At 33.4% G+C, this 57,671-nt stretch carries 52 protein-coding genes; 48 read left to right on the top strand and 4 right to left on the bottom strand.

Features of this window, described 5'->3' with window-relative positions:
* Positions 1 to 96: 96 nt before the first annotated feature.
* Positions 97 to 795 carry a YjjG family noncanonical pyrimidine nucleotidase gene (locus CD128_RS11660; RefSeq protein ID WP_103330024.1) on the top strand — a complete coding sequence of 233 codons (699 nt, stop codon included), beginning with the start codon at positions 97 to 99 and terminating at the stop codon, positions 793 to 795.
* A gap of 55 nt (positions 796 to 850) precedes the next feature.
* On the opposite strand, the gene CD128_RS11655 is transcribed toward CD128_RS11660, so the two are convergent.
* Entirely contained in the window at positions 851 to 1,300 is a 450-nt protein-coding gene (locus CD128_RS11655) for an N-acetyltransferase (RefSeq protein ID WP_103330023.1), read from the bottom strand.
* Positions 1,301 to 1,493: 193 nt separating this feature from the next.
* On the opposite strand from CD128_RS11655, the gene bshC reads away from it, so the two are divergent.
* From bshC to CD128_RS11500, 31 genes are all read left to right on the top strand, one after another.
* Positions 1,494 to 3,107, top strand: a complete 1,614-nt coding sequence (gene bshC, locus CD128_RS11650) for a bacillithiol biosynthesis cysteine-adding enzyme BshC (RefSeq protein WP_103330022.1) — start codon at positions 1,494 to 1,496, stop codon at positions 3,105 to 3,107.
* Positions 3,108 to 3,248: 141 nt separating this feature from the next.
* Positions 3,249 to 3,680, top strand: coding sequence for a division/cell wall cluster transcriptional repressor MraZ (mraZ, locus tag CD128_RS11645; protein ID WP_103330021.1), 432 nt, complete (start codon positions 3,249 to 3,251; stop codon positions 3,678 to 3,680).
* Between the two features lie 14 nt (positions 3,681 to 3,694).
* The gene (gene rsmH / locus CD128_RS11640) at positions 3,695 to 4,630 is read left to right on the top strand and encodes a 16S rRNA (cytosine(1402)-N(4))-methyltransferase RsmH (protein WP_103330020.1); all 936 of its coding nucleotides are present in this window, start codon (positions 3,695 to 3,697) and stop codon (positions 4,628 to 4,630) included.
* 13 nt (positions 4,631 to 4,643) lie between these two features.
* Positions 4,644 to 5,045 carry a cell division protein FtsL gene (gene ftsL / locus CD128_RS11635; protein WP_103298732.1) on the top strand — a complete coding sequence of 134 codons (402 nt, stop codon included), beginning with the start codon at positions 4,644 to 4,646 and terminating at the stop codon, positions 5,043 to 5,045.
* Positions 5,026 to 7,356 (top strand): penicillin-binding protein, encoded by a 2,331-nt coding sequence (locus tag CD128_RS11630; RefSeq protein WP_103330019.1) that lies wholly within the window; start codon positions 5,026 to 5,028, stop codon positions 7,354 to 7,356. The genes ftsL and CD128_RS11630 overlap by 20 nt, the downstream gene beginning before the upstream one ends.
* A 279-nt stretch (positions 7,357 to 7,635) precedes the next feature.
* Positions 7,636 to 8,601 (top strand): phospho-N-acetylmuramoyl-pentapeptide-transferase, encoded by a 966-nt coding sequence (gene mraY / locus CD128_RS11625; protein ID WP_103330018.1) that lies wholly within the window; start codon positions 7,636 to 7,638, stop codon positions 8,599 to 8,601.
* A 1-nt stretch (position 8,602) separates the two neighbouring features.
* Entirely contained in the window at positions 8,603 to 9,952 is a 1,350-nt protein-coding gene (murD, locus tag CD128_RS11620; RefSeq protein WP_103330017.1) for a UDP-N-acetylmuramoyl-L-alanine--D-glutamate ligase, read from the top strand.
* A 15-nt stretch (positions 9,953 to 9,967) separates the two neighbouring features.
* Positions 9,968 to 11,254, top strand: a complete 1,287-nt coding sequence (locus CD128_RS11615) for a cell division protein FtsQ/DivIB (protein WP_167797492.1) — start codon at positions 9,968 to 9,970, stop codon at positions 11,252 to 11,254.
* 103 nt (positions 11,255 to 11,357) lie between these two features.
* On the top strand, positions 11,358 to 12,791 hold the full coding sequence (gene ftsA, locus CD128_RS11610; RefSeq protein ID WP_103330016.1) for a cell division protein FtsA: 1,434 nt from the start codon (positions 11,358 to 11,360) through the stop codon (positions 12,789 to 12,791).
* Positions 12,792 to 12,820: 29 nt separating this feature from the next.
* Positions 12,821 to 14,002: a cell division protein FtsZ gene (gene ftsZ / locus CD128_RS11605; protein WP_103298727.1), complete on the top strand. Its 1,182-nt coding sequence runs from the start codon at positions 12,821 to 12,823 to the stop codon at positions 14,000 to 14,002.
* Positions 14,003 to 14,264: 262 nt separating this feature from the next.
* Positions 14,265 to 15,059, top strand: a complete 795-nt coding sequence (pgeF, locus tag CD128_RS11600; RefSeq protein WP_103330015.1) for a peptidoglycan editing factor PgeF — start codon at positions 14,265 to 14,267, stop codon at positions 15,057 to 15,059.
* A gap of 196 nt (positions 15,060 to 15,255) precedes the next feature.
* Positions 15,256 to 15,924: a YggS family pyridoxal phosphate-dependent enzyme gene (locus tag CD128_RS11595; protein ID WP_103330014.1), complete on the top strand. Its 669-nt coding sequence runs from the start codon at positions 15,256 to 15,258 to the stop codon at positions 15,922 to 15,924.
* Between the two features lie 2 nt (positions 15,925 to 15,926).
* Positions 15,927 to 16,520, top strand: coding sequence for a cell division protein SepF (locus tag CD128_RS11590; protein WP_415239160.1), 594 nt, complete (start codon positions 15,927 to 15,929; stop codon positions 16,518 to 16,520).
* A 12-nt stretch (positions 16,521 to 16,532) separates the two neighbouring features.
* Positions 16,533 to 16,829, top strand: a complete 297-nt coding sequence (locus CD128_RS11585) for a YggT family protein (protein WP_103330012.1) — start codon at positions 16,533 to 16,535, stop codon at positions 16,827 to 16,829.
* A gap of 117 nt (positions 16,830 to 16,946) precedes the next feature.
* The gene (locus CD128_RS11580; RefSeq protein ID WP_103330011.1) at positions 16,947 to 17,720 is read left to right on the top strand and encodes a YlmH family RNA-binding protein; all 774 of its coding nucleotides are present in this window, start codon (positions 16,947 to 16,949) and stop codon (positions 17,718 to 17,720) included.
* A 56-nt stretch (positions 17,721 to 17,776) separates the two neighbouring features.
* The gene (locus CD128_RS11575; protein WP_103330010.1) at positions 17,777 to 18,439 is read left to right on the top strand and encodes a DivIVA domain-containing protein; all 663 of its coding nucleotides are present in this window, start codon (positions 17,777 to 17,779) and stop codon (positions 18,437 to 18,439) included.
* A 227-nt stretch (positions 18,440 to 18,666) separates the two neighbouring features.
* On the top strand, positions 18,667 to 21,417 hold the full coding sequence (gene ileS / locus CD128_RS11570; RefSeq protein ID WP_103330009.1) for an isoleucine--tRNA ligase: 2,751 nt from the start codon (positions 18,667 to 18,669) through the stop codon (positions 21,415 to 21,417).
* Positions 21,418 to 21,681: 264 nt separating this feature from the next.
* Positions 21,682 to 23,220 (top strand): NAD(P)H-binding protein, encoded by a 1,539-nt coding sequence (locus tag CD128_RS11565; RefSeq protein ID WP_103330008.1) that lies wholly within the window; start codon positions 21,682 to 21,684, stop codon positions 23,218 to 23,220.
* Positions 23,221 to 23,611: 391 nt separating this feature from the next.
* Positions 23,612 to 24,085 carry a CHAP domain-containing protein gene (locus CD128_RS11560; protein WP_103330007.1) on the top strand — a complete coding sequence of 158 codons (474 nt, stop codon included), beginning with the start codon at positions 23,612 to 23,614 and terminating at the stop codon, positions 24,083 to 24,085.
* Between the two features lie 111 nt (positions 24,086 to 24,196).
* Positions 24,197 to 24,673, top strand: coding sequence for a signal peptidase II (gene lspA, locus CD128_RS11555; RefSeq protein ID WP_103330006.1), 477 nt, complete (start codon positions 24,197 to 24,199; stop codon positions 24,671 to 24,673).
* Positions 24,674 to 24,684: 11 nt separating this feature from the next.
* A complete protein-coding gene (locus tag CD128_RS11550) occupies positions 24,685 to 25,602 on the top strand; it encodes an RluA family pseudouridine synthase (RefSeq protein WP_103330005.1) in 918 nt (305 codons plus the stop codon).
* A 915-nt stretch (positions 25,603 to 26,517) separates the two neighbouring features.
* Complete coding sequence (gene pyrR / locus CD128_RS11545) at positions 26,518 to 27,045, top strand: bifunctional pyr operon transcriptional regulator/uracil phosphoribosyltransferase PyrR (protein WP_103330004.1); 528 nt, start codon at positions 26,518 to 26,520, stop codon at positions 27,043 to 27,045.
* Positions 27,046 to 27,287: 242 nt separating this feature from the next.
* Positions 27,288 to 28,601 carry a uracil-xanthine permease family protein gene (locus CD128_RS11540; protein ID WP_103330003.1) on the top strand — a complete coding sequence of 438 codons (1,314 nt, stop codon included), beginning with the start codon at positions 27,288 to 27,290 and terminating at the stop codon, positions 28,599 to 28,601.
* Between the two features lie 31 nt (positions 28,602 to 28,632).
* Positions 28,633 to 29,526: an aspartate carbamoyltransferase catalytic subunit gene (locus CD128_RS11535; RefSeq protein WP_103297900.1), complete on the top strand. Its 894-nt coding sequence runs from the start codon at positions 28,633 to 28,635 to the stop codon at positions 29,524 to 29,526.
* Positions 29,527 to 29,529: 3 nt separating this feature from the next.
* Positions 29,530 to 30,804 carry a dihydroorotase gene (locus CD128_RS11530; protein ID WP_103330002.1) on the top strand — a complete coding sequence of 425 codons (1,275 nt, stop codon included), beginning with the start codon at positions 29,530 to 29,532 and terminating at the stop codon, positions 30,802 to 30,804.
* A gap of 1 nt (position 30,805) precedes the next feature.
* Positions 30,806 to 31,906: a carbamoyl phosphate synthase small subunit gene (locus CD128_RS11525; protein ID WP_103330001.1), complete on the top strand. Its 1,101-nt coding sequence runs from the start codon at positions 30,806 to 30,808 to the stop codon at positions 31,904 to 31,906.
* Positions 31,899 to 35,072: a carbamoyl-phosphate synthase large subunit gene (gene carB / locus CD128_RS11520; protein ID WP_103330000.1), complete on the top strand. Its 3,174-nt coding sequence runs from the start codon at positions 31,899 to 31,901 to the stop codon at positions 35,070 to 35,072. The genes CD128_RS11525 and carB overlap by 8 nt, the downstream gene beginning before the upstream one ends.
* 278 nt (positions 35,073 to 35,350) lie before the next feature.
* Positions 35,351 to 36,043 (top strand): orotidine-5'-phosphate decarboxylase, encoded by a 693-nt coding sequence (gene pyrF / locus CD128_RS11515; RefSeq protein WP_103297896.1) that lies wholly within the window; start codon positions 35,351 to 35,353, stop codon positions 36,041 to 36,043.
* 1 nt (position 36,044) lies between these two features.
* Positions 36,045 to 36,653, top strand: a complete 609-nt coding sequence (gene pyrE, locus CD128_RS11510) for an orotate phosphoribosyltransferase (RefSeq protein ID WP_103329999.1) — start codon at positions 36,045 to 36,047, stop codon at positions 36,651 to 36,653.
* A gap of 29 nt (positions 36,654 to 36,682) precedes the next feature.
* Positions 36,683 to 36,910 (top strand): hypothetical protein, encoded by a 228-nt coding sequence (locus CD128_RS11505; RefSeq protein WP_103329998.1) that lies wholly within the window; start codon positions 36,683 to 36,685, stop codon positions 36,908 to 36,910.
* Positions 36,911 to 37,291: 381 nt separating this feature from the next.
* The gene (locus CD128_RS11500; protein WP_103329997.1) at positions 37,292 to 37,696 is read left to right on the top strand and encodes a VOC family protein; all 405 of its coding nucleotides are present in this window, start codon (positions 37,292 to 37,294) and stop codon (positions 37,694 to 37,696) included.
* 699 nt (positions 37,697 to 38,395) lie between these two features.
* Here the strand turns inward: CD128_RS11500 and CD128_RS11495 are convergent.
* The gene (locus CD128_RS11495) at positions 38,396 to 40,093 is read right to left on the bottom strand and encodes an Rqc2 family fibronectin-binding protein (RefSeq protein WP_103329996.1); all 1,698 of its coding nucleotides are present in this window, start codon (positions 40,091 to 40,093) and stop codon (positions 38,396 to 38,398) included.
* Between the two features lie 158 nt (positions 40,094 to 40,251).
* Between CD128_RS11495 and gmk the strand changes: the two genes are divergently transcribed.
* From gmk to CD128_RS11470, 5 genes are all read left to right on the top strand, one after another.
* The gene (gmk, locus tag CD128_RS11490) at positions 40,252 to 40,875 is read left to right on the top strand and encodes a guanylate kinase (RefSeq protein WP_103329995.1); all 624 of its coding nucleotides are present in this window, start codon (positions 40,252 to 40,254) and stop codon (positions 40,873 to 40,875) included.
* Entirely contained in the window at positions 40,875 to 41,087 is a 213-nt protein-coding gene (rpoZ, locus tag CD128_RS11485; RefSeq protein WP_103297890.1) for a DNA-directed RNA polymerase subunit omega, read from the top strand. Before gmk ends, rpoZ begins: the two co-directional genes overlap by 1 nt.
* A gap of 200 nt (positions 41,088 to 41,287) precedes the next feature.
* The gene (gene coaBC / locus CD128_RS11480; protein ID WP_103329994.1) at positions 41,288 to 42,487 is read left to right on the top strand and encodes a bifunctional phosphopantothenoylcysteine decarboxylase/phosphopantothenate--cysteine ligase CoaBC; all 1,200 of its coding nucleotides are present in this window, start codon (positions 41,288 to 41,290) and stop codon (positions 42,485 to 42,487) included.
* Entirely contained in the window at positions 42,487 to 44,895 is a 2,409-nt protein-coding gene (priA, locus tag CD128_RS11475) for a primosomal protein N' (RefSeq protein WP_103329993.1), read from the top strand. Before coaBC ends, priA begins: the two co-directional genes overlap by 1 nt.
* A 188-nt stretch (positions 44,896 to 45,083) precedes the next feature.
* Positions 45,084 to 45,401, top strand: coding sequence for a hypothetical protein (locus CD128_RS11470; RefSeq protein WP_103329992.1), 318 nt, complete (start codon positions 45,084 to 45,086; stop codon positions 45,399 to 45,401).
* Positions 45,402 to 45,406: 5 nt separating this feature from the next.
* Here the strand turns inward: CD128_RS11470 and CD128_RS11465 are convergent, their stop codons facing one another.
* Positions 45,407 to 45,610, bottom strand: a complete 204-nt coding sequence (locus CD128_RS11465; RefSeq protein WP_103329991.1) for a TM2 domain-containing protein — start codon at positions 45,608 to 45,610, stop codon at positions 45,407 to 45,409.
* Positions 45,611 to 45,787: 177 nt separating this feature from the next.
* Here CD128_RS11465 and CD128_RS11460 point away from each other — a divergent pair, with 177 nt between their 5' ends.
* From CD128_RS11460 to CD128_RS11420, 9 genes are all read left to right on the top strand, one after another.
* Entirely contained in the window at positions 45,788 to 46,276 is a 489-nt protein-coding gene (locus CD128_RS11460; RefSeq protein ID WP_103329990.1) for a peptide deformylase, read from the top strand.
* Positions 46,269 to 47,201, top strand: coding sequence for a methionyl-tRNA formyltransferase (gene fmt, locus CD128_RS11455; protein WP_103330032.1), 933 nt, complete (start codon positions 46,269 to 46,271; stop codon positions 47,199 to 47,201). Before CD128_RS11460 ends, fmt begins: the two co-directional genes overlap by 8 nt.
* Entirely contained in the window at positions 47,198 to 48,505 is a 1,308-nt protein-coding gene (gene rsmB, locus CD128_RS11450; protein WP_103329989.1) for a 16S rRNA (cytosine(967)-C(5))-methyltransferase RsmB, read from the top strand. Before fmt ends, rsmB begins: the two co-directional genes overlap by 4 nt.
* Before the next feature lies 1 nt (position 48,506).
* Positions 48,507 to 49,601 carry a dual-specificity RNA methyltransferase RlmN gene (gene rlmN, locus CD128_RS11445; protein WP_103329988.1) on the top strand — a complete coding sequence of 365 codons (1,095 nt, stop codon included), beginning with the start codon at positions 48,507 to 48,509 and terminating at the stop codon, positions 49,599 to 49,601.
* A 5-nt stretch (positions 49,602 to 49,606) separates the two neighbouring features.
* The gene (locus CD128_RS11440; RefSeq protein ID WP_103329987.1) at positions 49,607 to 50,350 is read left to right on the top strand and encodes a Stp1/IreP family PP2C-type Ser/Thr phosphatase; all 744 of its coding nucleotides are present in this window, start codon (positions 49,607 to 49,609) and stop codon (positions 50,348 to 50,350) included.
* Positions 50,347 to 52,419, top strand: coding sequence for a Stk1 family PASTA domain-containing Ser/Thr kinase (pknB, locus tag CD128_RS11435; protein ID WP_103329986.1), 2,073 nt, complete (start codon positions 50,347 to 50,349; stop codon positions 52,417 to 52,419). Before CD128_RS11440 ends, pknB begins: the two co-directional genes overlap by 4 nt.
* A gap of 208 nt (positions 52,420 to 52,627) precedes the next feature.
* Positions 52,628 to 53,503 carry a ribosome small subunit-dependent GTPase A gene (gene rsgA, locus CD128_RS11430; protein ID WP_103329985.1) on the top strand — a complete coding sequence of 292 codons (876 nt, stop codon included), beginning with the start codon at positions 52,628 to 52,630 and terminating at the stop codon, positions 53,501 to 53,503.
* The gene (rpe, locus tag CD128_RS11425; protein ID WP_103297879.1) at positions 53,503 to 54,147 is read left to right on the top strand and encodes a ribulose-phosphate 3-epimerase; all 645 of its coding nucleotides are present in this window, start codon (positions 53,503 to 53,505) and stop codon (positions 54,145 to 54,147) included. The genes rsgA and rpe overlap by 1 nt, the downstream gene beginning before the upstream one ends.
* A gap of 5 nt (positions 54,148 to 54,152) precedes the next feature.
* Complete coding sequence (locus tag CD128_RS11420) at positions 54,153 to 54,791, top strand: thiamine diphosphokinase (protein WP_103329984.1); 639 nt, start codon at positions 54,153 to 54,155, stop codon at positions 54,789 to 54,791.
* Between the two features lie 83 nt (positions 54,792 to 54,874).
* Here the strand turns inward: CD128_RS11420 and rpmB are convergent, their stop codons facing one another.
* A complete protein-coding gene (gene rpmB / locus CD128_RS11415) occupies positions 54,875 to 55,063 on the bottom strand; it encodes a 50S ribosomal protein L28 (protein WP_103297877.1) in 189 nt (62 codons plus the stop codon).
* A 342-nt stretch (positions 55,064 to 55,405) separates the two neighbouring features.
* Between rpmB and CD128_RS11410 the strand changes: the two genes are divergently transcribed.
* Positions 55,406 to 55,780: an Asp23/Gls24 family envelope stress response protein gene (locus CD128_RS11410; RefSeq protein ID WP_103297876.1), complete on the top strand. Its 375-nt coding sequence runs from the start codon at positions 55,406 to 55,408 to the stop codon at positions 55,778 to 55,780.
* 14 nt (positions 55,781 to 55,794) lie between these two features.
* On the top strand, positions 55,795 to 57,453 hold the full coding sequence (fakA, locus tag CD128_RS11405) for a fatty acid kinase catalytic subunit FakA (protein ID WP_103329983.1): 1,659 nt from the start codon (positions 55,795 to 55,797) through the stop codon (positions 57,451 to 57,453).
* Positions 57,454 to 57,671 lie beyond the last annotated feature (218 nt).

The following is a 57,671-nucleotide window of genomic DNA, read 5'->3' as shown; positions in this document are numbered from 1 at the left end:
TCTTTTTTTGTGTTATTTGTTTATTCCAAAATTTGTTAAAATAATTCTTATAAAAAAGAATTCTATTTATAGAAAAATTGATTAAGGATGTTGAACATGAAATATAATACGATTTTATTAGATTTTGATGATACGCTTGTTGATTTTTATGATGCAGAAGATAAAGCGTTTCACAAGATGGCGAAATTTTATAATCATTATCCTACAGAAAAGGACTTTCAATTTTTTAAAAAAGTGAATCAAGCACATTGGGAAGCTTTTCAAAAAAATGAATTAACTAAAGAAGAAGTGCTTTCACATCGTTTTATCGAATATTTTAGTCATTATGGGATAGAAGTAGATGGAAAGGAAGCAGACATTAGATTTAGAGATGAGTTGGCGAAAGCGCCAGTGAAATATTTCGATTTAGCATTAGAAACGATTGATCGTTTAGCTCAAATATGTAATTTATACATTGTGACTAATGGTGTAACTGACACTCAGAAACGCCGAATTGCACAATTGGATTTTAAAGATGTGTTTGCAGGTGTTTTTATTTCGGAAGAGACAGGTTATCAAAAGCCTATGACTGAATTTTTCGATTATGTTTACGAACGCATTGGAAAAGATAAAAAAGAGTATTCATTAATCGTAGGGGATTCTTTAACTTCTGATGTGTTAGGTGGAAAAAATGCTAGCATAGCAACATGTTGGTTTAACTATAGAGATAAAAGTAACGAGTCTGAGATTAAACCAGATTATGAAATTAAGAATTTGAGTGAATTAGTAGAAATTATTGAAAAAGAAGAAGCATAAGTCAAAGGGCGAATTAGAAATTAAAATCATTTAATTTCTAATTCGCCCTAAATTATTATTTATTGTCAGGTGACCAAACTAGCACATCATGGCCTTCTGGATTTTTAGCCTCTACATCTTCAAAATCGTGATTGATGAAGAATTGTTTAGAATCTTGACGAGCAATCGCTTTTATAGGTGTATTGAATGATTTAGCAAAATCAATTAATTCTTTCGCATAGCCACGATTTTCATATTTTTCTAATACTTCTAATTTCCATAATAATAAATAATCATCATAATCCGGGAAATAGCTTTCTTCTACGTCACCTTTTTTTAATAAAGCCATGCGAGCGACTAGGTTTTCACCATTAAAAATGCCATAAAATGGTGACTCAGAGCTTGCATCGATCATTTGACCTTTTAACTCTTCGACCATATATAAGTCTTTATTGCCAAATTCTCTAAATGCTTCAAATAGTTCATCTGTTTTATAATTGATTTCAAGATGTTTAACTTCGCTCATATTCAATCTCCCCTTTGTTCTTTTTATCTATTATAACGTAAGTATTGTGTAAATTTCATTTATTTATATAGTAATTATTAAAATAGTAAGACAAATTGTGAAAGAAACTTTAAATATTTAAGCCGTTAAATTGTCAGATAAGGATATAATCTTTATACTATATGAGTAATAGCTATATTGAAGGAGTATGGATATGGACTGTCGAGTAACATATTTTAAAGAAAAAGATTCGTTTATTACAAAATTGAAAAATAGCGATGAACAATTATTAAAATTTTATCAATATAATCCCACTGAGAAGGCAAGTTTTGACAAGCGTATGAAACAGCCTAGTAATGGTAGGGAACAGCAATTAAGTCAAATCATTGCTTCATATATGGAAGATCTTAAACTTTCAGATGCGCAAAAACGTCATCTTGAAGCATTGTCTGATGGCGCTAAAGTTGTGATTGGCGGTCAACAAGCGGGACTATTTGGTGGTCCGTTGTATACCTTCCATAAAATTCTTTCGATAGTAACTTTAAGTCATCAATTAAGTCAAACGTATGATAAAAAAGTGGTACCAGTATTTTGGATTGCTGGGGAAGACCATGATTTCGATGAAGTGAATCATACATATGTTTTCAACACAAAAGAGGCGCAATTGCATAAAGTGAAATACCATACAATGACGCCTCCAGAAACTAATGTATCACGTTATTCACCTGATAAAGAAGCACTTGCTGAAGGATTAAAAAGCTTTTTCAAAGAATTGAAAGAAACTGAACATACAAAGTCCCTTTATTCACTTTGTTTAGATATTATTGAGCAATATGATTCATGGACAGATATGTTCAAAGCTTTGCTTCATGAAGTGTTTAAAGAATATGGTGTGTTGTTTATTGACGCACAATATGAAGCGTTAAGAGAACTTGAGAAGCCCATTTTAAAAGACATGATTCAACATCATGAAGAGATTGATCAAGCATTTAGAAATACGCAATCTCAAACCATGCAAGCTGGCTTGAATCAAATGATACAGACGGATACAAATGTTCATCTCTTCCTTCATGAAGACAATATGAGACAGTTATTATCTAAAGAAGAAAATCACTTCAAATTAAGTAAATCAGAAGTAACGTATTCTAAAGAAGAAATATTGAAATTAATTGAGACAGAACCACATCGATTTTCAAATAATGTAGTCACGAGACCAGTTATGGAAGAATGGCTCTTTAATACGGTAGCTTTCATTGGAGGACCAAGTGAAATTAAATATTGGGCTGAGCTTAATGAGGTGTTTAATTTATTAAATATTGAGATGCCAATTGTCATGCCTCGTCTTAAAATAACATATATGACACAAAGAACTGATAAATTATTGAGTCAATATCAATTAGATGTGCATAAAGTAATTAAAGATGGTATTGAAGAAGATAGAACTAAATTTGTTCGTGAAAAGGCATCAGAGTCATTTATTCAACAAGTTGAACAGCTTAAAAAAGATCATGTTAAAATATATCAACATTTATTAGATGAAGTAAAAGGTAATCAGGACAATATTAATTTAGTAGAAAAAAATAGTGAAATTCACAATACACAATATGATTATTTGCTTCAACGTTATTTACTCAATATTGAACGTGAAAATGATATTAGTATGAAACACTTTAGAGAACTTGAATATGTATTACACCCAATGGGTGGCTTACAAGAAAGAATTTGGAATCCACTACAAATTATGAATGAATTTGGGATAGATGTGTTCAGTCCCTCCACTCATCCACCACTTGAATATACATTTAACCAAATCATAATAAAACATTGATTCTATCGAAAAATACCTATTTTATCCTTGTGATAAAATAGGTGTTTTTTTGTCGGAAAAAGGAATTTTAAGATATTTTACATAATTAGTGGAGGATAGTGGTGAGATGTGGTAAATTATAAATAAGGTGAGGTGATAATAATGTTCATGGGAGAGTACGAGCATCAACTTGATGTTAAAGGTCGTATGATTATTCCTGCTAAGTTTAGATATGACTTAAGTGAACGATTTATTATCACACGAGGCCTTGATAAATGTTTGTTTGGTTATACGCTTGAAGAATGGCAACAGATTGAAGAGAAAATGAAAACCTTACCTATGACAAAAAAAGACGCACGTAAGTTTATGCGTATGTTCTTCTCTGGTGCAATTGAAGTGGAGCTAGATAAACAAGGGCGTATCAATATCCCTCAAAATTTGAGGAAGTACGCTAATTTAACTAAAGAATGTACAGTAATAGGCGTTTCCAATCGTATTGAGATTTGGGATCGAGAAACATGGAATGATTTCTATGATGAATCTGAAGAAAGTTTCGAAGATATTGCTGAAGATTTAATAGATTTTGATTTTTAATGGAGGAATTTACCGTGTTTCATCATGTAAGCGTTATGCTAAAAGAGACAATTGATTATTTAGACATCAAAGAAGATGGCATATATGTAGACTGTACGCTTGGTGGTGCCGGTCACGCACTCTATTTATTAAATCAATTAAACGATGACGGTAGATTAATTGCGATTGATCAAGATACAAACGCTTTAGAAAATGCTAAGGAAGTCTTGAAAGATCATCTACATAAAGTCACGTTTGTACATAGTAACTTTAGAGAATTGAATGACATTTTAAAAAACTTAGAAATTGAAAAAGTAGATGGTATCTATTATGATTTGGGCGTTTCTAGTCCGCAATTAGATGTCCCTGAAAGAGGATTTAGTTATCACCACGATGCTAAACTTGATATGCGTATGGATCAAACACAAGCGTTAAGTGCTTATGAGGTCGTGAATGACTGGTCTTATGAAGCGCTTGTTAAGATTTTTTATCGTTATGGTGAAGAGAAATTTTCAAAACAAATAGCGAGACGTATTGAAGCACATCGTGAACAACAACCGATTGAAACAACATTAGAGCTTGTAGATATTATTAAAGAAGGTATTCCAGCCAAAGCTCGTAGAAAAGGTGGTCATCCTGCAAAGCGTGTCTTTCAAGCGATTCGTATTGCAGTGAATGATGAATTATCTGCATTTGAAGATTCGATTGAACAAGCAATTGAATTAGTCAATGTAGGAGGTAGAATTTCAGTAATTACTTTCCATTCATTGGAAGATAGACTGTGTAAACAGATTTTCCAAGAATATGAGAAAGGACCTGACGTACCTAGAGGGTTACCAATTATTCCTGAAGAGTATACACCTAAACTAAAAAGAGTTAATCGCAAGCCCATCACTGCTACAGAAGCAGATTTAGATGAGAATAATAGAGCGCGTAGTGCAAAATTACGTGTCGCAGAAATATTAAAATGAGGAGTAATTGAAGATGGCTGTAGAAAAAATATATGAACCATATGAAGAAGTCCAGCACACAAGCATACCGAAGCAACAACCACAATCTGAACCTCAGACCCGCACGGTTACCAAAAAGGTAGTTGTTCAACTTACAAGGTTTGAGAAGTTTTTATACATAACACTTGTTACTGCTATTGCTGTCATTGCAATCTATCTGCTATCTTTAAAAATGGATGCGTATGATACAAATGGCAAAATAGCAGATTTGGATCAAAGAATTGAACAACAATCTAGTGAAAATAGTGCAATACAATCTGAAATTAAGAAAAACTCTTCTTACGAACGCATTTACAATAAAGCTAAACAACAAGGTATGAGCTTAAAGAACGATAATGTAAAGGTAGTGCGTACTAATGGCGAAGCGAAAAATTAAAATTAGAAAAAATAAATTAGGAGCAGTCCTCCTTGTTGGTATATTCGGACTGCTCTTTTTTATATTGGTTTTAAGATACTCTTATATCATGTTAACTGGACACTCGGATGGGCAAAATTTGATTATGCGTGCCAACGAAACATATCTCGTAAAAAATCAGGAACAACCTGAACGAGGTAAGATTTATGATAGAAATGGCAAGGTACTAGCTGAAGACGTTGAAAGGTTTAAAGTTGTAGCAGTTGTAGATAAAAGCGCAGGCGAGAATGGAGATAAACCTCGCTACGTGAAAGATAAAAAGAAAACTGCAGAACAATTATCCAAAGTGATTGATATGAAGCCTTCGGAAATTGAAAAACGTTTAAATCAAAAAAAGGCCTTCCAAGTTGAATTCGGACAAAAAGGAACGAATTTAACATATCAAGACAAGCAAAAATTAGAAAAAATGAATTTACCAGGTATTTTATTATATCCTGAGACAGAAAGATTTTATCCAAATGGTAATTTTGCTTCTCACTTAATAGGTATGGCGCAAAAAAATCCAGATACTGGTGCATTAAATGGTGCGTTAGGTGTCGAAAAAATATTTAATAGTTATTTAAATGGACAAAAAGGTACATTATCTTATATTCAAGATATATGGGGTTATATCGCTCCTAATTCTAAACATGAGAAAGCACCTAAACGCGGCGATGACGTTCATTTAACAATCGATTCAAATATTCAAGTATTTGTAGAAGAAGCGTTAGATGGCATGGTTAATCAATATGATCCTAAAGATTTATTTGCTGTAGTAATGGACGCTAAAACGGGTGAGATTTTAGCCTACAGTCAGCGACCTACATTTAATCCAGAGACGGGTAAAGATTTTGGTAAAAAATGGGCAAATGATTTATATCAAAATACTTATGAACCTGGATCAACGTTTAAATCATTTGGTTTAGCTGCAGCAATTCAAGAAGGCAAATTTAAACCGAATGAAAAATACGAATCAGGACATCGCGACATTATGGGTTCTCGAATTTCTGACTGGAATAAAACAGGTTGGGGCGAAATTCCTATGTCTCTAGGTTTCACGTATTCTTCAAACACCTTAATGATGCACTTACAAGATTTAGTAGGCGCCGATAAGATGAAATCTTGGTATGAAAAATTTGGTTTCGGTAAATCAACAGATGGCATGTTTGATGGCGAAGCGAGTGGCAATATTGGATGGTCAAATGAGTTACAACAAAAAACATCTGCATTCGGTCAATCAACAACTGTCACACCTGTTCAAATGATACAAGCGCAATCTTCATTCTTTAATAAAGGCGATATGTTGAAACCTTGGTTTGTTCAAAGTATTGACAACCCAATTTCTAAAAAAACATTTTATAAAGGTGAAAAGAAAGTTGCTGGTAAACCAATTTCTGCAGATACAGCAAGTAAAGTTGAAACTGAGTTAGATAAAGTAGTTAACAGTAAGAAGAGCCATGCTATTAACTATCGTGTGGATGGCTATGATATTGAAGGTAAGACAGGTACTGCCCAAGTTGCCGACGAAAATGGCGGAGGTTATGTTAAAGGTGCCAACCCTTACTTTGTAAGCTTTATCGGCGATGCACCTAAGAAAAATCCACGTGTGATTGTTTATGCGGGTATGAGTTTAGCTCAGAAAAATGATGAAGAAGCTTATCAATTAGGTGTAAGTAAAGCATTTAAACCAATTATGGAAAATACTTTGAAATACCTAAATGTTGGTTCGAATAAAGATGAAACTAAATCTGCTCAATATAGTAAAGTGCCAAATGTTTCAGGACAAAGTGCTCAAAAAGCAGAAAATAGTTTGAAATCGCAAAACTTACAACCTGTAGTTATTGGAAATGGTGACAATATTAAATCTCAATCTGTGAAAGCTAATACAAAACTATTACCAAATAGTAAAGTGATGTTATTGACTGATGGAGATATTACAATGCCAAATATGAAAGGCTGGACAAAAGATGATGTCCTTACTTTCCAAGAACTAACAGGTATCAATGTTACGACGAATGGCAATGGCTTTGTAACTAAGCAATCTGTTTCAGAAGGTGCCACGTTGAAAGACAATAGTAAGATTGAAGTAGATTTATCTCCTGAGGATCCAGATGATTCCTCTAGTAGTACATCAAGTGATAATACTTCAAATTCGGACAATAGCAGTTCTGATAATAAAGAATCCAATAAAAATAACAATAGTTCTTCTTCAGATAATAAAGATTCTAAAAATGACAATAGTTCATCTTCTGATGAGAACAATAAATCATCATCTGAAAGTGATTCAAACTAAGATGAAATGAAGTATCAATAGTATAAGTTAGGAAAATAATAGAAGAAGTTGAAATAGATAGAAACATTTTAGTTTCAATTCTAATAGAAGCTAAAATATTAGATTAAAAAACTTTAATTTTAATTCTATTTCAGCATCACTTCTTTTTTCCTAAACTTATTTCATACTTAAACTATGTGAAGTTATTTCGAAAATTGATAAACTTAAGATGATTGAAAACGAAAGCTAGAAATTTATACTTAATTTCGCAAAAATTTAATATACATAAAGGAGAATATCATGCTTTTTATACTTGCGATTATCGCACTACTCATCACCTTCATTTTGGTGCCGTTATTGATCCCAACGCTTAAACGAATGAAATTTGGTCAAAGTATACGTGAGGAAGGGCCACAAAGCCATATGAAAAAAACAGGTACACCTACAATGGGTGGTCTTACATTCCTCATCAGTATTATCATAACTTCTATCATAGCTATATTTTTTGTTGACAATTCTAACCCAATTATTTTGTTATTATTTGTAACGATTGGATTTGGTTTGATTGGTTTTATTGATGATTACATCATTGTAGTTAAGAAAAATAATCAAGGCTTAACGAGTAAACAAAAATTCTTAGCTCAAATTGCTATTGCTGTTATTTTCTTCATTCTTAGTGATGTCTTTCATTTAATTGAATTTTCAACTAATCTTAATATTCCATTTACTAATGTAAGTATTCCATTATCATTTGCATATATTATTTTCATTGTTTTTTGGCAAGTTGGATTTTCAAATGCAGTTAACTTAACTGATGGTTTAGATGGTTTAGCCACTGGTTTATCAATCATTGGATTTACGATGTATGCAATTATGAGTTTTGTTACAGATTCACCAGCAATTGGTACATTCTGTATTATTATGATTTTCGCATTATTAGGTTTCTTACCTTATAACTTAAACCCAGCTAAAGTGTTCATGGGGGATACAGGTAGCTTAGCATTAGGTGGTATATTCGCTACTATTTCAATTATGTTAAATCAAGAATTATCATTACTTCTAATTGGATTAGTATTTGTAGTTGAAACACTATCAGTTATGTTACAAGTTGCTTCATACAAGTTAACTAAGAAGCGTATCTTCAAAATGAGTCCTATTCATCATCACTTTGAATTGAGTGGTTGGGGCGAATGGAAAGTTGTTACAGTATTTTGGACAGTAGGTTTAATTTCAGGATTAATCGGATTATGGATAGGAGTGCATTAAGATGCTAAATTATACAGGATTAGAAAATAAAGAAGTTCTTGTAGTAGGATTAGCAAAAAGTGGCTATGAAGCAGCAAAATTATTAGTCAAATTAGGCGCCAAAGTCACTGTAAATGATGGTAAAGATTTATCTCAAGATCCCCATGCAAAAGATTTAGAAACTTTAGGCGTTAAAATTGTTGATGGCGGTCATCCAGCTTCATTATTAGATAACAATCCCATCATTGTAAAAAATCCGGGTATTCCGTATACGGTCTCAATCATTAAAGCAGCAGAAGAACGCGGATTAAAAATTCTAACTGAAGTAGAGTTAAGTTATTTAATTTCAGAAGCACCAATTATTGCCGTTACTGGCACAAATGGTAAAACAACTACAACTTCATTAATTGGAGATATGTTTAGTAAAAGTAGGCTTACAGGCCGTCTATCTGGAAATATTGGTTATGTAGCTTCAAAAGTTGCTCAAGAAACTCAACCAGAGGAATATTTAATTACTGAATTATCATCATTCCAATTATTAGGCATTGAAACATACCGACCTCATATTGCAATTATTACTAATATATATTCAGCACATTTAGATTATCATGAGACACTTGAGAATTATCAAAATGCTAAAAAACAAATTTATAAAAATCAAACTGAAGACGATTATTTAATTTGTAATTATCATCAACGTCATCTTATTGAATCTGAAAATTTAAAAGCTAAGACATTATACTTCTCAACGCAACAAGAAGTGGAAGGCATCTATATTAAAAATAATTTTATTATTTACAAAGGCATTAGAATTATTAATGTTGATGACTTAGTTTTACCTGGACAACATAACCTAGAAAATATTTTAGCTGCTGTATTAGCTGCTATCTTAGCTGGTGTTCCAATTAAAGCGATTGTTGATAGTTTAACTACGTTTTCAGGTATTGACCATCGATTACAATATATCGGTACTAACCGCACAAATAAATACTACAATGACTCGAAAGCAACAAATACTTTAGCAACACAATTTGCTTTAAATTCATTTAAACAACCTATTATTTGGTTATGTGGTGGTTTAGACCGCGGTAATGAATTTGATGAGCTTATCCCTTACATGAAAAATGTTAGAGTAATGGTTGTCTTTGGTGAAACACAAGAAAAATTTGCTAAATTAGGTAATAGTCAAGGTAAACTTGTTATTAAAGCTACTGACGTCGAAGATGCAGTGAAAAAAGTGCAAGATGTCATTGAACCTAATGATGTCGTGTTATTATCTCCAGCTTGTGCAAGTTGGGATCAATATAATACTTTTGAAGAACGTGGAGAACGATTTATTGAAAGCTTCCGTGCACACTTACCGTCTTACTAAAGGGTGTGAAATTTCGTGGATGAACGTAAAAATAACAGAAATACTAAAGTGAGATCTATTAAGGATTCAATTGAACGAAAAAATCGTGAATTAAAAGATAAAGAGATTGAGGATACTGAAGATAGTAAATTCAATCAATCTCCAACTTTTGAAAATGAAGATAAACCTAGCGCAACGCAAGATAGTAATGAAAAGCAGCATCATAAGGAAGAACCTTTAGAGGAATCTAAAGAAGAACTTAAAGAAGATTCGCAAAAAGAACGTAATCAAAATAAGACTAGTCATCATGCAAGTGCAAGTTCTAGAAAAGATAATCAATTTCAAACTTTTAAAACTAAAATGACAGACCTATTTTCTAATCCAAGAAAAGAGCGTGAGGATAGAAAAAGCAATACGACTAACCGTAAACAAAAAGAAGATAAATATGCACATATGACGTTACAAGAAAAGCGTGAGCAACAAAGAATTGATCGACGTAAACGACAAAAGAGAATTCAATATATCATTCTAACGTCATTAATATTATTAATTCTTTTATTTTTAATATATATGTTTACGCCATTAAGCAGAATTTCTCACATTAATATTAGTGGAAATAAAAATTTGAGTAACCAACAGGTTGAAAAGGCACTTGATGTCAAACCAGGTTCTCGTATGTACACTTATAGTAAAAGAAAAGGAATTAACAATTTAGAACAAAATCCTTTAGTGAAGAATGTAGAAATAAAAAAACGTTTACCTAATACGTTAAATGTTCAAGTAACTGAAAACAATGTCGTGGGTGTAGTAAAAGATAAAAATAAATATACTCCGATTATTGAAGGCAACAAAGAATTGAAAGATTATAAAGGTGATATCGCTGGTAGTGGACCTATCTTAGATGGCTTCAAAGGTTCAGATAAAGACAACATGGTTAAATCACTTTCAAATATGTCTTCAGAAGTTAGAGATATGATTTCAGAAATTAGCTATGCACCTGAAGCAAATAAGCAAAGTAGAATATTGTTATATATGAAAGATGGAATGCAAGTAGTTGGTGATTATAAAACCATTGCGGATAAATTGAAATATTATCCACAAATGTCACAATCACTTAACAAAGATGATTCAGGTAACCTTCAAACTCAAGGTTATATCGACTTATCTGTAGGCGCATCATTTATTCCATATAACGAAAATGACGCCAATAATTCTAAATCGAACCAAGTTTTACAGCAAAAGACACAAGAAGAAAATGATGCTAAAAATGAATTACAAAGTGCATTGAATAAAATTAACGAACAATCAGATTCAAATAATTAAAAAATTTCGATATTAATATACGTTTATAGTTCACAAGCCAATCGACGTATTGTAAACTAAATATAGTGTATTTTAATAGTAATTTGTCAGGAGGTGCCTATCTATGGAGGAACATTACTATGTAAGCATAGATATTGGTTCATCAAGTGTTAAAACAATAGTAGGCGAAAAATTTCACAATGGTATAAATGTGATAGGTACAGGACAAACCTACACTAGTGGTATTAAGAACGGATTGATTGATGATTTTGATATTGCTAAACAAGCAATTAAAGATACAATTAAAAAAGCTTCTATCGCCTCAGGTGTAGATATAAAAGAAGTTTTCTTGAAGTTACCTATCATTGGTACTGAAGTGTACGATGAAGCAAATGAAATTGATTTTTATGAAGATACTGAAATTAATGGAACACACATTGAAAATGTGTTAGAAGGTATCAGACAAAAAAATGAAGTTCCAGATACAGATGTTATCGATGTTTTCCCAATTCGATTTATTGTAGATGGTGATAATGAGGTTTCTGATCCTAAAGAATTAATTGCTAGACATTCTTTAAGAGTAGAAGCGGGCGTTATTGCAATTCACAAATCTATTTTAATAAATATGATTAAATGCGTTGAATCATGTGGCGTTGACGTATTAGACGTTTATTCTGATGCGTATAACTATGGTTCAATTCTTACAGCTACTGAAAAAGAATTAGGCGCATGTGTAATTGATATTGGTGAAGATTTAACTCAAATCGCTTTTTATGAGCGTGGCGAGTTAGTTGATGCTGATTCTATTGAACTCGCTGGTCGTGACATTACAGACGACATTGCTGAAGAGTTAAATACTACATATGAAACAGCTGAAAAGGTTAAACATCAATATGGACACGCGTTTACTAATTCAGCGTCTGATCAAGATGTATTTACTGTTGATCAAGTAGATAGCGATGAATTAGTAGAATATACTCAAAAAGATTTAAGCGCTATCATTGAAAGAACAATGCAAGATATCTTTGATGAAGTATTTGATGTATTAGTTGATTTAGGTTTAACAAAAGTGAACGGTGGTTTCATTGTTACTGGTGGTACTTCAAATTTACTTGGTGTTAAAGAATTATTAAATACAATGGTAAATGAGAAAATAAGAATCCACACACCATCTCAAATGGGTATTAGAAAACCTGAATTCACTTCAGCTATTTCTACAATATCTAGCAGTATCACTTTTGATGAATTATTAGATTATGTTACAATGAATTATCAAGACAATGATGAATTTGAAGAAGAAGTTATCGAAAATAATGACAAAGATAACACTTCTAAATCTAGTGGTTTTGACTGGTTTAAACGTAAGTCAAACAAAAATGAAGATACTTATGAAGAAGGCTACCACGAGCCACAAGAAAGAGTGGACAGAGCAGAACAACATGATAAGTATGATAGCCATGATGAACATCAAGATGTAGAACACCACTATGATGAACATGAAAGACCTGAAAAAGAAGAGAGCAAATTTAAAAAACTTATGAAATCTCTATTTGAATGATTGGCCATTAAGACTAGGAGGAAATATAAATGTTAGAATTTGAACAAGGATTTAATCATATGGCGACTTTAAAAGTCATCGGTGTAGGTGGTGGCGGTAATAACGCTGTTAACCGCATGATTGACCACGGCATGAATAATGTTGAATTTATCGCAATTAATACAGATGGACAAGCTTTAAATTTATCTAAAGCTGAATCTAAAATCCAAATTGGTGAAAAATTAACACGTGGACTTGGTGCAGGGGCTAATCCTGAAATTGGTAAAAAAGCTGCTGAAGAATCTCGTGAACAAATTGAAGATGCTATCCAAGGCGCGGACATGGTATTCGTAACTGCTGGTATGGGCGGCGGTACTGGTACAGGTGCTGCTCCAGTTGTTGCAAAAATCGCTAAAGAAATGGGCGCTTTAACTGTTGGTGTTGTAACTCGTCCATTTGGTTTCGAAGGCCGCAAACGTTCTACACAAGCTGCTGCAGGTGTAGAAGCAATGAAAGCTGCAGTTGATACATTAATCGTTATCCCTAATGACCGTTTATTAGATATCGTTGATAAATCTACACCAATGATGGAAGCATTTAAAGAAGCAGATAACGTATTACGTCAAGGTGTACAAGGTATTTCTGATTTAATCGCTGTATCTGGTGAAGTAAACTTAGACTTTGCTGACGTTAAAACAATTATGTCTAACCAAGGTTCAGCATTAATGGGTATTGGTGTATCTTCAGGTGAAAACAGAGCTGTTGAAGCTGCTAAAAAAGCTATTTCATCTCCATTACTTGAAACATCAATCGTTGGTGCTCAAGGTGTGTTAATGAACATTACTGGTGGAGAATCATTATCACTTTTCGAAGCTCAAGAAGCTGCAGATATCGTTCAAGATGCTGCTGATGAAGATGTAAACATGATCTTCGGTACTGTAATCAATCCTGAATTACAAGACGAAATCGTTGTAACAGTTATTGCTACAGGTTTCGAAGATAAACCAACATCACAAGGCCGTAAAGCTTCAAGCACAGGCTTTGGTTCAAGTGTAAGTGCTACAGGCACTTCAACACAAAGTGCACCTAAAGAAGACTCATTCTCTCATAGTTCTTCAAGTTCACGTGCATCTGAAAGTGTAAACGAAAGAAGTCATTCAACTAAGGATGACGATATTCCTAGCTTCATCAGAAATAGAGAAGAAAGACGTTCTAGAAGAACTAGACGTTAATCCATAAATTATCAGGTTAGAATATTATAATATTAAGCATAGAAGTAATTAACAAATTATTATCGTTGATTTCACTATGTAACTATATTAGTTGGAGTAGAACTGGACATTCTATAAAGAATTCTGTTCTACTCTTTTTCATATACTTTAAAACAGAGTGAAGAATGTTATATAATAAATTTATATTCATATTTAGAGTAAACTTAATACGGTCAAACGTTTATTATATGCAAACATAACTTTTTACAAGGTGGTTATTCACGTGTCTGAGCAATTTGTTAAACATCCTCATTATTTGAACTACGAAGCTAAAGATTTAAAAAATATCACACTAGGCTTTACGACGCGCGATGGGGGTTATAGTTTATATCCTGAGCATTCATTTAATATGGCACGGTACATAGATGATGATCAAGATAACGTTACACGCCATCAAGAGATTTTAGCTGAAGCTATTGGATATCCAAGAAATGAATGGATTTTCCCTACTCAGACCCACGAAGATAAAATTGCACACGTTACTCAAAAACATCAAGGTGTAAATATTGAGCAACTTAGCGATCAACTTTACGGCATCGATGGTCTCTATTCATATGACTCTAATGTATTATTAACGATGTGTTATGCAGACTGTGTGCCTGTTTACTTTTATAGTGAGAAACATCACTTCATAGGATTAGCACATGCTGGATGGAGAGGCACATATAGTCAAATCGTTGTGAAAATGCTAAATCATGTTGATTTTGACTATAAAGATTTAAAAGTTGTTATTGGTCCTGCGACTTCAATGAGTTATGAAATCAATGATGATATTAAATCTAAATTTGAAACTTTACCTATTGATAGCACTCAATATATTGAAACACGTGATAATGACTGTCATGGCATTGATTTGAAACGCGCAAATGCTCTTTTACTAGAAAATAAGGGTGTGCCTAAAGAGAACATCTATATTACTGAGTATGCAACTTCAGAAGACTTATCAATGTTCTTCTCTTATCGTATTGAAAAGGGGCAAACTGGAAGAATGATGGGATTTATAGGTCAAAAATATTAATTTATTCTTCTAATATCACATGTTAGCTTGCCGATAAAATAATTAATGATCTATAGACTGATCGATAGAAAATTTGTTATTTAGAAATCATATTCAAGAAACATTTGCGCTACTGCCTAATTATATGACGCAGTTGAATGAAAGGGTTTATCTGCATATTGCAATTTTAACTTTATAACACGAGGTTGATATTTAAATGGAAGTAAAACAAAATTTAGAAGCAATTAAAAATGAAATTAATAAGCATATTGACAAAAGTGAGACTTCTACTGTACCTGACGTGATTGCGGTTACAAAATATGTTACAATAGACCGAGCTAAAGAAGCATATGAAGCAGGTTTACGCCATTTTGGAGAGAACCGTTTAGAAGGATTTCTTGAGAAGAAAAAAGCGTTGCCTGACGATGTTACTATGCATTTTATTGGCTCTTTACAATCAAGAAAAGTTAAAGAAGTTATTAACGAAATAGATTATCTTCATGCATTAGATCGCTTAAGTCTTGCCAAGGAAATTAATAAAAGAGCAGACCATGTTATTTCATGCTTTGTGCAAGTTAATGTTTCAGGTGAGGAAAGTAAGCATGGTATTGCATTAGATGAAGTGTATGACTTTATTCAACAACTTCAACAATTTAGTAATATTAAAGTTGTTGGTTTAATGACTATGGCGCCTTATACTGAAGATAGTGATTATATTCGTCAATTATTTAAACAATTAAGATTAAAACGTAACGAAATTAAAAACCTTAAATTAGATTATGCACCGTGCGAGTTATTATCTATGGGAATGAGTAATGATTACCAAATTGCTATAGAGGAAGGTGCTTCATTTATCAGAATAGGGACTAAACTTGTCGGAGAATAGGAGTGAGCCCCGTGGCTATTAAAGATTTATTTAATAATTTTTTTCTAATGGAAGATGAAGAAGAAGTAGAAAGTCCTGAAGAACGTCAACAACGTGTCGTTCAAAGGGAAGAAACACAAAATAAAGCACAACAAAATCAAACAACAGAGCGACCACAAACACAACAAAATAATTTGAAGACAGTGCCTCAAAAGAAAACATCACGAAATTATAACACAGAGGAAAGGAAGAATCGTATGAACAATACGCCTACTAAGTCGAATTCTAAAAACGTAGTAACTATGAACCAATCTACACAAGGTTATTCTACATATGAAAGTTCAAAAATGTGTTTATTCGAACCTCGTGTTTTCTCAGATACACAAGATATTGCAGACGAATTAAAAAATCGTCGTGCGACTTTAGTTAATTTACAACGCATTGATAAAGTATCAGCTAAACGTATTATCGACTTTTTGAGTGGCACTGTATATGCAATTGGTGGAGATATTCAACGTGTTGGTACTGATATTTTCCTTTGTACGCCTGATAATGTAGAGGTCGCTGGAAGTATTACTGATCATATCGAACAAATGGAAGCGCATCATTACGAGTAAGGAGAATAGTCTATGGACATCGGCCTATTAGCTAATATATTTAACTTTATACTTGTGCTAGTTCAAATCTACTATTTTGGTATGATTATTTATTTCTTCACATCATGGGTGCCAAGTATCAGGGAGTCTAAATTTGGTGAATTTTTATCTAAAATTTATGAGCCATTTTTAGAGCCGTTTAGAAAAATTATTCCCCCAATTGGTATGATTGATATTTCATCACTTGTAGCATTATTTGTACTAGTTTTATTCCAATGGGGATTAAAAAGTATTTTTGCTATGATTATAAATTATTTAATAATGAAATAAATTTTTGAAGAGGCTAGGACATTCATTTGTCTTAGCCTCCTATCATGTTTAGTCTTAAGTTCATAGTTAATATAATAGTAAGTTCATTTTCCGAAAAATAAAAAAAGGGAGGTACCTATAATAGATATTTATCAACACTTTAGAAATGAAGAACATCCTTTGATTGATCAATTAATCGATAAATGTGATCAAGTGAATCACCAATATGCTCCAGTACTAACAAACTTTTTAGATCCTAGAGGACAATATATTCTTGAAGTAGTTGTTGGAAGTTTTGACGATATGCATGTGCAATTTTTTGGCGGCCCTCATTCTGAGAGAAAAAGAGCCATTATTGCGCCATGTTACTATGAACCTACTGAAGAAGATTATGAAATTACGCTAATTCAAATTGATTATCCTGAAAAATTTGTCACACTTCAACACCAACATGTATTGGGAACGTTAATGTCACTAGGTATTGAAAGAGAACAAGTAGGCGATATTGTAGTAGGAGAAACGATACAATTCGTTTTGACAAAACAATTAGAATCATATATTATGACAGAATTAACGAAGATTAAAGGTGCATCAGTTAAACTTAATTCTATTCCATTTAAAGATATGATACAATCAGTAGAGAATTGGAAGAGTCATGGTAGCACAGTTAGCGCGTTAAGATTAGATGTCGTTTTAAAAGAAATGATTCATAAATCGAGAGCAATTGCGAAACAACTTATTGAGAAAAAACGCGTAAAAGTGAATCATACCATTATCGATTCTCCAGATTTCCAAGTACAAATCAATGATTTACTATCCATTCAAGGTTTTGGGCGAGCTCAAATTACCGATGTGGGTGGTCGCACGAAAAAAGATAAAATTCATATTACTTACCAAACATTATTTAAATAAAGGTATAAGATTTGGAATAAGTGTTTATAAAAAGTCCGATTTGAGGAGGATATAAGATGCCTTTTACACCGAATGAAATTAAAAATAAAGAATTTACAAAAGTAAAAAATGGTTTAGAACCTGCTGAAGTAAGTGATTATTTAACTCAATTAAGTAATGAAATTGAACGTTTAAAAGAAGAAAAAAAACAACTTGAAAAAGTAGTTGAAGAGAGAGATACTAATATTAAATCTTATCAACAAGTTCATCAATCTGTAAGTGATGCTTTAGTTCAAGCTCAACAAGCAGGTGAGCAAGTTAAAGTGGCAGCGAATAAAGAAGCAGAAGCTACAATTGCCAAAGCTCAAGCTCAAGCAGATGTGATTGTAAATGATGCGATTGAAAAAGCACGTCATTTATCATTCCAAACTGAGGATATGAAACGTCAATCTAAAGTTTTCCGTTCTCGTTTCCGTATGCTTGTTGAAGCTCAATTAGATTTATTAAAAAATGATGATTGGGATTATTTATTAAATTATGATATAGATGCTGAACAAGTTACTCAAGAAAATTTTCAACATTTAAATAAACAAGATATTACACCTGAAGAACAACTTAATGCACAAAATCAACAGGCTGAGAATACAAATACTGATACATCAGCTACATCAACACATACTAGTGAATCTGCTACTTCTACAGCAAATGTAAGTAACAGTGAGTCAACATCTACTAAATAATATGATTTGAATTAAGTCAGACACGTGAGAAATAGTTATCTTTTCACAGCGAGCTAGGATATGGTGAGAGCCTAGTAAAAGGATATTTCTTATATCACTGACTTGCGATATTAAAATAAGTAACATGAGAGAACTCTAAGTTGAGTTAATAAGGGTGGTACCGCGGAATCTCCGTCCCTGTTAATTGAACTTAGAGTTCTTTTTTATATTTAAGGAGTGAAACAAATATGAACTATAAAGATACTTTATTAATGCCTAAGACAGATTTTCCAATGCGTGGGGGACTTCCTACTAAAGAACCTCAAATTCAAGAGAAATGGGAAGCTGAAGATCATTATCAAAAAGCGTTAGATAAAAATAAAGGAAATCAAACGTATATTCTTCATGACGGCCCACCATATGCGAATGGTAATCTTCATATGGGACACGCGTTAAATAAAATCATCAAAGATATCATTGTTCGTTACAAAACAATGCAAGGTTTCTATGCACCGTATGTTCCTGGTTGGGATACTCATGGTTTACCAATTGAACAAGCGTTAACTAAAAAAGGTGTAGACCGCAAAAAAATGTCTATCGCTGAATTCAGAGAAAAATGTAAGGAATTTGCGTTAGAACAAGTTGAGTTACAAAAACAAGACTTCAAACGTTTAGGTGTACGTGGAGATTTTAATAATCCATATATTACGTTAAGACCTGAATACGAAGCAGCTCAAATTCGTTTATTCGGTGAAATGGCTGACAAAGGCCTTATTTATAAAGGTAAAAAGCCTGTATACTGGTCACCATCAAGTGAATCTTCATTAGCAGAGGCTGAAATTGAATACCATGACAAACGTTCGGCATCTATTTATGTTGCATTTGATGTCAAAGATACAAAAGGCGTAGTTGACGAAGATGCTCAATTTATCATTTGGACAACTACTCCATGGACTATTCCATCAAACGTAGCTATTACAGTTCATCCAGAACTTAAATATGGTCAATACAATGTGAATGGTAAAAAATATATCATCGCTCAAGCTTTAGCTGAATCAGTTTCAGAAGCTTTAGGTTGGGATAAAGATACTATTCAATTAGAAAAAGAATTCACAGGTAAAGAATTAGAATATGTTGAAGCACAACATCCTTTCTTAGATCGTGTATCACTAGTAATTAATGGTGACCACGTTACAACTGATGCAGGTACTGGTTGTGTTCATACGGCTCCTGGACACGGGGAAGATGACTATGTCGTAGGTCAAAAATATGACTTACCAGTAATTAGTCCTTTAGATGATAAAGGTGTCTTCACTGAAGAAGGTGGCCAGTTTGAAGGTATGTTCTATGATAAAGCAAATAAAGCAGTTACAGATTTATTAACTGAAAAAGAAGCTTTATTAAAATTAGACTTCATTACACATAGTTACCCACATGACTGGCGTACTAAAAAACCTGTTATTTTCCGTGCTACACCGCAATGGTTTGCATCAATTAGTAAAGTAAGACAAGATATTTTAGATGCGATTGAAGATACAGAGTTTAAAGTAGATTGGGGTAAAACACGTATCTATAATATGATTCGTGACCGTGGCGAATGGGTTATCTCTCGTCAACGTGTATGGGGCGTACCATTACCAGTATTTTATGCTGAAAATGGTGACATCATTATGACTAAAGAAACAGTTAATCATGTAGCAGATCTCTTCGCTGAACATGGTTCAAATATTTGGTTCGAAAGAGAAGCTAAAGATTTATTACCAGAAGGATTTACACATCCAGGAAGTCCAAACGGTGAATTTACTAAAGAAACAGATATTATGGACGTATGGTTTGATTCTGGTTCTTCTCATAGAGGTGTATTAGAAAATCGTCCAGAATTAAGTTTCCCAGCTGATTTATACTTTGAAGGTAGTGACCAATATCGTGGTTGGTTTAACTCATCAATCACAACTGCAGTTGCTACAAGAGGTCAAGCACCATATAAATTCTTATTATCTCACGGTTTCGTAATGGACGGAGAAGGCAAGAAAATGAGTAAATCACTTGGTAATGTTATTGTGCCAGACCAAGTAGTAAAACAAAAAGGTGCCGATATTGCACGTCTTTGGGTAAGTAGTACTGACTATTTAGCTGATGTACGTATCTCAGATGAAATTTTAAAACAAACTTCTGATGTATATCGTAAAATCAGAAATACATTAAGATTTATGTTAGGTAACATTAATGATTTTAATCCAGAGACAGATGCTGTACCAGAAGCGGATTTATTAGAAGTAGATCGTTACTTATTAAATCGTTTACGTGAATTTACAGCTAGCACTATTAATCATTACGATAACTTCGATTACTTAAACATTTATCAAGAAGTTCAAAACTTCATTAATGTTGAATTAAGTAATTTCTATCTAGATTATGGTAAAGACATTCTTTATATTGAAGAGAAAAATGCGCATAAACGTCGTAGCATGCAAACCGTGTTATATCAAATCTTAGTTGATATGACTAAATTATTAGCACCAATCTTAGTTCACACTGCTGAAGAAGTATGGTCTCATACACCACACGTTAAAGAAGAAAGCGTTCATTTAACTGATATGCCTAAAGTTGTAGAGGTTGATCGAGAATTATTAGATAAATGGAATCAATTAATGGCGTTACGTGATGATGTTAACCGAGCTTTAGAAGTGGCACGTAATAATAAAGTAATTGGTAAATCATTAGAAGCTAAAGTCGTTATTGGTAATAACGAACACTTCAAAGCTGCTGAATTCTTACAACAATTTAAAGATTTACAACAATTATTTATCGTTTCACAAGTAGAAGTGACTGATACAGTTGAGAATGGTGAATCTTATTACCATGGCGATGTTCGTGTTGAACACGCTGAAGGTGAAAAGTGTGAAAGATGCTGGAACTATAGTGATGAATTAGGTTCAGTTGGAGAACTTGAACATTTATGTCCACGTTGCCAAGACGTTGTTAAAACATTAGTTTAATATTGATTATATAGTTTAAATGCTAATTCAAAAGTCATATTTGTGATTGAACTTATCGCAAATATGACTTTTTTTATATACTTATTTAAAACTGAAACTTATTTTTTTTAAAATACATTTTGTTTCATTTAATTTAATTAATGTTTAATGTTTGGTATTAGTTTGATTGGGATATTACATCTTATAAATAAGCTTAAACGCTTTCTTATACGATAAATTAAATATAGATATGTTTTGAATATAAAAGACAAAAGGAGTGGCATTATGGGTAAAGTTTTGTTAACAGGGGCTTCGGGTTATATTGGAGGTCATTTAAAAGAGCAATTAAAAGAGAATCACGAAATTATAGCAATTTCACGTCATGCAGACAGTAAAGAAGATGAACAGAACGTAACTTGGAAAGCAGCAGATTTATTTGATTTAGATGAAATTACAGAGGTTATGGAAGGCATTGATACTGCAATATATTTAGTACATTCTATGATGCCAAGTGCAAAATTAACTCAAGCTAATTTCGAAGATATGGATGCATTGCTTGCAGATAACTTTGCACGTGCTGCTAAAGCACAAGGGGTCAACCATATTGTTTTCATGAGCGGTATCATTCCTAAGGATGATCATCTATCACCTCATTTACGTAGCCGTTTAGAATGTGAAAAAATTCTTGGTTCGTATGGTGTTCCAGTAAGTACATTGCGTGCTGGTTTAATTATTGGTGCTAAAGGTAGTTCATATCCTATCTTAAAAAGATTAGTTGATCGTTTACCAGCAATGATTCTTCCTAGTTGGGCCTACCATATGATTGCACCAGTAGCTATCGAAGATGTCATTAATAAATTGGCGGCATTAGTAGACCGTTTACCAAATGAAAATGAAGCATTTGATATAACTGGTCCAGAAGTAATGAACTATAAAGAGCTAATTAAGCGTACAGCCAGCGTATTAGACAAACCTTTACCTATATTAGATTTACCGATTATCCCTATATGGGCAAGTCGTTATTGGGTGCAGTTAATATCACAAGTGCCAAAAGAAATGGTTTATCCTTTAATGAATAGCTTAGTTCACGATATGATTCCACAACCTCATCGTATTCATCCTGAACTTTCAATTGGTGAGATTAGTTACGAAGAAAGTGTGAAAAAAGCTTTAAAAGAAGAAGAAAAGCAAGGCCAAGTGAAAAAAAGTAAGCAATCTAAATCTAAGAGTTCTAAAGATAAAAAAGACGAGATCAAAGATGTTCGTGCTATTACAAGATTTAAAATACCTAAAAGTTATTCAATGCGTGATGTAGCTCAAGAATATGCAAAATTTATTAATGATATAACATTACACTTAGTTAATGGCAATATTAATGAATATGAATTCAACATTCATTTACCTCTAATTAATAAATTTATTTTGAGAATGGAGAGAGATGAACACGACTCTACAAACGAAATGATTGTATATAGAATCGTGGGTGGCGATCTTGCATTAGCTAGAGATGGTGGTAATGCTAGATTCGAATTTAGACGTATTCTAGATTCAAATGAAGGTTTGATCGCTCTCCAAGAATATGAACCAACTTTACCATGGTCGATTTACAAATATACACAAGCGAATGCTCATAAAGCTGTAATGGACATTTTCATGAAACATATGAATCATTTAGCTGAAGAAAAGCAACAGTCTTCTCAAAAAGAAACATTTGTAAGTAATTTGGCCATGACTACTGGCGCTATTGTGGGCGCATTTGTAGGCGCTAAAATTTATAATAGTTTAAAAAATAATATACGTATCACTGATAGGTCAATTCGCTGATTAAATTGATTCAGTGAGTTGGCCTTTTTTTATAAAATTTCAAAATAACAAACTAATAAATTGCAAACTATCTATATTATTGATAAAATATTTAATATTTTGTAGTAAATTTAAATGAATTGTTTTATGTAGTGATTTTTGAAATACACAAGTAGATAATGATATTATAAAATAATTTTGATTAGAACGAATAGCTTCCTTAGATAATTTCTCTCTTTTATTAGCTTCTGTCCAAATAGTACCATTACGCAATTCACTCATAATTATCTAATTTAAAATATGACGAGAATAATTCTACTTATTGTTTAATATTCTCAAATCACTTATACAAAAATTGAAGAGTCTTATATTTTCTTATTCCAATTTAATTCGATAGAAGTAGTGTGATAAAATGAAAAAATTCTTATTAATAATAGTAGTTGGAAGTGCACTTTTAACAGGGGGTGCGCTTTACGATGGCGTAGATAATCAAGATATGACGGAACCTACTATCCACTTTTGGCAAAGCAATCCAATGAAATTTAATACTTATGTTAAGGGACAGTGCACGTATTATGCCTTCGATCGTATTCGTCAAGACGGAAATATGATTAACAACAAATGGGGTGATGCCAAGTATTGGGCATCCAAAGCTGAGGATGAGGGTTACAAAGTAGATGAGCATCCAAAAGCTGGTTCAATATTACAAACTTCTGAAGGGGATCATGGCCATGTTGCTTATGTAGAAAAAGTAAATGATAATGGTTCGCTTACAGTGTCTGATATGAACTATAGAAAACCATATGAAGTAACAAGAAGACATATTGGTACTTATGAAGTAAAAGATTATAACTACATTCATCCTAAAAATAATACTAAAGCGTAATAGATGAAATTTTAATCGTTTGAGATTATAACTGTAGCTTTTTTTATAAAGTCTATTAAGCTATAATGTAGAGTGTTGTCAAAGCATTGAGGTGTGAATGGAGGCACGTGAATGAAAAAGAAATATTATATTGGGATTTCACTTATCATAGCGATTGTTATTTTAGTCATTGACCAATTAACGAAACGTATAATCGCGACGACGATGAATATTGGAGATTCTTATGAAGTAATTCCCAATTTCTTAAGTATAACGTCTCATAGAAATGATGGTGCAGCATGGGGGATTTTAAGTGGTAAGATGGGTTTCTTTTACATTATTACACTTATTATTTTAGTAGTGCTCGTATTATTTTATATTAAAGAAGCAAAATATAATTTATTTATGCAAGTAGCGATTAGTTTGTTGTTTGCTGGTGCATTAGGTAACTTTATTGATCGTTTATTTAATGGTGAGGTAGTAGACTTTATTGATACAAATATTTTTGGCTATGCTTTTCCGATATTTAACGTAGCGGATTCAAGTTTAACTATAGGCGTATTATTAGTCATCATTGCTTTAATCAAAGATGCGACATCAAAAGGATAGGAGGTTATACTTTGGAAACATATGAGTATAAGATAGATAATAATGAACTCGTTGGACAACGAATTGATAAATTACTTTCTGATTTCAATGGAGAATGGTCTCGAAGTCAAATTCAAGATTGGATTAAAGAAGGACTTGTGACAGTTAATGACAAAGTCATTAAATCAAATTATAAAGTTAAAATGAATGATGCGATTGTAGTGACTGAAAAAGAAGTCGTTGAAGCGGATATACAACCTGAGAATTTAAACTTAGACATCTATTACGAAGATGAAGATGTAGCTATTGTATATAAGCCTAAAGGCATGGTAGTTCATCCATCACCAGGTCATTATACTGGTACTTTAGTTAATGGATTAATGTATCAAATCAAAGATTTATCAGGCATTAATGGAGAAATTCGTCCAGGTATTGTGCACCGTATCGATAAAGATACGTCAGGTTTATTAATGGTTGCTAAAAATGATATTGCGCATCGTGGGCTAGTAGAACAACTTATGGATAAAACGGTTAAGCGTAAATATACGGCATTAGTTCATGGCAATATTCCACATGATTATGGCACAATTGATGCGCCTATTGGACGTAATGAAAAAGATCGTCAATCTATGGATGTAGTCGATAATGGTAAAGATGCTGTCACACATTTTAATGTATTAGAGCATTTCAATGACTACACATTAATTGAATGTCAATTAGAAACAGGACGTACACATCAAATTCGTGTGCATATGAAATATATAGGTTTCCCATTAGTTGGAGACCATAAATATGGTCCTAGAAAAACGCTTGATATCGGTGGTCAAGCATTACATGCAGGTGTCATTGGTTTCGAACATCCTGTGACACATGAATACATTGAACGCCAAGCTGACTTACCACAAGAATTTAAAGATTTATTAGAAGAAATTCGCTTAAGAGAAGCGTAATATAGAAAAGACTAGAACTTAAAGTTCTTGAATAAGTACAGGAGACGATTTCTATTGCAATAATATAGAAATTGTCTTTTTTAATTTTATGATTTTAACTCTATTGTGAGGTTCTTGTGTATTAATATGAATATTAATGAACGTAAGTGTTCAAACACTTACGTAAGTAGTTCTAAGATAGATTACTAAACGTGGTTGAGTGCGGGGCCCAGCACAAAGACTTTCGCATAGAAAGTCTGCAAACAAAGCAAGCTGGGGACGGGGCCTCAACATAAAGAATTTCGAATAGAAATTCTACAAGCAATGCAAGTTGGGGTTGAGGAACTTAAGTGTTCACACACTTAAGTAAGTAGTTCTAATGATTAAAATCAAAGAACTACTTTACAAGACCAAGGCTCGACCCAGCCCCCCTAGGCAAGCATCTCAACTTAAGTGTAATATCAATCCATTTTAGAACTGCTTTAGAGACGGCACCCCTGGAAAGCTTAGCAACTTAAGTGAGTGAGTATCTATCTAAGAACGCCTTTACAAGACTACAGGCTTGAGCCTTTCCCACAGGAACGCGACACAACTAAAATGAGTGACTATCTATGAACTATGTTTTTGAAATTTTTTCAGTTTGAGAGTGTATCTTTTTTTAATTTTGCATTGACTTATGTTCAAAAAAGCATTAAGCTAATAACAGTTCAAATAAGAAAACGTTATGTCTTTAAATGAAAGTCCAGAGAGGCTTCAAAGACAGAGAGAATAATTTTATATACTAAATTAAAACATAGCATCGATATTAGGTCGGTATGTTTTATTAACTGAAACTTTTAAAATGTAATCGCTAAAGCATTACATATTTGTATATAAATAAACCCTCGTGTCTTTGATTAAAGACATGAGGGTTTTTATATTTTAAGAGGTGAGATAATGTCAGAACGTATCATTATGGATGATGCTGCAATTCAAAGAACAGTCACACGCATTGCGCACGAAATTCTTGAATACAACAAAGGTACTGAAAACCTTGTATTACTCGGAATTAAAACAAGAGGAGAATTCTTAGCACGACGCATTCAAAATAAAATTAACCAAATTGAACAAAAAAGCGTTCCAACCGGTACGATTGACATTACGCATTTCAGAGATGATATTGAAATCACAAATAAACAAGTTACTAAAGAAGCTATCGATATTGATGCGGATATCACAGATAAAGTTGTCATCATTATCGACGATGTCCTTTACACTGGACGTACAGTCAGAGCTTCATTAGATGCAATATTATTACATTCTCGACCAAATAAGATTGGCTTAGCCGCACTCGTTGATCGAGGCCACCGTGAATTGCCAATTAGAGCAGATTTTGTAGGAAAAAATATTCCAACTGCTAAAAATGAAGCCGTTTCAGTTTATTTAGATGAAAAGGATTCACGTAACGCAGTAGTAATTGAATAAATACCTTTTAAATCAGTACGAGAGACTGAAAAAGGTGAAGTATTTAATGGTGAGTATGTAAATCGATAGTATAAAATAACAAATCAATTTATCCTTATACTCACTGTAATTAAATACTTTATCAGGTACTTAATAGATTAGCATGATACATTCAATGTTATCTATTATAATGAGTACAAATTTTTTAGTCTCTTTACATCCATAATGTAAAGAGACTTTTTTTATAGAAAGGAAGAAAAAAGATGGAAAATGATCAAATGTTTGAACGCACCGTCAAACCGGTGTTAGATGTGAAAGATAAACCGAAACCTTCGCAATGGGCATTACTCAGTTTACAACATTTATTTGCCATGTTTGGCTCAACGGTATTAGTACCATTCCTAACAGGCTTACCAATCTCTGCTGCATTACTTGCTTCAGGAATAGGAACATTACTTTACATCTTAATCACAAAAGCAAAAATTCCAGCGTATCTTGGTTCAAGTTTTGCATTTATTACGCCTATCATCACAGGATTAAGTACACATAGTTTAGGTGATATGTTAGTCGCTTTATTCGCTAGTGGTGTGATGTACATCATCATTGGTATTTTAATTAAAATCAGTGGTACAGGTTGGTTAATGCATCTGTTACCACCAGTAGTAGTGGGACCAGTCATTATGGTTATCGGTTTGAGTTTAGCGCCTACAGCAGTAAACATGGCGATGTTTGAGAACTCAGGCGAGATGAAAGGCTACAACTTAAGTTACTTAATCGTTGCCTTAATCACATTATTAGTAACGATTATCGTACAAGGTTTCTTTAAAGGTTTCTTATCACTTATCCCAGTACTTATCGGTATTATAGTAGGTTACATTGTAGCTATCTTTATGGGAATTGTTAATTTTGCACCTATTGCAAAAGCAAGCTGGATTGATTTCCCACACATCTACTTACCGTTTAAAGATTATGTTCCATCTATACACATAGGATTAATCTTGGTAATGTTACCAATCGTGTTTGTAACGGTAAGTGAACACATTGGTCACCAAATGGTTATTAACAAAATCGTAGGACGTAACTTCTTTGAAGATCCAGGTCTACACCGCTCGATTATTGGTGATGGGGTCTCAACAATGTTCGCAAGTATCATTGGTGGGCCACCAAGTACAACATACGGTGAGAACATCGGTGTGTTAGCCATCACAAGAATTTACAGTATTTATGTGATTGGAGGCGCAGCAGTCATTGCGATTGTGCTTTCATTTATCGGTAAATTCTCAGCTCTTGTTTCATCAATACCTACACCAGTTATGGGTGGCGTTTCCATCTTACTCTTCGGTATTATCGCCGCAAGTGGTTTGAGAATGTTAGTTGAGAGTAACATTGATTTCTCCAACAACCGTAACTTAGTTATCGCGTCAGTTGTCTTAGTAGTTGGTATTGGTAACTTACTTATCAACTTAAAAGGACTTGGCATTAATCTTCAAATTGAAGGTATGGCACTAGCAGCAGCACTTTCAGGTATTATCTTAAATTTAATTTTGCCAAAAGAAAAAGAAGAAACAAAACACTAATTTAAATAGATTATTTATCAGGAGGCGCTTTATGAAAAACTTATTATCTATGGAACACTTATCAAACGAGGACATTTACGATTTAATTCAAACAGCTATCGCTTATAAATCAGGAGAACAAGCATTACCACAATATGAAGGTCAATTCGTATCAAACTTATTCTTTGAAAATTCTACACGTACAAAATGTAGCTTCGAAGTTGCAGAACAAAAACTTGGCTTGAAAGAAGTGAACTTTGAAACAAGTACTTCATCTGTTCAAAAAGGTGAATCACTGTACGACACATGTAAAACGTTAGAAAGCATCGGCGTGGACTTATTAGTTATTAGACATTCACAAAATGCATACTACGAAGAATTAGAGAACCTTAACATTCCGATTGCGAATGCTGGAGACGGAAGTGGTCAGCACCCTACACAAAGCTTATTAGACATCATGACAATTTATGAAGAATATGGTTCATTTGAAGGTTTGAAAGTATTAATTTGTGGTGATATTAAAAACTCACGTGTTGCTAGAAGTAATTACACTAGCTTAACAGCACTAGGTGCAGAAGTGATGTTCTCAAGTCCAGATGAGTGGGTGGATGATACACTAGATGCGCCATATGTCCAAATTGATGACGTGATTGATCAAGTAGATATAGTAATGTTATTACGTGTGCAACATGAAAGACACGGTATAACAGGTGAAGCGAACTTTGAAGCAAATGAATATCATGAGAAATATGGTTTAACGACAGAACGTTATGACAAATTAAAAGATAATGCGATTGTAATGCATCCAGCACCAGTTAATAGAGGTGTAGAAATTGACTCAGAATTAGTTGAAGCACCTAAAGCACGTATCTTTAAACAAATGACTAACGGTATGTATTTAAGAATGGCAGTTATCAATAAACTATTATCAGGAAAAGGGGAGTAAATAATGAAATTAATTAAAAACGCTCAAATTTTAGATAACGGTGAACTGAAACAAGTTTCAATATTAATTGATGGACAACACATCAAAGAAATTAGCAACTCAATTGAAGTAAAAGACGATGTTGAAGTAATTGATGCACAAGGCCAATTCGTGGCACCTGGATTTGTAGATGTACATGTACACTTACGTGAGCCAGGCGGTGAACATAAAGAAACGATTGAAACAGGCACAAAAGCAGCAGCTCGTGGTGGTTTCACTACAGTATGTCCAATGCCAAATACGCGTCCTGTACCAGATTCAGTTGAAAACATGGGTCGTTTAAATGAACTTATTAAAGAAAATGCGCAAGTACGTGTATTACCATACGCTTCAATTACAGTACGTGAAGCAGGTAAAGAGCATGTAGATTTTGAAGCTTTAGCTAAAGAGGGCGCTTTCGCTTTCACTGATGATGGTGTAGGTGTGCAAGAAGCTGCAATGATGTATGAAGCAATGCAACAAGCTGCTAAAGTAAATAAAGCTGTAGTAGCGCACTGTGAAGATAACAGCTTAATCTACGGCGGTGCGATGCATCAAGGTAAACGTAGTGAAGAATTAGGTATTCCTGGTATTCCTAATATTTGTGAAGCAGTACAAATTGCTAGAGACGTATTATTAGCAGAAGCTGCAGATTGTCATTACCATGTGTGTCATGTCTCTACTAAAGAAAGTGTTAGAGCAATTCGTGATGCTAAAGCAGCAGGCATTCATGTTACTGCAGAAGTAACACCACATCACTTATTATTAACAGAAGATGATGTGCCAGGGGATGACGCCATTTTCAAAATGAATCCACCTTTAAGAAGTAAAGAAGACAGAGAAGCGTTATTAGAAGGCTTATTAGATGGTACGATTGATTGTATCGCAACAGACCATGCGCCTCATGCTAAAGAGGAGAAAGCACAACCGATGACGAAAGCACCATTCGGTATTGTGGGTAGTGAAACAGCATTCCCATTATTATACACACACTTTGTGAAAAATGGGGACTGGACACTTCAACAATTAGTGGATTATTTAACTATTAAACCTGCTGAAACATTCGATTTACCATATGGCAGATTAGAAGAAGGAAGCTTTGCTGACTTAACAATCATTAACTTAGATGAGGAACGCGAAATCAGAGGCGAAGATTTCTTATCTAAAGCGGATAACACACCATTCATTGGATACAAAGTATACGGTAATCCAGTATTAACAATGGTTGAAGGCGAAGTTAAATTTAAGGAGGATAAGTAAGATGCTTGAACGACGTTATCTTGTATTAGAAGATGGGACATTTTATGAAGGCTATAAATTAGGATCAGATGAATTATCTATCGGAGAAATTGTGTTCAACACAGCCATGACAGGTTATCAAGAAACAATTTCTGACCCATCTTATACTGGTCAAATCGTGACCTTTACCTACCCATTGATTGGGAATTACGGAATTAATAGAGATGATTTCGAATCATTAACACCTACATTAAATGGTGTAGTAGTGAAAGAAGCAAGTACGCACCCAAGTAATTTTAGAAAACAAAAAACATTACATGAAGTACTTGAACAATACAAGATTCCAGGAATTTCAGGCGTTGATACACGTAGTATTACACGTAAAATCAGACAACACGGTGTATTAAAAGCTGGATTTACTGATAATAAGGAAGAAATTGAACAATTAGTTGAAAGCTTAAAAACAGCAGAGTTACCTCGCGATGAAGTGACTACAGTTTCAACTAAAACACCATATGTTTCAACAGGTTCGGACTTAAGCGTTGTATTATTAGACTTTGGTAAGAAACAAAACATTGTGCGTGAATTAAACTCAAGAGGATGTAACGTAACGGTTGTACCTTATGATACGTCAGCGGAAGAAATCTTAGCGATGTCTCCAGATGGTGTAATGTTATCTAACGGTCCTGGGGATCCAGATGAAGTAGACGTTGCATTAGATATGATTAATGGTATTTTAGGCAAAATTCCATTCTTCGGTATTTGCTTAGGACATCAATTGTTTGCATTATCTCAAGGTGCTACTTCATTCAAGATGAAGTTTGGTCACCGTGGTGCGAACCACCCGGTAAAAGACTTACGTACAGGTAAAGTAGATATTACTAGTCAAAACCACGGTTATGCGATTGATAAAGACTCATTAGCAAATACAAATTTAGAAGTTACACATATCGCTTTAAACGATGGCACAGTAGAAGGTTTAAGACATAAAACATTACCTGCGTTCTCAGTACAATATCACCCTGAAGCAAGACCAGGCCCAAGTGATTCAAATTATTTATTCGACGAATTTATGACAATGATGAAAGAATTTAAAGAAAAGGAGCATACAGTAAATGCCTAAACGTGACGATATTCAAACCATTCTAGTAATTGGATCAGGTCCAATTATAATAGGACAAGCTGCAGAATTTGATTATGCAGGTACACAAGCGTGTTTAGCGCTTAAAGAAGAAGGATACCGTGTTATCTTAGTTAACTCGAATCCTGCAACAATTATGACAGATAAAGAAATTGCAGATAAAGTTTATATCGAACCGTTAACACATGATTTTATTGCTCGCATTATCCGTAAAGAACAACCCGATGCATTGCTACCAACACTAGGTGGTCAAACCGGTTTAAACATGGCAATTCAATTACATGATAGCGGCGTGTTAGAAGCAAATAATGTAAAACTATTAGGTACTGAACTTGAATCAATTCAACAAGCAGAAGACAGAGAACTGTTTAGATCATTAATGAATGACTTAAACGTTCCCGTACCTGAAAGTGATATCGTTAATACGGTAGAACAAGCTTTTGCTTTCAAAGAACAAGTAGGTTACCCATTAATTGTACGCCCAGCATTCACTATGGGGGGGACTGGCGGCGGTATCTGTCACAATGACGAAGAGTTAAAAGAAGTAGTAAGTAATGGTTTACATTATAGCCCTGCTACACAATGTTTAATTGAAAAATCAATCGCAGGTTATAAAGAAATCGAATATGAAGTAATGCGTGATAAAAATGATAACGCGATTGTAGTATGTAATATGGAAAACATCGACCCAGTCGGTATCCATACTGGTGACTCAATCGTTGTGGCACCAAGTCAAACTTTATCTGATGTTGAATATCAAATGTTACGTGATGTATCACTTAAAGTTATCAGAGCTTTAGGTATTGAAGGTGGATGTAACGTTCAATTAGCTTTAGATCCACATTCTCTAAATTACTATATTATCGAAGTAAACCCACGTGTGTCACGTTCATCAGCATTAGCTTCTAAAGCAACGGGTTATCCAATTGCTAAACTAGCGGCTAAAATCGCAGTAGGATTAACGTTAGATGAAATGTTAAATCCAGTAACTGGCACATCTTATGCTGCCTTCGAACCGGCATTAGACTATGTAATTTCTAAGATTCCTCGTTTCCCATTTGATAAATTTGAAAAAGGTGAACGAGAACTAGGTACGCAAATGAAAGCTACCGGTGAAGTAATGGCTATTGGACGTACATATGAAGAATCGTTATTAAAAGCCATCCGTTCATTAGAATATGGTGTACATCATTTAGGCTTACCAAACGGTGAAAGTTTCGACTTAGACTATATTAAAGAACGTATTGGTCATCAAGATGATGAACGCTTATTCTTCATCGGTGAAGCAATTCGTCGTGGTACAACATTAGAAGAAATTCATAACATGACTCAAATCGATTATTTCTTCTTAAATAAATTCCAAAACATCATTAACATTGAGCATGAATTAAAAGAACATCCTGGTGATTTAGAATACCTTAAATATGCTAAAGATTATGGCTTTAGTGATAAAGTAATCGCTCACCGCTTTGGCACGACAGAAGAAGAAGTATATCAATTACGCCAAGACAACAATATCAAGCCAGTATATAAAATGGTAGATACATGTGCAGCAGAATTTGAATCTACAACACCATATTATTACGGCACGTATGAAACTGAAAATGAATCAGTTGTTACAGATAAAGAAAAAATCTTAGTACTTGGTTCAGGTCCAATCCGTATTGGACAAGGGGTAGAATTTGACTATGCCACTGTACACGCTGTATGGGCTATCCAAAATGCTGGGTATGAAGCAATTATCGTAAATAATAACCCTGAAACAGTTTCAACAGACTTTTCAATTTCAGATAAATTATACTTCGAACCATTAACTGAAGAAGATGTAATGAATATCATTAACTTAGAACAACCTAAAGGTGTGGTTGTACAATTCGGTGGTCAAACAGCGATCAACTTAGCAGATAAGTTAGCGAAATATGGTGTTCAAATCTTAGGTACGACATTAGAAGATTTAAACCGTGCAGAAGATAGAAAAGAGTTTGAAGCGTTATTACGTAAGATCGATGTCCCACAACCTAAAGGTAAGACTGCAACTTCTCCTAAGGAAGCGCTTGAAAATGCCCGTGAAATTGGCTATCCAGTTGTAGTACGACCATCCTATGTTTTAGGTGGACGTGCAATGGAAATCGTAAATAGCGATGCTGAATTAGAAAACTATATGGAACAAGCGGTTAAAGCAAGTCCAGAACATCCTGTATTAGTTGATAGATATTTAACAGGTAAAGAAATCGAAGTAGACGCGATTTCAGACGGTGAAACAGTGATCATCCCTGGTATCATGGAACATATCGAACGTGCAGGTGTGCATAGTGGTGACTCAATCGCAGTGTATCCACCACAAACATTAAGCCAAGAAGATATTGATACGCTAGAAGATTACACAATCAAATTAGCTAAAGGTTTAAATATCGTTGGTTTAATCAATATCCAATTCGTTATCGCACATGATGGTGTTTACGTATTAGAAGTGAACCCACGTGCCAGCCGTACAGTGCCATTCCTAAGTAAAATTACTGATATTCAAATGGCGCAATTAGCAATGCAAGCAATTATGGGTACTAAGTTGAAAGACTTAGGTTATAAACAAGGGGTTCAACCATACTCAGAAGGTGTATACGTTAAAGCACCAGTATTCAGCTTTAATAAATTGAAAAATGTAGACGTAACGCTTGGACCTGAGATGAAATCTACCGGTGAAGTTATGGGTAAAGACATGACATTAGAAAAAGCTTTATATAAAGGCTTAACTGGTAGTGGAGTAGAAGTAAAAGATCACGGTACTGTATTAATGACAGTTAGTGATAAAGATAAAGAAGAAATCGTAAAAATAGCACATCGCTTAAATGAAGTAGGCTACAAAATCTTAGCAACAGAAGGTACAGCTGAAAAATTAAAAGAACATCACATCCCAGTTGAAGTCGTAGGTAAAATCGGTGGAGAAGATGATTTACTAACACGTATTCAAAACGGAGAAGTACAAATTGTGATTAATACAATGACAAAAGGTAAAGAAGTAGAAAGAGATGGTTTCCAAATCCGTCGTACTACTGTAGAAAATGGTGTACCTTGCTTAACTTCATTAGATACAGCAAGCGCATTAACAAATGTTATTGAAAGCATGACATTCACAATGAGAAATATGTAAACAATTAATGAAAACGACAGAGCAGAATAAGGTCTGAACAAAAGTGTTTAGGTTTTGAGCAGAACCGAGCGATGAGCAAAATTGAATTTCAAATTTTGTCGAATCGCGATGGCACCCCAGCTTGCTTTGCTTGTAGATTTTCTTTTTGAAAATCTCTGTGCTGAGGGCCCCTCTGCCGAGGATCCTGCTTTTGGGAAGCCGTTAAACAGTATTATAAAGCATAAATTTTTATGAAGCTTACGCTGCTCTCGTCGTTCATTTTCAAAAGGAGCTTATAAATGAAAGATTTACCAATTATCGCTTTAGATTTTGAATCTGCAGATAAAGTAAATACATTTCTTGATCAATTCGATGAACCATTGTTTGTGAAGATTGGTATGGAATTATTTTACCAAGCAGGGCCAGACTTAATTAAAACGATTAAATCACGTGGACATGATATCTTTCTAGACCTTAAATTGCACGACATTCCTAATACTGTGGAAAAAGCAATGGAAGGTTTAGGTAAACTTGATGTAGATTTAGTTAATGTGCATGCTGCTGGAGGTACACAAATGATGGAAGCAGCTGTACGCGGTTTACGTAAATATAGTAAAGATACAAAGATTATAGCGGTAACTCAGTTAACTTCTACTACTGAAGAGATGTTGCATAACGAACAAAATATTCAAACGACTATTGAAGAAGCCGTATTGAATTATGCGAAATTAACACAGAAAGCTGGACTTGATGGTGTTGTATGTTCACCACTAGAAGCAGAATTATTAACAAATGAGTTAGGTTCAGACTTTTTAAAAGTAACACCAGGGATCAGACCACAAGGGGCAGCGGTTAATGATCAAAAAAGGATTACTACACCTGAAGATGCTAAACAATTAGGGGCAACACATATTGTAGTTGGACGTCCAATTACGCAAAGTCAAAATCCAGTAGAGAGTTACAAAAATATTAAAGAAAGTTGGTTAGGTTAAGATGGCAAAAAACATTGCGAAATCATTATTAGATATTGAAGCAGTTACATTATCACCAAACGATTTATATACGTGGAGTTCTGGTATTAAATCACCTATCTATTGTGATAACCGTGTGACATTAGGTTATCCTGAAGTGCGTGAAGCAATTCGCGATGGCTTAAGCCAATTAATCACTGATAAATTTAATGGTGTTGAGATTGTTTCAGGTACTGCCACAGCTGGCATTCCTCATGCCGCTTATATCTCTGAAAAGTTAAATTTACCAATGAACTATGTACGTTCTAAAAGTAAAAGTCATGGTAAACAAAATCAAATCGAGGGCGCTCAAAGTAAAGGTAAAAAAGTGGTAGTAGTGGAAGATTTAATTTCAACTGGTGGCTCATCTATTACAGCAGTGGAAGCTTTACAAGAAGCAGGTGCAGAAGTTGTAGGCGTAGTAGCTATTTTCACTTACGGCTTAGCTAAAGCAGATAAGATGTTTAAAGACATTGGTGTACCTTTCTACACATTAAGTAACTATAATGAATTGATTGAAGTAGCTCGTGAAGAAGGTAAAATTTCTGAAGAAGATATTCAAACGTTAGTTGATTGGAGAGACAACTTATAATAAGCTATGTTTAAAGGGGGTAATGAATATTGACTACTGAAAAAGAAAAAAATCATTTTTATAATAAGATGAAACATGTGAATGATTTTTTATATAGTGAAAGTAATTTTAAAACCCCAGACCATACACTAACGATTGATGAAAGTATTGAAAGTATTCATAATGAGAGTGATAAAACAAACATGAAAGCTTTCGAACATACAATTGACTTTTTCAAAAAAGCGAAAGAAAAGTTACGCCAAAAAGGCGAAATTTAAAAGACAAAATGGTGCATATCACGACAGTTGTTTGAAACTAGACATAGTCGTATATGTACCATTTTTTTATAAAAAAATAACGCCACTGAGCGCGTCTACCCATGGCGTTTAAATGTATCCAACTCATAATATTAGCGAATAAAAATTTTAATTAAAATCCAACCTATTAATAACACAATAAACATAGATAGTAGGGGAATAATAAAATGCATCATTATAAAAAGCCTCCAATTTAACTTTACTTAATTGTAACGATAATACAAAATAAGTCAAAAAATTAAGTTTTAGAAAGTCTCTGTATAGGAGGGGGATTTTGTTAAATTGTTCATGAATAGTTTAAAATAGTAATGTGAACATAAAGAAAAACGTAGGGGGATTATCATGGAAATACCTAAAATAACAACATTTTTAATGTTTAATAATCAAGCTGAAGAGGCGATTAATTTATATACAAGCCTATTTGAAAATAGTGAAATTCTAACTATGGTTAAATATGGAGAGGAAGGACCAGGCGTCCCAGGTACAGTGCAACATTCTATTTTTACATTGAATGGTCAAGTGTTTATGGCTATTGATGCTGATAATGGTGAAGAGATACCTATGAACCCATCCATTTCGCTATATATTACTGTAGATAATGCAATGGAAATGGAACGTTTATTTAGCGGATTGAAAAAAGAAGGTGCTATTTTAATGCCTAAAACGGCAATGCCACCGTTCAGAGAATTCGCTTGGGTACAAGATAAATTTGGCGTGAGCTTCCAACTCGCATTACCAGAAAAATAAATTATTCTATTGATAAAATTTCACATTAAATTACATGGCACTGCGTAAATTTGTTTAGCAATATATAAATTTACGCAGTGCCTTTTTATATATAAATTTAAGGAAATACTTTATATACTTAAAGAAAAAATTTTTTAAATGAGTAATGAAAAGTAATCGTAAGATACTTAGTAAGTAGTAGTTTTAAGATAGATAGTGAAACGTAGATACGGAGACTCTTATGTTGATTATTAATAAACATAAGTGCTATGCACTTATGTAAGAAATTCTAAAGATAAACTACGAATGATGTTGTGTGACGCCTAAGGAATTTAGAGTTATTGATGAACGTAAGTGTTCAAACACTTACGTAAGTAGTTCTAAGGTAGATTACGAAGTGAAGTTGTGAAGACTCCTGGTGGAAAAGAAAGCGCCTCAAGACTACAGGCTTGAGCCTTTCCCACCGGAAAGCGCAACAACTTAAACAAGTGAATATCTACCTAAGAACTATTTTACAAGACCTTGGGTCGACCCAGCCCCCTAGGCAAGCGTCTCAACTTAAGTGAAATGATGATCCATTTAAGAACTGCTTTAGAGACGGCACCCCTGGAAAGCTTAGCAACTTAAATGAGTGAGTACCTATCAAAGAACGCCTTTACAAATAGACATAAAATAATCCACGTTATAAGCAATTTATAACGTGGATCATTTTACGTTTTCTTATTTCTGTTTCATGTTTTGAATTTTATCGTAATCAGGTGTGGCAAAAAGTGTTTTTTGATTATCATACGTGACAAAACCAGGTTTCGCACCTGAAGGTTTATGAACATTTCGAATTTCAGTATAGTCTACTGGTATTTGTCCAGAATTACCAGCTTTAGAGAAGTAGCCCGCTATCATTGCTGCTTCTTTAATTGTTTCCTCACTAGGCGCATCATTTAAAATAACCACATGAGAGCCTGGTATATCCTTCGTATGGAACCAAATATGAGATTTTTGCGCTTTACGATTAGTTAAATAGTCATTTTGCTTATTGTTTTTACCAACTAATATCGTATCTCCATCGGTTGAAAGATACGTTTGAAGTTGAATCTTTTCATTTTTCTTCTTCTTAACATTTTTACGCTGCTTCATAAAACCTTGTTCAGCTAATTCATCTCTAATATCATCTATCTCATTTACTGTAATATGTTCTAGTTGTTGTTCAATATTAGCGAAGTAATCAATATTTTCACGTGTTAATTTAATCTGATGGTCAAGTTCTCGTTCACGTGTTTTCATGCGGTTATATTGTTTATAATAATATTGCGCATTCACTGAAGGAGACTTCGTTGGATTTAAAGGAATCGTCACTTCATCATTAGTATAATAATTTAGCGCAGTGACAGACTCATCACCTTGTTTAATACGGTAAATATTTGCCGTAATAAGCTCCCCATATAATTGTTGCGTATCTTTATCTTTCGCACCTTCATATTCCTCAATCAATTTATTTAACTTATGTTGTTGCTTTTGAAGTTGTTGTTGAACAAAACGTACTAAATCATTTGCACGTTGTTTTACTCTTTCACGTTCGCCACGCGCATCATAGAAACGATCTAACAATTCGTGTAATGAGTCATAGATCACGGCATCATCTTGGAATTGTTTAAGTTTCATAAAGTAGAAATCTTCTTTACCAGTTTCATGATTTTTATGGAAAATGGGTACAGGTTCCTGATCTATTTGTTCCATTACTTCATCGTATGCTTTAGGTAATGTGTCAGAAGTCATAAATTGATAACGGTCTACAATTTCATTTGTAATTAAAGGACTAAAGCCTTCAAATGTAGTAAGTAATTGTCTTGCAATTTTACCACTATTAAAATCAATGTGCTTTAATGCTTCTTGTCCATCCATTTCAAACGGATTAAGTTTATTTTGTGTAGGAGGCGCTTCATATTGGAAGCCAGGCATTACTGTACGATATTGGTTAGTGTTAGGTGTCAGATGTTTAAATCCTTCAATAATTTTATAATTATCATCTACTAAAATGAGGTTACTGTGTTTACCCATTATTTCAAGAATGACAGTACGATAAATCGTATCACCAATTTCATCTTTACTTTCAACGTCAATTTCTACGCGTCGGTCATTTCCAATTTGGCGCACTGCTTTCACGATGCCACCTTCTAAATGTTTACGAAAGACACGTGCAAACATAGGTGGATCAAAAGGATTATCGTATTTTTTATTAGTTAAGTGCATTCTTGAAAAGCTTGGATGTATTGATAATAATAAATGATGGTTTTTACGATTTTGTCGTACAATCATAATTATTGTGTCATTTTCTGGTTGATTAATTTTGTGAATTCTACCGGAAACTAGAAATTGTAGTGAGTCTACCATTTTATTAGTAAATAAGCCATCGTATGCCATAATTAATTTCCACCTTCAATTTTTTCATTCATTATATTGTAACATGGTAAAATCATAGCGTCATGATTTAAGTTTGTCGTTCACACTCTATACAATTCATTCCTCAATGTGATATTATATTTAAATAATAGAAGAATAGCTTAGAGAGGTCGTAAGGCATGGATAATGAAAAAGGATTACTAATTGTTCTTTCAGGTCCTTCAGGAGTAGGTAAAGGAACTGTTCGTAAAGAAATATTTGACGATCCAACTACATCATATAAGTACTCTATCTCAATGACTACACGGGACATACGCGAAGGAGAAGTCGATGGTGTAGATTACTTTTTTAAAACGAAAGAAGAATTCGAAGCGTTAATTCAGGAAGATCAATTTATTGAATATGCCGAATACGTAGGAAATTATTATGGCACACCTGTTCAATATGTTAAAGATACTATGGAAGCTGGTCATGACGTATTTTTAGAGATTGAAGTAGAAGGTGCAAAACAGGTAAGAAAGAAATTTCCTGATGCATTATTTATCTTCCTTGCACCGCCAAGCTTAGACCATTTGAGAGAGCGTTTAGTGGGGCGAGGTACTGAATCTGATGAAAAAATCCAAAGCAGAGTCAATGAAGCACGTAAAGAAGTAGAAATGATGAATCTTTACGATTATGTTGTCGTTAATGATGAAGTAGAGTTAGCCAAACAACGTATTCAATCAATTGTTGAAGCGGAGCATTTAAAAAGAGAACGCGTAGAAGCTATATATAGAAAAATGTTATTGGAGGCAAAAAAATAATGTTAAACCCACCTTTAAATCAATTACAATCAAAAATTAATTCAAAATACTTAATTGCTACGACTGCAGCTAAGCGTGCACGTGAATTAGATGAAAAACCTGAAACAGCTTTACTAAACGGTTATCATTCAGCTAAACCAGTTGGCCAAGCATTAGAAGAAATTGCAAACGGTAAAATTGAACCTGAATATCCAGATGATTTTTACGCATAAGTTTAACGTTTATACAATTTTAAAGTCATAAGTTAGTATTAATTTGTGAGACTATAATAAAAAAGATTCGCACACCTTACATTAAATGAGCCACTCATTTTACTAGGGTGTGTGTTTTTAATTATTCGACTGATTTGTGTATAATTAATTTAATGTAAAAACTTATTTAATAATCGAAAAAGTAAGGGAGAAAGCCGATTATGAAACACATTCTACTCGCCGTAACAGGTGGTATTGCAGCTTATAAAGCAATTGATTTAACAAGTAAGTTAACGCAAGCAGGTTACGATGTAAGAGTTATGCTTACAGATCATGCTCAAGAATTTGTGACACCCTTAGCGTTTCAAGCTATTGGTAGAAATCCAGTGTATACGAGTACTTTTAAAGAAGAGAATCCTCAAGAAATTCAACATGTGGCACTAGGAGATTGGGCTGACGCGATTATAATAGCACCTGCTACTGCCAATATTATTGCTAAATTGAGCGTAGGCATTGCTGATGATATGGTTACGTCTACGTTGTTAGCTACTGAAACACCTAAATTTATAGCGCCAGCGATGAATGTGCATATGTATGAGAATCCACGTACGCAACGTAATATTGAGGTGCTTAAATCAGATGGCTATCACTTTATTGAGCCTGGTGATGGTTTCTTAGCGTGCGGTTATGTCGCAAAAGGAAGAATGGAAGAACCGTTACAAATTGTAAGTGTCCTTAACGACTATTTTAAACAACAACAACTCATTCAAAATAATAGCTTCACTGGTAAACATGCACTAGTTACAGCTGGACCTACAGTAGAAGTAATTGACCCAGTTCGTTTTGTCTCAAATCGTTCTTCTGGAAAGATGGGGTTTGCAATTGCTCAAGCCTTACGTGATCGTGGCGCACATGTAACATTAGTTACTGGTCCTACTCAATTAGAAGATCCAACTGGGGTAGAAGTGATTCATATTGAAAGCGCAGAAGAAATGTTCCAAGCGGTAACACAACGTTATGATGAACAAGATATTGTAGTGAAAGCAGCGGCAGTGTCAGATTACACGCCTAATCAAGTGTTAGATCATAAGATGAAGAAGCAAGAAGGGGATTTATCAGTCACATTTAAGCGTACTAAAGATATACTAAAATATTTAGGTGAACACAAAACACATCAATATTTAGTAGGTTTTGCTGCAGAAACACAAAATATTGAACAATACGCACAAGATAAATTAAAACGCAAAAATGCAGATGTGATTATTTCAAATAATGTAGGAGACCAATCGATTGGTTTCAAATCTGATGATAATGAATTAACAATGCATTTTAAAAATGGTGAAACGCATAATATAAAGAAAGGAAAAAAAGTGCAATTAGCTCAACAAATTTTAGATGAATTAGAAACTAGGTGGCAATAATGATTGCAAAGGTCATTGTAGATGTACCTTCCAAAAGTGTAGATTTTAAGTTTGATTATCTCGTACCTAAAAATTTAGAAGCGTTTATACAAGTAGGTGTCAGAGTTATCGTTCCATTTGGGCCTCGAACAATTCAAGGCTATGTTATGGATATTCAGTCACAACCAAGTGAAGATATTGACATTCAAAGGTTAAAAGAAATTAAAGAAGTTCAAGATATACGTCCAGAATTAACGCCTGAATTAATACAATTAAGCGAATGGCTCAGTTATTCGCATGTGTCTAAGAGTATTTCTGTCCTTGAAGCAATGTTACCTAGCGCAATTAAGGCAAAATATACAAAAGTATTTGAAGTTGTAAAACATAATGACATGGAAGAAGACCTTTTAAAATATTTTGATTCCAGAGGACATTATAAATATAAAGATGCGCAAAAAAATAACCATTTGCCAGTGTTAAATCATTTACTCAAAGAAGGTATCGTTCAAGAAGTAACATTGTTATCTCAACATACTAGTAAAAAAACGCAAAGAGCGGTTCGCATTCTGGATGAGTATAATCCTGATGAAATCCTAGCGTTATTAGAAAAGTCTATGAAACAGTACGATGTGTATGCTTTCTTATTAGATGAACAACATAAGACAGTTTTTCTTAAAGATTTAGAAGAAATGGGATTTTCAAAATCTAGTATTGATAGTCTTGTGAAAAAAGGGTTTATCGAAAAATATGATGCCGAAGTTGAACGTGATCCATTTGCAGACCGTATTTTTGAAAGAGAAGATAAACGGACATTAACTCAAGAACAAGAAGTGGCTTTTCAACAAATCAAAGCAACGATTGACAAAGAACAGCAGCGTACCTTCTTATTACATGGTGTTACTGGATCAGGAAAGACGGAAGTTTACCTACAAACAATTGAAGAGGTGCTGAATAAAGGACAACAAGCTATGATGTTAGTACCTGAAATTGCCTTAACGCCCCAAATGGTTTTACGTTTCAAACGTCGTTTTGGTGATGATGTTGCCGTGCTTCATTCAGGTTTATCAAATGGGGAACGTTATGATGAATGGCAAAAAATTAGAGATGGTAGAGCACAAGTAAGTGTAGGTGCGCGTTCAAGTATTTTCGCGCCTTTTAAAAACTTAGGTATTATTATTATTGATGAGGAGCATGAATCAACTTATAAGCAAGAAGATTATCCACGCTACCATGCGCGTGATATTGCCGAATGGCGCAGTCGTTATCATCATTGTCCTTTAGTGTTAGGCAGTGCAACGCCAAGTCTTGAATCTTATGCTCGTGCTGAAAAGGATGTTTATCAACTTCTAACATTGCCTACTAGGGTGAATCAACAAGCATTACCTTCAATTGATATCATTGATATGCGAGAAGAATTAAGTTCAGGTAACCGTTCGATGTTCTCAAATGAATTGCGTGAGGCGATTCAAGACCGATTGAATAAAAATGAACAAATCGTATTATTCTTAAATCGCCGTGGATATGCGTCATTTATGTTATGTCGTGATTGTGGTTATGTTCCTCAATGTCCTCATTGCGATATATCGCTTACCTACCATAAAACCACGGATCAGTTAAAGTGTCATTATTGTGGTTATCAAGAAACGCCACCTAATATATGTCCTAACTGTGAGAGTCCACATATTCGCCAAGTAGGAACAGGGACACAACGCGTTGAAGAAATTTTACAACAGGAATTTGAAGAAGCACGTATTATTCGTATGGACGTAGATACGACATCACGTAAAGGTGCTCATGAGAAATTGCTTACTGATTTTGAAAAGGGCAAAGGTGATATCTTGCTAGGCACGCAGATGATTGCGAAGGGCTTAGACTATCCTAATATTACATTGGTAGGGGTACTTAATGCCGATACTATGTTAAATTTACCTGATTTCAGAGCAAGTGAACGTACATATCAATTATTAACCCAAGTGTCAGGTCGAGCAGGGCGTCATGAAAAGCCTGGAAAAGTTATCATTCAAACCTATAACCCGACACACTACGCTATTGAAGATGTACAACAAAATGATTATTTAACGTTTTATCAAAAAGAAATGGAATTTCGAAAAATTGGAAAATATCCTCCATATTACTTTTTAATTAATTTTACTATTGCGCATAAAAATATGAAAAAAGTAATGGAAGCGTCAAAACACGTTCATCAAGTATTGTTACAACATTTAACCGATAAAGCTCTAGTGCTAGGACCATCTCCTGCCGCTATTGCGCGTATTAATAATGAACATCGGTTCCAAATTCTTGTTAAATATAAACGTGAGCCAGAGTTGCTTAAAGCGTTGCAATATTTAGATGATTATTATCATGAAGCATATATGAAAGATAAATTATCCTTGAAAATTGATATCAACCCTCAAATAATGATGTGATAAAATTGTCGAGTTTTTATGGTAGATAAAAATTACGTCAAGGTGTAAAATGTAATCTGAATTAGAGCGCAGAATGTCGCTAAAACGCAATGTTTAATTTACCCATTAATTAATTTATGTCATTAAAGCATCTAGAATACACACATCACTGTAAGCACTTGGCACTTTAATAATGGAGGATGACCGCTATGGTTGAAGAAAAATACGTCGGCACCAAGGCATTTGAGGAATTTAAAGAACATGTTGATTCAAGATTTAATCATCTTGAACAAAATTCAAATGAAACAATAGATAGTAATTACAAAAGTTTAAATTTGACCATTCAAAACATGTTTTTTCAAATCAAAGAAGAAATTCATAAAATATATATGAATGAGATACGCTTTATTATCATAACATCATTAAGTATCGTAGCACTTTTACTACCAATTATTTTGTTTACTATAAAATTAGATAAAAAAAGTTACGCCATAGAATATATATTCTGTGGCGTAACTTTTTTATAAATAGTCTACATTACTACGTTACCATTTTCATCGGCAGGTCTGAATAATGTTAAGATTGCACTAATAATAGCGATGATATGTGGAATACCTGTCCAGAAGAAAGCTAAATGTAAAATGCCTGACATCGTTTTACCAGCATAAAACTTGTGGACACCGAAGCTACCTAAAAATAATGCTAAAACGATATAAATAATTTTATTTACTTCCATTTTAATAACACCTCCAAACTTTTTATATTTAATTCCGTCTCATTTTCTATTTTAATCGTATCAAATTTAAATGCAATTGATAACAATCTATTCAGTATTAATTTCAGTCTAAGGTCGCAATTCAATTTGAATTAAGTTATAATTATATGATGAATTTTTTCAGGAGGAGCATACATTATGGCGATACAAAAATTAGTCCAATCTACGCATCCTGTATTAACTAAAAAAGCACAACCTATAACACAATTTGATGATGTATTAAAAGATTTGTTTTTAGATATAGAAGATACGCTATACGCTGAAGAAGCCTCTGCATTGAGTGCGCCTCAAATAGGGATTAGTAAGCAAGTAGCGATGATTGATATGGAATTGGAGGGTTTATTACAACTTGTAAATCCTGTTATTAAATCTGAATCAGCTGAGAAAATAATCGACTTAGAAGGTTCTGTAAATTTACCTGGTGTATATGCAGAAGTAGAACGTAGTAAAATGATTACAGTAGAAGGTAATGATTTAGAAGGAAATAAAATAGAATTGACTGCCTATGATGATGTGGCGCGCATGATTTTACACATCGTTGATCAATTAAATGGCATATTATTTACCGAACGTGCTAAAAAAGTATTAACTGAAGAAGAAGTGGAGGCGTATTTTGAAAATGAGTAAAATAATTTTTATGGGAACACCCGATTTTTCAACAAAAGTATTAGAAATGTTAATAGCAGAGCATGAGGTTATCGCAGTGGTTACCCAACCAGATAGACCAGTTGGACGTAAACGTGTGTTAACACCACCTCCAGTTAAAAAAGTAGCTCAAGCACATGATATACCTGTTTATCAACCTGAAAAACTTAAAGATTCAGAAGAACTAACTACATTATTGAGTCTTGAGCCAGATTTAATTGTAACGGCTGCATTTGGCCAATTATTGCCTGAAAGTTTATTAAACTTACCTAAAAAAGGTGCGATCAATGTCCACGCCTCACTTTTACCAAAATATCGCGGTGGCGCACCAATTCATCAAGCGATTATTGATGGAGAGAAACAAACTGGTATTACTATTATGTATATGGTGAAAAAATTAGATGCAGGTAATATTATTTCTCAAAAAGCGATTGATATTGAGCAAGATGATAATGTAGGCACAATGCATGACAAATTAAGTTTCTTAGGTGCCGATTTATTAAAAGAAACATTACCTTCAATTGTTGAAGGTACAAATGATATCATACCTCAAGATGATGCAAAGGCTAGCTTTGCTTCAAATATTAGCAGAGAAGATGAGCGTATTGATTGGACGAAATCAGCTCAAGATGTTCATAACCACATTAGAGGATTATCGCCATGGCCAGTAGCTTATACTAAGATGAATGACACAAACTTAAAACTATTTGCTGCGCATATTATTGAAGGTAAAAAAGGCGAACCAGGCCAAATTATTGAAACGACTAAAAAAGCAATTATAGTTGGTACAGGCTCAGATGATGCTATAGCATTAACAGATATTCAATTAGCAGGGAAAAAACGTATGTTAGTAAGTAATTACTTAAGCGGCGTGCAAGAATCTCTAGTTGGGAAAACGTTAGTATGACACAAACAGTGAGAGAACTAGCGTTTCAAGCTATTCAAGACATATTAAATGATAATGCGTATAGTAACTTAAAGATTAATGAAATACTGTCTAATGAGAAAATATCCTCTATTGATAAACCTCTTTTCACAGAATTAGTATATGGTACGATAAAACGTAAATTAACATTAGATTTTTATTTAAAACCTTTTATTAAAACAAAAGTAAAAGGCTGGGTAAGACAACTATTATGGATGAGTTTATATCAATATATTTATTTAGATAAAGTGCCTAACCATGCCATTATCAATGAAGCGGTAGATATCGCAAAACGTCGCGGCGGGCCCCATAATGGTAATATAGTAAACGGTATTTTAAGAACTATTTTCAGAAGTGATTTACCCAATATCGATACTATTAAAAATGAAAAGCAACGTATGTCTGTTCAATATAGTGTACCGAAATGGATTATCGAACATTGGATTACTCATCATGGCCTGGAACAAACACACAAAATCGCCAATGCGTTTTTGCAGCAAACAGCGAATACAGTCAGAGTTAATACAAGTCGAATTAGTCCTAAGGAACTGGTATCACGATTACAAGATGAAGGTTATCAAGTTGAAATAGATAATCTCATACCCTATTGTTTACATTTAAAAGGAAAGCCAGTGGTAGCGTCTTTAGCATTTAAAGAAGGTCTTATTTCAATTCAGGATAAAAGCTCAATGTTAGTGGGCTACTTCATGGGTGTAGAACCCAATGATGAAATTTTAGATACTTGTAGTGCACCGGGTGGTAAAGCGTGTCATATGGCAGAACTATTATCTCCAAATGGTCATGTTGATGCGACAGATATTCATAAGCATAAAATTGGCTTAATTAAAGAAAATATTAGAAAATTACAACTTAAGAATATAAAAACCTTTGACCACGATGCTACAACTCCTTATAAAGGAATGTATGACAAAATTTTAGTGGATGCACCTTGTAGTGGATTAGGTGTGTTAAGACATAAACCTGAAATTAAATATGTGCAATCTCAACAAAGTATTAATGACTTAGTTGAATTACAACTTGAGATATTAGACAATGTAAAAGGTAACTTAAAGCCTGGAGGTACACTTATTTATTCAACGTGTACAATAGAGCAACTTGAAAATGAGAACGTGATTTATACTTTCTTAAAACGTAATAAAGATTTCGAATTTGAGCCTATTACGCACCCTATTACTGGAGAACAAGTTAAAACGTTACAAATTTTACCCCAAGACTTTGATTCGGATGGCTTTTTCATAACTAAAATAAAAAGAAAGGAAAGTTAAGATGATAACTGCTGAAAAAAAGAAGAAAAATAAATTCTTGCCCGATTTTGATAAACAATCGATCTATTCTTTAAGATTTGATGAAATGCAAGCGTGGTTAGTTGAACATGGTCAACAGAAATTTAGAGCGAAACAAATTTTTGAATGGTTATACCAAAAGCGTGTCAACAGCATTGATGAGATGACGAACTTATCTAAAGATTTACGCCAAGTATTAAAAGATAACTTTGCTATGACAACGTTAACTACCGTAGTAAAACAAGAAAGTAAAGATGGCACGATTAAGTTTTTATTTGAATTACAAGATGGCTATACGATTGAAACAGTATTAATGCGTCATGATTACGGTAATTCAGTATGCGTAACGACACAAGTAGGTTGTCGTATTGGTTGTACTTTCTGTGCCTCTACATTAGGTGGATTAAAACGTAATTTAGAAGCGGGAGAAATTGTTTCTCAAGTATTAACTGTACAAAAAGCGTTAGACGCTACTAATGAACGTGTTTCTCAAATTGTTATCATGGGCATTGGTGAACCATTTGAAAACTACGATGAAATGATGGACTTCTTACGTATAGTCAATGACGATAATAGTTTAAATATTGGTGCTCGTCATATCACGGTTTCAACTTCAGGTATTATTCCACGTATTTATGATTTTGCTGAAGAAGATATTCAAATTAACTTTGCAGTAAGTTTACATGCTGCGAAAGACGAAATACGTTCAAAATTAATGCCTATTAACCGTGCTTATCATGTAGATAAGTTAATGGAAGCAATTAAATATTATCAAGAAAAAACAAATCGTCGTGTTACATTTGAATATGGTTTATTCGGTGGCGTGAACGATCAACTTGAGCACGCACGTGATTTAGCCCATTTAATTAAAGATTTAAATTGCCATGTTAACTTAATTCCAGTTAACCATGTACCAGAACGAAATTATGTTAAAACTCCTAAAGATGATATATTTAAATTTGAAAAAGAATTAAAAAGATTAGGCGTCAATGCTACAATTAGACGTGAACAAGGATCAGATATTGATGCAGCATGTGGACAATTAAGAGCTAAGGAACGACAAGTAGAAACGAGGTAATCATAATGCTAAACGCACAATTTTTCACAGATACTGGACAACATAGAGATAAGAATGAGGATGCAGGAGGTATTTTTTATAACCAAACCCAACAACAACTATTAGTGTTGTGTGATGGTATGGGTGGTCATAAAGCGGGAGAAATTGCTAGTCAGTTTGTTACTTATGAACTTCAAAAACGTTTTGAAGATGAGAACTTTATAGAATTTGAACAAGCAGAGAACTGGTTGCGTTTGACTTTAAAAGATATAAATCGTGATCTATTTGAATATGCTCAAAGTCATGAAGATTATAGAGGCATGGGCACAACATGTGTCTGTGCGCTTGTCTTCGATAGACAATTAGTAGTTGCCAATATAGGAGATTCTAGAGCTTACGTGGTGAGTACAAGAGAGATTGAACAAATTACCCACGATCATTCATTTGTTAATCATTTGGTGATGACAGGGCAAATTACTGAAGAAGAAGCATGGTCTCACCCTCAACGTAATATTATTACTAAGGTGATGGGCACAGATAAACGTGTGAACCCTGATATATTTACTAAACGCTTTAGTTATTATGATTATCTTTTACTAGCGTCAGATGGGCTTACAGATTATGTAAGGGATACGCGCATTTTAGAGGCGTTAAGTGAACCATTATCACTTGAAGAACATGGTAATCAGTTAATTCAATTAGCGTTGTATCATCGTTCTAAAGATAATATTAGCGTGCTATTAGCTTCTATTGAAGGTGATAATGTATGATAGGAAAGTTAATTAGTGATCGCTATAAAGTTTTAGATAAACTTGGTGGCGGTGGAATGAGTATTGTTTATCTAGCTGAAGATACTATTTTGCATCGAAAAGTAGCTATTAAAGCAATTTCAATTCCACAGAATGAAAAAGACGAAACGATGCGTCGCTTTGAAAGGGAAGTTAATAACGCGACCCAATTGAGTCATAATAATATCATTGAAGTCTATGATGTTGATGAAGAAGAATGTTTTTTTCTCATAATGGAATATATTGATGGCCCTACGCTTTCTGAATATATACATAGTCATGGACCACTAAGTATTGATACGGCAATCAATTTTGTTGAACAAATTTTACAAGGCGTACAACAAGCTCATGAAAAGCGTATTGTACATAGAGATATTAAACCTCAAAATATTTTAATTGATAAAAACAAAACATTAAAAATATTTGATTTCGGCATTGCTAAAGCACTTAGTGAAACCTCTATGACACAAACCAATCACGTACTAGGTACCGTCCAATATTTATCACCTGAACAAGCAAAAGGTGAAACAACTAATGAAACTACAGACATTTATTCGATCGGGATAGTACTTTATGAAATGTTAATTGGCCATCCACCATTTAGCGGGGAAACTGCTGTAAGTATTGCTATAAAGCATATACAAGAAGCTGTTCCTAATGTAACTGATCAGAGAGAAGATGTTCCTCAATCATTAAGTAATGTGGTATTAAAGGCTACTGCTAAAAATCCTGAGCATCGTTACCAAAGTATTAGGGAAATGAGAGAAGATTTAAGCAGTGTATTAGTTTCAAGTCGTGTAAATGAAGAAAAACATACACTTGAAAGTGATGAGAAAAAAACAGTCCCTATTGATAAAAATGAAATTAAAGATAAGTTAAAAGAAGAAGATGCTAAGAAAAATATTGCACAAACCATGCAAATTCCTATTGTAAATGAGCATCAATTTCAAACGAGCGAGAACCATATATATGAGCCTCCTCGTAAGAAACGTTCTAAAAGGAAGAAATTTGCTATTGCTCTAATTTTGCTTTTTCTTTTAGTAAGTTTATTCGGATTTATAGCCATTGGTATGTTTGGAGATAAATACTCTGAAATGCCAGATTTAACTGGTAAAACTGAAAAAGAAGCAGAGAAAATACTTCGTAAATCACATTTAGAAATCGGTAAAATTTCACGTGAATATAGCGATACTTATCCTGAAAATAAAATTATGAAATCTACCCCTAAAGCTGGCGAAAGAATTAATCAGCATGACAAAGTTGATATCATTCTTTCAAAAGGTCCTGAGCGTGCAAAAATGCCGAATGTAATTGGTATGAAAAAAGATGATGCGATTAATAAACTAAAAGAATTAAAACTAAATAATATTTCTATTGAGCAAGAATATAGTAATCAAATGCCGAAAGGTAGCATCCTTCGTCAAAATGTTAATCCAGATAGTGATGTAAAAGTGAACGATCATTATATTGTATTAACTGAGTCTTTAGGTGTGAAAAAAGTCTATATTAAAAATTATGAAAACGAAGATTATCAAACTGCCAAAAAAGAATTAGAGAAAAACAAAATAAAAGTAGAAATATCAGAAGAATTTAGCGATGATATTCAAAAAGATAAAATTATTTCTCAAACACCTAAGAGTACACAAGTAGAGGAAGGTAGTACTATCCACTTTACTGTTTCTAAAGGTAAAGAGGATAAGAAAAATAACAAAGATAGCGTAGATAAAGAAGATAGTAAGAACAGTAAAGACAAAGAAGATAATAAAAAGAATGATTCACAAGAAAAAAGTGATGATTCGAAAGACACAGCTAATGTAAAAAACTATAATGAAACATACACAATACCGTATACTGGAGAAGATGATAAAGGCCAGAAAGTTCAAGTATATGTGAGAGATAAAGATAATAGTGGTACAAGTGCTATTCAAACTTATACAATTACTGATGACAAAACGATTTCAATTCCTTTGGCAATTGAAAAAGGTACATCAGCTGGCTATACCATTAGAGTAGATGGTAAAGTCGTTGCAGATAAAGACGTTTATTATTAATCTTTTTTCAATGAATAATAATTAAAGTCTCAGAGTGATTTTGAAATTATGTTGAAATCATTTTGAGGCTTTTTTATAACTTTATATTTAACTATAAATAAATTATGTAAACTTAAAATATAAATAATATCTTTTAAGTCTAACTTAGATTATTCAATCACATTTTGCTATAATATGTAATTATAAATATAAGACAAGAGGTGTCATTTTGGAGACTGGACGTATTATTAAATTAGTAAGTGGCGTTTATCAAGTAGATGTAGAAGGAAAATTATATAATACTAAACCACGTGGGCTATTTAGAAAGAAAAAATTTTCTCCTATCGTGGGAGATATTGTAGATTTTGAAATTCAAAATATAGATGAAGGGTATATTCATCATGTACATGATCGACGAAACGCTTTAAAACGTCCGCCAGTAAGTAATATAGATGGTTTAATTATAGTGATGAGTGCGGTAGAACCTGATTTTTCAACCCAATTATTAGATCGATTTTTAGTTATCGCGCATTCTTATGATTTAGCACCAAGTATATTAGTTACGAAGAAAGACTTAGCATCAGAAGCGCAAATTGAACACATTGAATCATTACTATCTAATTATCAATCTATTGGATATAACACCCAATTTGTTGGTAAGGACTCTGATAAAAGCGATGTCGTTGCTTCATGGCCTAATGGATTAGTAGTACTAAGTGGACAATCTGGTGTAGGTAAATCAACATTTATCAATACATTCAATCCTGAGCTAAATCTTGAAACGAATGACATATCGAAATCGCTTAACCGCGGTAAACATACTACACGACATGTAGAGTTGTTTGAAAGAGAGAATGGCTTCATAGCTGACACTCCCGGATTTAGTGCTTTAGATTTTGATCATATTGAAAAAGATGATTTAAAACATTATTTTATTGATATTGATAACTATGGTGAACAATGTAAATTTAGAAATTGTAACCATATTAAAGAACCTCAATGTAATGTAAAACAACAATTAGATGAAGGTCATTTACCACAATTCCGATATGACCATTATCTTCAATTATTCAATGAAATTTCTAATAGAAAGGTTAGATATTAATGAGAAGAATATATCCTTCGCTATTATCAGCAGACTTTTTAAATTTAAAAAATGAAATAGCTTTATTAGAAGAAGCCCAAGTAGACGGCTTACATTTCGATGTAATGGATGGACAATTTGTTCCTAATATTTCTATCGGATTGCCTATTTTAGATGCCGTACGTAGTGCTACTCAACTTCCAATTGACGTACATTTAATGATTGAGAACCCTGAACAATATATTGAAACGTTTGCGGAACATGGCGCTGATATGATTTCAATCCATGTTGAAGCAACGCCTCATATTCATCGTGCTTTACAAATGATTAAAAATGCTGGTAAAAAAGCTGGCGTAGTTATTAATCCTGGCACACCAGTAGAAGCATTGATGCCTATTTTAGAAATGGTTGATTACGTATTAATTATGACAGTAAACCCAGGGTTCGGCGGACAGTCATTTATAGAAGCTTGTGCTACTAAAGTGAGATTATTACGTGATATAAGAGAATCATCTGAATTGCATTTCGATATTGAAGTTGATGGTGGAATTAATGATGAAACAATTGGACTATGTGCAGAGAATGGTGCCACTATGTTTGTAACTGGATCTTATTTCTTTAAACAAGATGATTATAAAAAAGTTACACAACGTTTGAAAGGTTGATTGAAATGAGAATCAATTTACTTTGTGGAGACAGACATTTACCTCAAGATATATTTAATAATGCACAAGACTTACACTGGGGTGGTATCGATAGAGGTACTTTAATACTTACTAATCATCAAATTACTCCTAAATTTACAGTAGGAGACTTCGATTCAGTAACAGAAGAGGAAAGAAATCGTTTAAAAGAAACGCTTGATATTCATCCAGTTAAAGCTGAAAAAGATGATACTGATTTAGCACTTGGTGTCGAAGAAGCAGTACAACGAGGCTATAATGAAATTTATATTTTTGGAGCAACTGGCGGTCGTTTAGATCACTTTATGGGAATGCTTCAAATTTTGTTAAAACCTATGTATTCTGACAAACAAATCAAATTAGTCGTAGTTGATCAGCAAAATGAAATTCAATTATTAAATAGCGGTATACATACGATTGAAAAGTCTGCTAATTACAAATACGTATCTTTTATCCCAGTAAATGGGGAAGTTACTTTAACGTTAAAAGGATTTAAATATAACCTTAAACAACAACATTTAGAAATTGGTTCTACATTAACTATTTCTAATGAAGTAGAGGAGCCAATTGCGCATATCAATGTTGAAAATGGCCAAGTACTACAAATGAGAAGTAAAGATTTGTAACGCTAACGTTTCATCATAATCAAATTTAGACATAAAAAAATGCCTTCACCACATATGAAGGCATTTTTTGTGCATTATATTTATTAAACTCTAGTAACTTTACCAGATTTTAAAGCACGCGCAGAAACCCAAACTTTTTTAGGTTTTCCGTCAACTAAAATTCTAACTTTTTGAAGGTTAGCATTAAATCTACGTTTGTTCGCATTTAAAGCGTGTGAACGATTGTTACCAGTCGATGCTTTACGACCTGTTACGAAACATTGTTTACCCATCAAAGTACCTCCTTTAATAAATATAAATACACTTGACTACTTATATACTTTAATAAGATACCATATATGAAAATTGAAAGCAATAAAATAAAATGTAATTTAACTTAAAATGTTTTGAAATCCTTAAATTATGGTATAATTGTAAGCTGAGGAGTTATGTAATACATCTCTAATAATTATATTATTTGAGTATGAACCAATAGTGTTTTTCACTATTTAAATAAAATATTGATTATAGATAGGGTATACATATGATAAACGACGCATAAAGTTATCTATAATCTTAGTGTAGTTTCTTTAAAGTTAACGTCATTTTAACCATAATTCAGGAGGAATAGGAAGATGACTATTGAAATCTCAAACGACTATGGCAAAATAGATATTTCAAATGAAGTAATCGCATCAGTGGTAGGCAGTAAAGCAGTTGAAAGTTATGGAATAGTAGGTATGGCATCTAGACAACAAGTAAGAGATGGCATTGCTGAAATCTTAGGCCATGAAAATTATGCTAAAGGTATTATTGTAAAAGAAAACAATGGCGTGATTGATATCGATATGTATATTATCGTGAGCTATGGTGTAAAAATTTCTGAAGTAGCTAATAATGTTCAATCATCTGTAAAATACACACTTGAACATTCATTAAATGTTAAAGTAAATTCAATTAATATTTTTGTACAAGGCGTACGACTTAATCACAAGGGCAAGAAGGTATAGGAGGACAAAGCACGATGATTAGCACAATTAACGGTAAATTATTTGCCGATATGATTATACAAGGGGCACAAAATTTATCTAATAACGCAGATTTAGTGGATTCCCTAAATGTTTATCCTGTTCCAGATGGCGATACAGGAACAAATATGAACTTAACTATCACTTCAGGGCGTGAAGAAGTTGAGAATAATTTATCAAATAGTATTGGTGAACTAGGTAAAACATTTTCTAAAGGTTTATTAATGGGCGCTCGTGGTAATTCAGGCGTTATTTTATCTCAATTATTTAGAGGTTTTTGTAAAAATATTGAACAAGAACAACAAATCAATGCGCAACAATTAGCAAGCAGTTTCCAAGCAGGTGTAGATACTGCTTACAAAGCGGTAATGAAGCCTGTAGAAGGAACTATCCTTACTGTTGCTAAAGACGCAGCTAATGCGGCTATCAATAAAGCTGAAGAAACAGACGATTGTGTTGAATTAATGGAATACACAATTGCAGAAGCTGAAAAATCACTAAATAATACTCCGAATTTATTAGCTGTATTAAAAGAAGTAGGCGTTGTGGATAGTGGCGGTAAAGGTTTATTATGCGTTTACGAAGGTTTCCTAAAAGGTCTTAAAGGTGAAACAGTTGAAGCTAAGAAACCTAAATTAGACACAGATGACTTAGTTCATGAAGAACACGATTTCCATGGTGTCATTAATACTGAAGATATTAAATACGGCTATTGCACTGAAATGATGGTCCGCTTTGGAAAAGATAAAAAAGAATTTGATGAACAAGAATTTAGAAATGATATGAGCCAATTTGGCGATTCTTTACTTGTTATTAATGATGAAGAAATCGTTAAAGTTCACGTACATACTGAAACACCAGGTGAAGTATTTAATTATGGTCAACAATATGGTGAATTAATTAAATTAAAAGTTGAAAATATGCGTGAACAACATCGTGAAGTTATCCGTAAAGAACAACAAAATCAACACACGGATAAAGATGAAGCACCTAAAACAGTAGAAACAGCTATTATTGCGATTTCTATGGGTGAAGGCATTTCAGAATTATTTACTTCAATGGGCGCAACACATATTATTAGTGGCGGACAAACAATGAATCCATCGACTGAAGATATTGTAAAAGTCATTGAACAATCTCAATGTCAACGTGCGATTATTCTTCCAAATAATAAGAATATCAGAATGTCGAGTGATCAAGCAGCTGAATTAGTCGAAGCAGATACTGTTGTCATTCCAACGACATCTATTCCTCAAGGTATTGCTGCACTTTTCCAATATGATCCATCATCTACATTGGAAGAGAACCAATCTCACATGACTACTGCTCTTGAAACAGTGAAATCTGGTTCAATCACTTTTGCAGTGAGAGATACTAAAATTGACGGTGTAGAAATTAAAAAAGATGAATTTATGGGCTTAGCAGAAAGTAAAATTGTTACTAGTAATGCAGATGAATTTGCAACGATTAAAGGCCTACTATCTGAATTATTAAATGAAGATAGCGAAATTTTAACAGTTATCGCTGGTGAAGAAGCTAGTGAAGACATGACAAGCCAATTAGTAGAATGGGTTGAAGCAGAATATCCAGATGTTGAAGTGGAAGAACATGATGGTGGCCAACCTATTTATCAATATTTATTCTCAGTTGAATAGAATTTAAAGGTTCCAAGGGCAGAGCCTAGACTATTATGTTGAAGAGATAGCCAGTAAATGAGTTTTTTACAAATTCATTTACTGGCTTCTTTTTTATTATTGAAAATTAAGCAGACCTACGCTTTTTAATCTTCAATAATATGTAAAATATAAATACTAGAAAAATTTACAAAAATTTATATTTATATTTTCTAAAATTAGTATAAAATATATTTGAT

The organism is Staphylococcus croceilyticus, from assembly GCF_002902575.1.
Classification (GTDB): Bacteria; Bacillota; Bacilli; order Staphylococcales; family Staphylococcaceae; genus Staphylococcus; species Staphylococcus croceilyticus.
Note: the sequence above shows the minus strand (reverse complement) of the source record. Positions and strands in the feature narration are given on the sequence as shown.

Excerpts from the sequence above, each read along its gene's own strand:
- CD128_RS11660 (WP_103330024.1), top strand. The coding sequence starts at position 97 with ATGAAATATAATACGATTTTATTAGATTTTGATGATACGCTTGTTGAT.
- CD128_RS11655 (WP_103330023.1), bottom strand. The coding sequence starts at position 1,300 with ATGAGCGAAGTTAAACATCTTGAAATCAATTATAAAACAGATGAACTA.
- bshC (WP_103330022.1), top strand. The coding sequence starts at position 1,494 with ATGGACTGTCGAGTAACATATTTTAAAGAAAAAGATTCGTTTATTACA.
- mraZ (WP_103330021.1), top strand. The coding sequence starts at position 3,249 with ATGTTCATGGGAGAGTACGAGCATCAACTTGATGTTAAAGGTCGTATG.
- ftsL (WP_103298732.1), top strand. The coding sequence starts at position 4,644 with ATGGCTGTAGAAAAAATATATGAACCATATGAAGAAGTCCAGCACACA.
- CD128_RS11630 (WP_103330019.1), top strand. The coding sequence starts at position 5,026 with ATGGCGAAGCGAAAAATTAAAATTAGAAAAAATAAATTAGGAGCAGTC.
- mraY (WP_103330018.1), top strand. The coding sequence starts at position 7,636 with ATGCTTTTTATACTTGCGATTATCGCACTACTCATCACCTTCATTTTG.
- murD (WP_103330017.1), top strand. The coding sequence starts at position 8,603 with ATGCTAAATTATACAGGATTAGAAAATAAAGAAGTTCTTGTAGTAGGA.
- ftsA (WP_103330016.1), top strand. The coding sequence starts at position 11,358 with ATGGAGGAACATTACTATGTAAGCATAGATATTGGTTCATCAAGTGTT.
- ftsZ (WP_103298727.1), top strand. The coding sequence starts at position 12,821 with ATGTTAGAATTTGAACAAGGATTTAATCATATGGCGACTTTAAAAGTC.
- CD128_RS11595 (WP_103330014.1), top strand. The coding sequence starts at position 15,256 with ATGGAAGTAAAACAAAATTTAGAAGCAATTAAAAATGAAATTAATAAG.
- CD128_RS11585 (WP_103330012.1), top strand. The coding sequence starts at position 16,533 with ATGGACATCGGCCTATTAGCTAATATATTTAACTTTATACTTGTGCTA.
- CD128_RS11575 (WP_103330010.1), top strand. The coding sequence starts at position 17,777 with ATGCCTTTTACACCGAATGAAATTAAAAATAAAGAATTTACAAAAGTA.
- ileS (WP_103330009.1), top strand. The coding sequence starts at position 18,667 with ATGAACTATAAAGATACTTTATTAATGCCTAAGACAGATTTTCCAATG.
- CD128_RS11565 (WP_103330008.1), top strand. The coding sequence starts at position 21,682 with ATGGGTAAAGTTTTGTTAACAGGGGCTTCGGGTTATATTGGAGGTCAT.
- CD128_RS11560 (WP_103330007.1), top strand. The coding sequence starts at position 23,612 with ATGAAAAAATTCTTATTAATAATAGTAGTTGGAAGTGCACTTTTAACA.
- lspA (WP_103330006.1), top strand. The coding sequence starts at position 24,197 with ATGAAAAAGAAATATTATATTGGGATTTCACTTATCATAGCGATTGTT.
- pyrR (WP_103330004.1), top strand. The coding sequence starts at position 26,518 with ATGTCAGAACGTATCATTATGGATGATGCTGCAATTCAAAGAACAGTC.
- CD128_RS11540 (WP_103330003.1), top strand. The coding sequence starts at position 27,288 with ATGGAAAATGATCAAATGTTTGAACGCACCGTCAAACCGGTGTTAGAT.
- CD128_RS11535 (WP_103297900.1), top strand. The coding sequence starts at position 28,633 with ATGAAAAACTTATTATCTATGGAACACTTATCAAACGAGGACATTTAC.
- CD128_RS11530 (WP_103330002.1), top strand. The coding sequence starts at position 29,530 with ATGAAATTAATTAAAAACGCTCAAATTTTAGATAACGGTGAACTGAAA.
- CD128_RS11525 (WP_103330001.1), top strand. The coding sequence starts at position 30,806 with ATGCTTGAACGACGTTATCTTGTATTAGAAGATGGGACATTTTATGAA.
- carB (WP_103330000.1), top strand. The coding sequence starts at position 31,899 with ATGCCTAAACGTGACGATATTCAAACCATTCTAGTAATTGGATCAGGT.
- pyrF (WP_103297896.1), top strand. The coding sequence starts at position 35,351 with ATGAAAGATTTACCAATTATCGCTTTAGATTTTGAATCTGCAGATAAA.
- pyrE (WP_103329999.1), top strand. The coding sequence starts at position 36,045 with ATGGCAAAAAACATTGCGAAATCATTATTAGATATTGAAGCAGTTACA.
- CD128_RS11500 (WP_103329997.1), top strand. The coding sequence starts at position 37,292 with ATGGAAATACCTAAAATAACAACATTTTTAATGTTTAATAATCAAGCT.
- CD128_RS11495 (WP_103329996.1), bottom strand. The coding sequence starts at position 40,093 with ATGGCATACGATGGCTTATTTACTAATAAAATGGTAGACTCACTACAA.
- gmk (WP_103329995.1), top strand. The coding sequence starts at position 40,252 with ATGGATAATGAAAAAGGATTACTAATTGTTCTTTCAGGTCCTTCAGGA.
- rpoZ (WP_103297890.1), top strand. The coding sequence starts at position 40,875 with ATGTTAAACCCACCTTTAAATCAATTACAATCAAAAATTAATTCAAAA.
- coaBC (WP_103329994.1), top strand. The coding sequence starts at position 41,288 with ATGAAACACATTCTACTCGCCGTAACAGGTGGTATTGCAGCTTATAAA.
- priA (WP_103329993.1), top strand. The coding sequence starts at position 42,487 with ATGATTGCAAAGGTCATTGTAGATGTACCTTCCAAAAGTGTAGATTTT.
- CD128_RS11470 (WP_103329992.1), top strand. The coding sequence starts at position 45,084 with ATGGTTGAAGAAAAATACGTCGGCACCAAGGCATTTGAGGAATTTAAA.
- CD128_RS11465 (WP_103329991.1), bottom strand. The coding sequence starts at position 45,610 with ATGGAAGTAAATAAAATTATTTATATCGTTTTAGCATTATTTTTAGGT.
- CD128_RS11460 (WP_103329990.1), top strand. The coding sequence starts at position 45,788 with ATGGCGATACAAAAATTAGTCCAATCTACGCATCCTGTATTAACTAAA.
- fmt (WP_103330032.1), top strand. The coding sequence starts at position 46,269 with ATGAGTAAAATAATTTTTATGGGAACACCCGATTTTTCAACAAAAGTA.
- rsmB (WP_103329989.1), top strand. The coding sequence starts at position 47,198 with ATGACACAAACAGTGAGAGAACTAGCGTTTCAAGCTATTCAAGACATA.
- rlmN (WP_103329988.1), top strand. The coding sequence starts at position 48,507 with ATGATAACTGCTGAAAAAAAGAAGAAAAATAAATTCTTGCCCGATTTT.
- CD128_RS11440 (WP_103329987.1), top strand. The coding sequence starts at position 49,607 with ATGCTAAACGCACAATTTTTCACAGATACTGGACAACATAGAGATAAG.
- pknB (WP_103329986.1), top strand. The coding sequence starts at position 50,347 with ATGATAGGAAAGTTAATTAGTGATCGCTATAAAGTTTTAGATAAACTT.
- rpe (WP_103297879.1), top strand. The coding sequence starts at position 53,503 with ATGAGAAGAATATATCCTTCGCTATTATCAGCAGACTTTTTAAATTTA.
- CD128_RS11420 (WP_103329984.1), top strand. The coding sequence starts at position 54,153 with ATGAGAATCAATTTACTTTGTGGAGACAGACATTTACCTCAAGATATA.
- rpmB (WP_103297877.1), bottom strand. The coding sequence starts at position 55,063 with ATGGGTAAACAATGTTTCGTAACAGGTCGTAAAGCATCGACTGGTAAC.
- CD128_RS11410 (WP_103297876.1), top strand. The coding sequence starts at position 55,406 with ATGACTATTGAAATCTCAAACGACTATGGCAAAATAGATATTTCAAAT.
- fakA (WP_103329983.1), top strand. The coding sequence starts at position 55,795 with ATGATTAGCACAATTAACGGTAAATTATTTGCCGATATGATTATACAA.